We start from the raw sequence: 57,671 nt of genomic DNA on the forward strand, positions 1-57,671 counted from the left end.
GACGATGCCGGAAACTTATGGAACGATTGAAGAAAGGGCCACCATGGCAGATGAGTCAAACGACCCGATAACCCAAGCCGTGCGCATCTGGGATGACGCATTGGCGGTGCTGCGGCAGGACACTTCGATCACCCCGCGCAGCAAGGGCTGGCTCGAGGGCGTACAGCCAGAAGGCGTTTTCGGACCGACCATCGTCTTATGCGTGGCCAATGCGGCGACCCAGCAGGCGTTGCAAGGTGAGCTCAACCAGGCGCTGCTCGGGGCGCTGAAACTTGCGACCGGGCACGACATGTTCCCGGCGTTCAAGATCGCCACACCAGAAAACGAGAGCACGACCGCTGAGAACAGCCACGAAGCCGACGGTAATTTCGGCAATATTGATGCCGCAGACGATGCGGAATTCACAGGAAATTCCGGCTATAACGGCAACGCTGTCAACAACGAAACGGGCGCCGAAAACGGGAACCGTCTGGAATCTGGGATGACCGCAGGCGGCAACGTACACGGTCAGACCGGTAATGGCAATGCCTACAACCATGGCTACGCGCACAAGGCCAAGCCGGCCCAAGCCTCGCAACTGAGCTTTGACGTGCCTGATGAAATGGAATATACCGGCACTCGCGAGCGCAGCAACGAGAACGGGTACACGAATGCTTGGAACGGCGAATTCGCAGCAACGCAGCGCGAAACGCAACCGGCCCAACCAGCATGGCAGCCTGCGCAACCCGTAAATCCGGAGTCCCAAACTTCGCAGGGACAGCCTCAAGTTCCCATGACATCAGCTGCGATGACGCAATCCCGCCAATCTGCACCATCACCGCAGTCGTCACAACTGTCGCGGGCACAACAGACACAGAGAGGATCGGCGGCACAGGCTGGTTCCGCGCCGGCACCGGACTCAGCTCCGGCTTTCGAGGTGGACGACCAGAAGACCGCGCGCGACCCGGAGACGCACCTCAACAAGAACGCGACGTTCGACACTTTCGTACCCGGCGACTCCAACCGTTTCGCACGCACCGTGGCGCTCGCGGTGGCCGAGGGCAGCGGCAAGGACTTCAACCCATTGTGTATATATGGTGGCTCGGGATTGGGCAAAACCCACCTCCTGAACGCCATCGGCAACTACGCGCTGGTCAAGGACAATACGCTCAAGGTGCGCTACGTCACCAGCGAGGAATTCACCAACGAGTTCATCGAGGCGCTGCAGACCCCGAACCAGAGCCAAGGCCAGATCGCCGCGTTCAACCGCCGCTACCGCGAGGTTGACGTGCTCCTGATCGACGACATTCAGTTCCTGGGCGGCAAAGAAGCCACGCTTGAGCAGTTCTTCCACACCTTCAACGCGCTCTACCAGGCCGGCAAGCGCATCGTCATCGCCTCAGATGTCGCTCCTAAGAACCTGAAGGGCTTCGAGGCACGTCTCATTTCCCGCTTCGAATCGGGCCTGACCGTCGACGTCAAGCCACCGGATCTCGAGACCCGCATCGCCATCCTGCGCATGATGGCCTCGATGAACCATTCCAACATCCCCAACGACGTGCTCGACCTCATCGCCGAACGCTTCACGGAGAACATTCGCGAGCTCGAAGGGGCGCTGACCCGCGTCACTGCCGTGGCGTCGCTCAGCAACCAGCCGGTTTCGCGCGCTTTGGCCGAGCAGACCCTGCAGGACTTCTTCACCACCGACGTGGAAATCAAACCGACCGACATCATCGGCCAGGTGGCCAAGTACTTCCACCTCACGTTCGACGACCTCGTAGGCCGTGCGCGCACCAAGAACGTCGCTCTGGCACGGCAAATCGCCATGTATCTGGCCCGAGAGATGACCAGCATGAGCCTCGTGGACATCGGCGAGGTCTTCGGCGGACGCGACCACACCACCGTGATGCACGCCTATACCCGCATCTCCAACGAAATGCAGGAGAAGCAGGAAATCTACAACTACGTCATGGAGCTCACCGTTCGGCTGAAACAGCATCCGGAAGGCTGATTTCATACATTTCAGGTCCGTCGTGCGCTGTCTTTGACGGGCCTATTAGGCTGCCGTTTTAACCGCACGGAATCATTTTTTCTTGTTGAAATATGGGACTGTAGTCTATGGTGAAACGTTTTGTGTAATACATTTCGCGGGGTTAATGACGTTTCTTGTTATTCACGATAACGATTTTGACGAACGAATTTGGCTAAGTTCAGAGTTATCCACGTTACGACACACCGGTGGTGGAAGAAAAATTTAAAAATTTATCCACATAGTTATTCACAAATGGGGGTAAACTCGGCGGATAAACCGTGGATACCCACGATAAAAGCAGTGGAAAAGTCGTGGATGATCATTCAAAAATTGTGGATAGAAAAAGAATAAAGCCGTGGCGGTGGATAACTTGGTGTTTTATCCACAATTCATCGCTTAGTTATCCACATAGTCTCGGGCTGTGGAAAACGCTGTTCGTAAGTGGTTTTAGCAGTTATCCACATATTCACCGTGCTTATTACCCTGATTACTAGATAACCTTACGTTTCATTGTCATCAGCAAAGTGGGCAAGTTGAATCTGCATCTCACGATGAACAAAAAGCAACTAGAATAGAAATCAGTTAATCACCAAAGTAGGAGCCTTATGAAAGTCGAAATCAACTCCACGGCCTTAGCGGACGCAGTTGCCTGGACCACTCGCGTCATCGACGCACGTCCCGCCAACCCAATTCTCGCCGGCATCAAACTTGAAGCGGCTGACGGTACTTTGCAACTTTCAGCCTTCAATTACGAAATTTCCGCTCGTCACCACATCGAAGCCGGTGTCGACGAAGCCGGAAGCGTTCTCGTACAAGGCAAACTGCTGGCCGACATCACCAAAGCATTGCCGCAGGAAAAAGCTTACCTTTCCACCTCCGACACCACGATGACCATCACTTCCGGAAAATCAACATTCAACCTGCAGCTCATGCCCGAGTCGGAATATCCGGATTTGCCCGAAGCGCCGGCCATGTTGGGCCAGGTCGATGCGCCGACGTTTATGCAGGCTGTATCACAGGCTTCGGTCGCCGTCTCTCGCGAGGAAAATCGGCCGGTACTAACGGGCGTGCGCATCCAGTTCAACGGCGAAAAAGTCGTCATGACTTCCACCGATCGCTTCCGTCTTTCCCGTTCCAGCTTCAAATGGACGCCGCAGGACAACAACCTCGAAACCGAAACCTTGGTTCGCGGCTCGCTGTTACGAGATGTGGCCCGCGCCGTTGACGAACACCAGAACGTGGTTATCGATTTCAATCCTGAAAGCCCGTCATTGCTTGGTTTTGAAAATGCCGGACGCGTTTCAACCTCGCAGCTAATTGATGGCGAATTCCCCGCGGTTGATCGGCTTTTTGCCGACGAATATCCGATCGAAGCCGTGATTTCCAAGGAAGCATTGCTTGGTGCCATCAAGCGTGTGGCTTTGGTCGCGGAACGTAATGCGCCGATTCGTATGGTCTTCGAAGGTCAGACGTTGACACTGTCCGCCGGAACTGCTGACGAATCCCAGGCCAAGGAAGTGCTCGACATCGACATGGACGGCGAGAACATCACTGTTGCTTTCAATCCGTCATACTTGATTGAGGGATTGAGTGCCATCACCGAGCCGTTCGTGCGTATGAAGATGACCACGGCCGTCAAGCCGGTTGAGTTCAATGGGCAGCAGGAAGCCGATTCCGACGAATCGATGGATTATCGCTATCTGCTCGTACCGATGCGCTTCAACTGATTGTCAGAATACGAAATTTATCTTACGGTGTTCATTAATTTATCCATACACCGTAAGATATTTTTCTTTTTAGATTTATTATTATTCATCTATATAAAGTAAGGGGTTCGCGTGTATATCTCGCGGCTGGCGCTTGACCATTTCCGTTCGTGGCCGCACCTTGTCGTGGATTTCACGCCCGGGGTGACCATTCTCAAAGGCGCCAACGGGCTTGGCAAAACCAATATCGTCGAAGCCATCGAAGTGCTTTCCACCGGCTCGAGCCACCGTGTCTCCAGCTCGCTGCCGCTGATTGAACGTGGCGAAGCCAAAGCTACCATTCGTGCCAATGTCAATGAGAATGCTGATGATGCGGGGGTAAACCGGTCCTTGAAGAGACCGGAAATGATGCTGACAACGCTGGTATGAGCGAGGAAACCGGTGGAATCCATTTAGATGCTGAAAATGAGATTCCTGTTGCCGAAGATGTGAGCCACGAAACCACTTACGAAGTAACCATTGCGGCACGAGGAGCCAATCGTGGGCGTATCAACGGCGGCAATTCGCTGTATATGCGCGATATCGTCAGCAAAGTGCCCAGTGTCTCGTTTACTCCTGACGACCAGCGGCTGGTGGCGGGAGATCCGGCTACCAGGCGTGGATTCCTGGATCAGGCTGGGTCGTTGTTAATTCCCGGCTATGCCGCTGAACTTTCCAATGCCAATAAAATCGCCAAGCAACGTGCCGCGCTTTTGAAACAGCTCGGGCAACGCAGCGAGCCGGTGGATGCCCAGAACGCTGCTCTCAATGGGCTGGAAATATGGACCGGTCAGTTTATTGGTGTCGGCGTCGCTTTGACCAGAGCCCGTGCCGGATTGATTGAGCGTCTGGCCGGGCCGTTCTCGAGCATTTACGATGAACTGGCAGGCAAACCCCAGCACGCAGGATTGGAATACGCCCCTTCGTTCGAGGAGGTGCTGAATTTTGAGCAGCCGGAACCGGAGATTAGCAAGCACTACCAACGGCTGTATGCCGGCGAAATCGCACGCGGACGCAACCTGATCGGTCCGCATCGCGACGATATGACTTTGACGCTCGACGGCATGCCAGCCCGCGAATTCGCCTCGAACGGCGAGATGTGGACCATGGCGCTCGCGTTGAAAATGGCGTTGTTCGATGAAATCGCACAGGTTCAGGGAATCAAGCCCATTGTCATCCTGGATGATGTTTTCGCGCAGCTTGATGAAACCAGGCGCCGGCAGATTCTCGATTTTGCCATGCAGCAGGATCAGGTACTTATCACGGTGGCAGCGGCCAGCGATATCCCACTGAATGCAGCAGAAGCCGGAAAAGCAACGATTGTCGATGTGGCCGAGCTGAAATCCGGAGCGGAAGACGAAAACGCCGATTTGGTTGCTCAACTACAGGCCGCTCGGGAAAAGAGCACAACGATTGCCGATGCTCCCTCGGATTCTCGGCAATCCGGCGAATCCATTGGTGCTGGAAACAGCCAAAACGTTCATGATGCAGCATGTGAAGGCGATGACTCCGTTGAGGTGCGATCATGAAGCCGCCTATTGCCGAACAACTGCATCTTGATCAGCGCAAACTGCCGGCCGAAGTCTTTAATCGGCTGTCTTCCCGTGCAGGAGCTCGCAGGGATTGGAAAGCGCGCGAAGAGAGTGCATGGAACAACTTCGGTAAACCCGGGCGCGATCCGGGCAAGCTCGGCGGAATCATGTCCGCGATTGCCACAGACGGCGACTGGACCCCGCATCTGAAGCTCGCGCAGCTGCGCAACCATTGGGACCAAGTGGTCGGTCCGGCTATCGCCGGCCACTCCGTGGTCACCGATTTCCGCGACGGCGTGCTCACCATCAATACCGAATCCAACGCATGGGCCACACAGCTGACCTACCTCATTCCCCAGCTCACCACGACCATTCGTCAGCGGCTCAAAGGCTTGGAAATCCGCGAAATCCGCGTCACCGGCCCGCAATCGCACAACTTCAGGCGCGGGCCCGGTGGCCGGCGATATCCCAACCGCTATATGCGGCGCTGAAATCCGCGACTGAACGATACGACCACGTATTCAATATTCATTGTGAAAAATTAGGACATCAGATGAAGTGCCCGACTATATCTGCCTGCTATCACGGTTTGATGATATTCAATCTACCAAAATTTTAACTTTTGGGGGTAATGCCTTGAAAGTCCCCATATTCGAGTAAAATGGCCACTATATGGTTAAGCCTCTAGAAGACCCCGTTATTTGCTTTCTAGAGTGTATCGCCCGCGTAAGAAGCCTTTCGTGCGCAGGAAAATCCAGGAAGGAACCTTGTGGCAGACTCTGAAGTAAATACTGAGAACACCAATGCCGCCGACGATGGTGACAACGAACCTAAGACCGCTGCACAAATCGCTGCGGAAACCGACGCTTTGGAAGACGCCCAGCTTGACGATTCGCTCGCGCCCGAACATTATGACGCCAGCGATCTGAGGGTGTTGGAAGGCCTGGAGGCCGTGCGCATCCGTCCGGGTATGTACATCGGCTCCACCGGTCCGCGCGGCCTGCACCACCTGGTCTACGAGATTGTCGACAACTCCGTCGATGAGGCGCTCGCGGGCTATGCCACGCATATCGAAGTCACTATTCTGCCGGACAACGGCGTGCGCGTGGTCGACAACGGCCGCGGCATTCCTGTCGACGAGGTGCCCGGCGAGGGCGTCTCCGGCGTAGAGACGGTGATGACCAAGCTGCACGCCGGCGGCAAGTTCGGCGGCGGCGGTTATGCGGTCTCCGGCGGCCTGCACGGTGTCGGCATCTCCGTGGTCAACGCGCTTTCCACCGAAATCGACGTGGAAGTGCGCCGTCAGGGCTTCCATTGGACGCAAAGCTTCAAGAACCAGAAGGCTACCGCCCCGCTCCAGCAGGGTGCGCCGATGGGCGAAGACGAATCGACCGGCACGTCCGTGACGTTCTGGGCCGATCCCGCCATCTTCGAGACCACCATCTACGATTTCGAGACTCTGCGCTCGCGTTTCCAGCAGATGGCCTTCCTCAACAAGGGCCTGCGCATCTCGCTGACCGATGAGCGTCAGCACAATGTCGCCGGTGACGAAGTCGCGGGCGAGAATGACGCCACCGAAGAAAAGCCGGAAACCGTTTCTTATTGCTACCAGAACGGTATCAAGGACTACGTCGAGTATCTGGTGAAGTCTCGCAAGGCCACGCCGATCGAGGAAGACGTCATCGACCTTGAGGCCGAAGACCTGGAGCTCGGCATTTCCGCCGAAATCGCGTTGCAGTGGACCACCGCCTACTCCGAGGCCGTGCACACCTTCGCCAACACGATCTCCACCACCGAGGGCGGCACCCATGAAGAAGGCTTCCGCGCCGCGCTGACCAGCCTGGTCAACCGCTATGCGCGCGATAAGAACCTGCTGAAAGAGAAAGACGACAACCTTTCCGGCGACGATGTTCGCGAAGGCCTTACGGCCGTCGTGTCCGTCAAGCTCACCAACCCGCAGTTCGAAGGCCAGACCAAGACCAAGCTCGGCAACTCCGAAGCCAAGACCTTCGTGCAGCGTGTGATGACCGACCGCCTTGGCGACTGGTTCGATGCCCACCCCAGTGATGCCAAGAACATCATTCAGAAGGCGCTCGAAGCCTCGCACGCGCGTATCGCCGCCAAGAAGGCCCGCGAGAACACGCGTCGCAAGTCCGTTTTCGAAACCGCCGGCATGCCCGACAAGCTGAAGGACTGCCAGTCCAACAACCCCGAGGAATGCGAACTGTTCATCGTCGAGGGCGATTCCGCAGGCGGCTCCGCCATTCAGGGTCGCAACCCGATCACGCAGGCCATCCTGCCGCTTCGTGGCAAGATTCTGAACACCGAGCGCGCCTCCATCGACCGCATCATGAAGTCCGACACCATCGAGGCCTTGATTACGGCCGTCGGCGGCGGATACGGCGAGGAATTCGACCTGAACAAGGTGCGTTACCACAAAGTCATCATCATGGCTGATGCAGATGTCGACGGCGCACATATCGCAACGCTCAACCTGACGCTCTTCTTCCGCTATATGCGGCCGATGATTTACGCCGGTTACGTTTACGTCGCCATGCCGCCGCTCTACCGAATCAAGTGGACCAAGGGCGCGCACAGCTTCGTCTACACCGACGCCGAGCGCGATCGCGTGCTCAAGGAAGGCAAGGAGGCCGGACGCCAACTGCCGAAGGGCGAAGGTATCCAGCGCTACAAGGGCTTGGGCGAGATGAGCTATCAGGAGCTGTGGGGCACCACCATGGATCCTGAGCACCGCATCCTGAAGCAGGTTGAGATTGAGGACGCGGCCCAGGCCGACGAGACCTTCTCGATGCTGATGGGCGACGAAGTGGGGCCGCGCCGCGAGTTCATTCAGCGCAACGCCCCGAGTGCGAAGTTCATCGACGCTTGATACGTATATCGAATGTGGCTGTTGATATCAAAGAATGAATCATAGTCCCATTCGGTATAAACGGCATAACAGACTTAGTGAATCAATAAACATAAGGATTTACAGTGGCAGACGAAAACAATACCAACAATGACGACGGCGATGACGAGTACATCCCCGGTGGTGCACTCGAACCGTTGAGCCCGCAGGAGGCCGACAACACTGATTACGGCCTGATGACCGGCGAACGTATCCAGCGTATCGACCTCGGCCAGGAAATGCGCGAGTCCTACCTCGCCTATTCCCTCTCCGTGATTGTCGAACGTGCGCTCCCCGACGTGCGCGACGGCATGAAGCCGGTGCATCGCCGCGTGATCTACGCGATGTACGATGGCGGCTATCGCCCCGACCGCGGCTACAACAAGTGCTCTCGCGTCGTCGGCGACGTCATGGGCAAGTACCACCCGCACGGCGATTCCGCCATTTACGACACCTTGGTGCGTATGGCCCAGTCGTGGTCGATGCGCTACATGCTCGTTGACGGCCAGGGCAACTTCGGCTCCCCGGGCGACGACCCCGCAGCTGCAATGCGTTACACCGAGTGCCGCATGGCGCCGCTCGCGATGGAAATGGTGCGTGACATCGACAAGGACACTGTCGATTTCGTGCCGAACTACGACGGCAAGACGCAGGAGCCGACCGTGCTTCCTGCCCGCTTCCCGAACCTTCTGGTCAACGGCTCCTCCGGCATCGCCGTGGGCATGGCCACCAATATTCCTCCGCACAACATGCGCGAGGTGGCCGATGGCGTGCACTGGGCACTCGATCACCCGGATGCCACCAAGGAAGAGTTGCTTGAGGCGCTCCTGCAGCGCATCAAGGGCCCGGACTTCCCCACCGGCGCCACGATTCTCGGCCACAAGGGCATCGAGAAGGCCTACCGCACCGGCCGTGGCCTCATCACCATGCGCGCCGTGGTCAACACCGAAGAGATCAAGGGGCGCATGTGCCTCGTGGTCACCGAGCTGCCGTATCAGGTCAACCCCGACCGCCTCGCCGCCTCGATTCGCGACGCGGTGCGCGACGGCAAGATTCAGGGCATCGCCGACATGCGCGATGAGACTTCCGGCCGCACCGGCCAGCGCCTCGTACTCATCCTCAAGCGCGACGCCGTGCCGAAGGTCGTGCTCAACAACCTCTATAAGCACACCCAGCTGCAGGAGACGTTCGGTGCGAACATGCTCGCCTTGGTCGACAACGTGCCGCGCACGCTTTCGCTCGACGCCTTCGTCAGCCACTGGGTTGACCACCAGATAGAAGTCATCGATCGCCGTACCCGTTATTTGAAGCGCGAGGCCGAGGATCGCGACCACATTCTGCAAGGCTATCTGAAAGCCCTCGACATGATCGACGAGGTTATCGCCCTCATTCGTGCATCCAAGGACGTCGAAACCGCCCGTACCGGCCTCGAAGACCTGCTTGATGTCGATGACGTGCAGGCCGACGCGATTCTGGCCATGCAGCTGCGCCGTCTCGCCGCTCTGGAACGTCAGAAGATCGTCGACGAGCACAACGAGCTGATGAAGAAGATCGCCGATTACAACGACATCCTCGCCAGCCCCGAACGCGAACGCAAGATCGTGGGCGACGAGCTCGATGAGATCGTGGCCAAGTATGGCGACGAACGCCGCACCAAGATTTTGCCGTTCTCCGGCGAAATGAGCGACGAAGATCTTATCGCTGACGAAAACGTGGTCGTCACCGTGACGCACTCCGGCTTTGTCAAGCGCACCAAGGCCGACGAATACCGCGCCCAGCACCGCGGTGGCAAAGGCATCAAGGGTGCCAAGTTGCGTCAGGACGACGTGGTTGACCACTTCTTCCTCACTTCCACGCACAATTGGATCCTCTTCTTCACCAACCGCGGCCGCGTCTTCAGGCTCAAGGCCTACGAGCTGCCGGAAGGTTCCCGCGATTCCAAGGGGGGCAGCACGTGGCCAACCTGCTGCAGCTCTCCCCGACGAGAGCATTCAGGCCGTGCTTTCGATTCCCGATTACGAAGTCGCCAAGTACCTCGTGCTCGCTACCCGCTCCGGCAAGGTCAAGAAGACCCCGCTGGCGCAGTACGATTCCACCCGTCAGGGCGGCCTCATCGCCGTGCGCCTGATGGAAGACCCGGAAACCGGCGAGCCGGCCGACGAGCTGATTGGCGCGACGCTGTGCAACGCGGAAGATGACATCATTCTCGTCTCCAAGCACGGCATGAGCCTCAAGTTCAAGGCCGACGACGAGCAACTGCGCCCGATGGGTCGCCAGACCGCCGGTGTGCAGGGTATGAAGTTCCGCGACGGCGATGAGCTGCTGGCAATGGACGTGGTCCGTGCCGACATGGAAGATGACCTGAGCCTGCTCGTGGTCACCAACGAGGGCTTCGCCAAGCGCACCTCCATCAGCCAGTACCGCCTCCAGGGCCGCAACGGCTTTGGCGTCAAGGCACTGCAACTGACCGAAGGCCGCGGCGAGCTGGTGGGTGCGGTCATCGTGGCCGATTCCGACCAGATCCTCGCCATCATGAAGTCCGGCAAGGTCATCCGCTCCGACGTCAACGAAGTCAAGCGCACCGGCCGCAATACGCAAGGCGTGACGCTCGCCAAGCCCGACAAGGGCGACGAGATTCTCTCCATCGCACGTAACACCGATACGGACGATGACGAAGATGACGAGAACGCCGAGGATGCTGACGCGAATAACGATTCCGCCGATTCCAAGGAAGCCAACGCAACAGATTCCGCAGCCGATGATTCAGCCACGGAAGCCAGTGACGAAGGCAGTGCCGAGGAATAAGTAATCAGTAAGCAATACTGAAGCGCTGCTATCAGCAGACAGGTTAGTAAATGCGGTTATGGTCGCTGATACTTTCGGGTATCGGCGGCCATACTGTTTTTGTTCGAAATCAGCCATTATGACGAATATATTCCTGCGCTGTCTCGTCCCCGAAGACTGGTAGCCTCATAGCAGGTATATCGCGCGAAATCGGGTTATTGATGCTTGTTTTGTGCGGCAGATCAAGGAGAAACGATGAACGAAAACGTTGACGACAACGAGCCGCGTCAAGCCAAAAACGCGGGTGGCGATGCGGTGCAGTCCGACCGTTCCCCCGTGTCGCGCGTTCCGTTTTCGGGGAAAGCAACAGCCAGGGGTCTGCGGATTCGGCAAAATCCTCATCGTGGCCGCTAGGCAAGGCCGGCACTGTCAAACGCCCGAGTCAACGTGCTCCGCGTGCCCGTCGTATGAGCCTTTCGCTCACCCGCCTTGACGCATGGTCGGTGGCCAAGGTGACGTTCTTGCTCTCCGTAGCCGGAGGCATCATCCAAATCGTTGCGGTTGCGCTGATTTGGGCCCTGCTGAATGTGGTCGGCGTCTTCGATCAGGTCACGCAGATCGTCTCCTCGACCGGCCTTGACACCGGCGGTTTCAACCTCGCCAGCATCTTCTCGTTAGGCACGGTGCTGAGTGCTGTCACCATTCTTTCCATCGTCGAGGTTGTGGTGGCTACGCTGTTCGCCGTCATTATCGCCGCGCTTTACAACGTCGTCAGCCAGCTGGTCGGCGGCGTGCACGTCACCCTTGGCGACGACTGATACGCAACTGTTGCAGAATAGTATTGCCTGTGGCTTTAATGGCCACGGGCATTTTTGTTTCAGAACCTAGTTGGGAAGGGTTCAGTAGATGATGGATGGCGACGATAGTGGATTGCGGCATTCCATAATCCGGTATTTCGCAGGTTGTTCGTTTGCGTTGCGCCATTCGTAACCCGCGTCCGCTAGAGTGGCCGATGTGATTGCCTACATCAGGAATTTCAGCACCTCATTCATCCTCGCGATGACGATTTGGCCGTTCCTCTCGGCCCTGTTGACACTGCCGATTCTCGCGATGATGTATCACCGATATCACCGTTTGCGCTCCACCGCGGTGCTGACGTCCTATCTGTGCGTGCTATACGTGCTCGGACTGGTCACCTTTACGCTGTACCCCATGCCCGACGACCCGGCAAAATACTGCCTGACGCATGCGCACCATCCGCAGCTGAATGTCATGCGATTCATGACCGATCTCGCAACCGGCGGCAAGAACGCCGCGTTGCAGCTGCTGCTCAATGTCGCCTTCTTCGTTCCCCTTGGTTTCGTGCTTTCCCGCTGGGCGCGTTGGAAGTTCTACGCCGTGATTCCCACGGGATTCCTGGTCTCCCTGTTCATCGAGACCTCGCAGCTCACCGGCGTCTGGGACATCTATCCCTGCGCCTACCGCCAGTTCGACGTCGACGATCTGCTCACCAATACGTTGGGCGCGATTATCGGCTGTTTCATCGCGTGGATTTACGGCGCTTTGGTACCGGTGCGCCAAGTCGAAGACCGCCGCGAAGTCGTTGAAAAGCCAGGGCTGGTCCATCGGGCTGTTGCGTTGATGATCGATCTGGTCTTTATCGTCGTTCTTGACGGCTCGCTGACCTTGGGCTCGATTTATCTCTTCCAAAAGTCCTCGAAATACCTTCCCAACGGGACGTATCTGTTCCTTGGGCACGCCTTTGGCACCGGGGTGTCGGACGGCATGGCTCAGTTCTTCACCCTGCTGTCGTTCGTCATCTTCGAGCTGCTCATCCCCGTGACTCATCGCGGGCAGACGCTCGGTGGCATGTTCACGCACATGAGCTGTGAGACCAAGGAGCGGCACGGCGGCGCTCGCGCGGTATTCTATGTGATTCGCCTCGTGGTGCTGATGCTCGGTACGATGCTGCTCGCCGAACCCACCCGTCAGCTCGGCGTCATTGTCGTGGTCTTCTTGGTCATCTTCTGGATTTTCGCCCGCCAAATGCCCTACGACCTCATCCCCGGCCGTGATTGGGATGCCGGCTATTACGACGATTTCGGTGATGGACAGGGTGACGACAGATATGACGGTTATGGCAATGTCGGCAACGCCAGTGGCTATGGTGCAGCAGGCAATCCTGGCGGTTATGTCGACGATGCTACAAAGATTTACCCGACCTATGCCCCGCAAAACGGCAATCGTGGCAACCGTCGTGGCGGCGGAAGCTACATCAATTATTCCGGTTGATGCAGCGAGATTCTGAACTTATGCCGGAAATGTGCACTTTAGCTTGGGTGATATGCATGTTTTTGATACCAGTGTTAAAGAAGTGCGTTTAACGGAGCCTGATGTGTTCTCTTTTGACGGGGTGTCAGAAAAGAGTGCTTTAGGACGTCTTAAGTGCATGTTTTTGCATCAGTAACAAGAAACCCGCCGACCGGTGCGAGACCAGTGGCGGGTTTCGATTTTATCGTTATGCAGAAGCGCTCAGCAAACGCCTTGGGCAACCATGGCGTCGGCGACCTTGACGAAGCCGGCGGCGTTGGCGCCGAGCATCAGATCGCCCTCGTGGCCGTATTCCTTGGCGGCGGCCAGGGAGTTGGCGACGATGTTCTCCATGATGTCCTTGAGCTTGGCATCGACCTCTTCGAAGGTCCAGGAAAGACGATACGAATTCTGGCTCATCTCGAGGCCGGAAACGGCGACGCCGCCGGCGTTGGAAGCCTTGGCGGGGCCGTAAAGCAGGCCGGCCTTCTGATAGGTCGAAATCGCTTCAGGCGTGGACGGCATGTTCGCACCCTCGCAGACGACCTTGCAGCCGTTACCAACCAGCGTGGCCGCGGATTCGCCGTCGACCTCGTTCTGGGTGGCGCAAGGCAGCGCGATGTCGCAAGGAACCGTCCAGACGCCCTTGCTGCCCTCGTGGTATTCGGAGCCGGCCACACGGTCGGCGTATTCCTTGATACGGCCGCGATGACCGAGCTTGATGTCCTTGACCACGTCGAGCTGGATGCCGTTCGGATCGTAGATGTAGCCGTTGGAATCGGAGCAGGTGACGACCTTCGCGCCCAGTTCCTGCGCCTTTTCGATGGCGAAGATGGCCACGTTACCGGAACCGGAGATGACGACGGTCTTGCCTTCGAACGAATCGTTCTTGAGTGTGCGCATCGCAGCCTGCGTGTAGTAGCAGAGGCCGTAACCGGTGGCCTCGGTGCGAGCGAGCGAGCCGCCGAACTCAAGGCCCTTGCCGGTCAGAACGCCGGAATACTCGTTGCGGATGCGCTTGTACTGGCCGAACATGTAGCCGATCTCGCGCGCGCCCACGTTGATATCACCGGCGGGAACGTCAGTGAACTGGCCGATGTGGCGTTGCAGCTCGGTCATGAAGGCCTGGCAGAAGCGCATGACCTCACCGTCGCTGCGACCGCGCGGATCGAAGTCGGAACCGCCCTTGGCGCCGCCCATAGGCAGGCCGGTCAGGGAGTTCTTCAAAACCTGCTCGAAGCCGAGGAACTTGACGACGGATTCGGTGACGGTCGGGTGCAGGCGAAGGCCGCCCTTGTAGGGTCCGATGGCAGAGTTGAACTGGATGCGGTAGCCGCGGTTGACCTGCACCTTGCCCTCGTCGTCGACCCAGGCGACGCGGAACTTGATGGCGCGCTCAGGCTCGACCAAGCGCTCGAGGATGCCGTTCTTCTCGTGCTCAGGGTGCTTCTCTACAACCGGTTCCAAAGTCTCGAAAACCTCGCGGACGGCCTGCAGGAATTCCGGCTGGTCACCATCGCGCTTCTCAACCTGCGCATAGACGCGCTTCACATATTCGTTCTTCAGCATTGATACTCCATTGTTGAGTTGGTATTGCCGTTTTTATTGTAAGAATCTTGTGGATTTGGTGAAAGGGCGAGTTCAAAAAATCTTTATGTTTTTTCGTCTCGTTAACGGAATGGAAACATAAATAACAATGGCCGATGATATGTTCGCCATGCCGATTTCCGCGATGCGCGATTACCGGCTGGAATGCCAGCAGCGGAGGGCTTTCACGTCTAGGATGGAAGTAAGGCACACTGACCAAGGAGGTCACGATGTTCAAAGGGTTCAAGAAATTCATCTCGCGCGGCAACATGATTGACATGGCCGTCGGCGTGGTTATGGGCGCTGCGGTGACCGCCGTGGTCAACTCGATCGTCAACAATCTCATCAACCCGCTGATCGCCATGATCTTCGGCAAGCCGAACATGAACAACCTGCTGACCTTCACCTTCAACCATTCCACCATCTCGTTTGGCGCGATTCTCGGCGCTTTGCTCAACTTCCTGCTCATCGCCATCGCCGTTTACTTCTGCATCCTCGTGCCGATTAACAAGTTCCGCGACATGTCCGAGGCGATTTTCAAGAAAGAGGACGACGAGGACGAGAAAAAGGAGATCAGCACCGACCAGCAGACCGTTGAACTGCTGCAGCAGATCGCCGACGAGCTCAAGGACATCAAGGGCGTTGGCAAAATCGAAGATGGCAACAAATCCGAGGCTAAAGAGTAAGTCGGAATGGTAGCTACGCCATGGTTTTAGTGCGAAACGGGCGTCGGTCCGGCGGTCGATGGCAGAACGGGCGATAGGTTAGCTACTGATGACGAAACGGACGATCATGATGGAACAAATAAGCATGGCGAGGTCATGATTCGAACGGACCATGGCTGGCGGTTTTACCACTGCCGATATCAAAAAATAAGCTGTCCATTAGCGCGGATGGCTACTATGCTGGGTTTGAGAAGATTACTGCTTAGTTATCATGGGATGATTGAGTGAAAGGGGTAGGGTTCGGAAATGTTTGACCGCAACGAGTTGCTGAACGACGGAAAGCTTAAGAACGTGCGTTTCGTCAAGTCGGACAACGATCCGTTGCAAGGCGACGGTCGGAATGCCGCCGGCTATTCGTCTTCCGATCAGTCCGCTCAACCCGCTCAGCCCGGCCAATCCACCGGCGACCCGCATGCTATCGGCAACGCCCATTTTCGCACCATGCCCGAGCGCGGCAGGATGGTGTCACGCTCGGCGGATTTCCCCGAAGTCACCTTCTCCCACATGACTTTGCCGGCCACGGTGATGGACTGGAAACGCGAGGGGTCCACGGCGAAAATGGCCACGATGATCTTCCTGCTCCACGGCCACGTCGAAATCAGCACGGCCGACAACAAGATCCTGAAACGTCGTCCGGGCGTCTTTCTCATCCCGCCGGAAACCGGCGATGTCGTGTTCAAGACCTCGGCCCCGACCAACGAGCTGATCGGCGTGAGCCTTTCCTCGCGCCTGTTCGCCACGATTCTGCCGGATTACAAGACCTATTCGATGATGGGGCAGAATTCCAAGCTTGACGTGGTCTCGTTGCAGCCGTTGCTTGCCTTCGTGGTGAGTGCCTGCAACCTGAATAACTCGCAGTCGCAGATGGTTGACACGTTGGAAACCGTGGCCAACGATGTGGCGCGCTCGCTGCTGATAGCCTGCTTCGGCCAGGGCATGAGCGTGATGCCGCTGATCGAGCGTGTGCGCAAATACGTCGCCGAGAACTACACCGATTCCGCATTGAGCGTCACCAAAACGGCTGAGCATGAAAATGTTTCTGTGCGTACGGTCCAACTGGCGTTGCAGGAAGCGGATACCAATTTCACCGCACTGGTTCGCAGAGCCCGCACCGAAGCGGCTCTCGAGTTGCGCAAAAGCCAGCCCTCGCTCACTCTGGTCGAAATCGGCGACCGCTGCGGGTTCGGCTCCGTTTCGTCCCTTCGTCGTGCGCTGAAGCTGCATGAGGAGATGGAAGACTGCAGTGAAGAGTAAGGCTGCGGAAAACCGACGACATATTATAGCCTCGAATATTTTATTGTCCAGCGGCCAATATCGACTGCTTTAGATTTTCGATTTTCTTGTTTCGTTTGCCTATTGTGTCAAACTCCGTTTCGATATCTAAGTTTCAGGTGAATTATAACGATTTATCCTATTCGTTTCGATATCCGACTAGGGCGTCAAAAAGTTTCATCATTTGCATAATTGACAAAACGCTATCAATTTGTGGCATTATTTAAGTAGTATTTCAGGGATTTAAGGGTGAGTTGCCTGTGGTGCGGCAATAACTCACTTTTCGCTGGAAGTCTCAACGAGAGGAGACGATGATGTTCAGACATAAAGGCCCGGCAAAGGTGGCCGGCATCGTGGCCGCAGCCGCCATGGCTCTGACCGGAGCGATAACGTTCACCAACACCGCCAATGCCGTTTCCGCCACCGATGGCAACGGTCGTATGAGTACCAGCATCAACTGGGTGCAGTGGGGGAACACCGCAGGCGCTGAAGTCAATAGCGAGAGAGTGGCGTGGACCACCCCGGTGCCTGCAGGCGACAACACCTGGCTGTCCACCAGGTGCAACATCAAGCCGGTGGCCGGCGACAGCGATTCGCTTTCGGCCGCTCATGCGCTGACGGTCTACAAGCCGGGCAGCTGGTACGGCGACGGCCTCGCCCAAATGTATTACGTTGGGGGCAGTGGCTACGGCAACGATATGAAGATCGGCCTGGCCAACAAGGACGACGGTGGAAAGGTGACGTTCGATTTCACCTGCGCCGCCTATAAGATTCCTTCGTCCACGGACCCGAGCAGCACGCTCGATGCGACGACCAATCTCACTTCGTTCACCAATATCAAGCTTCAGGGCCTCGTCTTTGCTGACGCCGAGTCCAACAACTGGACTTACTACCAGCAGGAATACATCAAGGCCACGCCGCAGAGCAGCATCCCCGGCACGACCCCGAACTGGCGCGTGCTCGACAGTGAACGCACCGCGGGTTGCACCACCAACTCCGTCGCGGAAAAGAAGGGCAATACCGTCCGCTTCCGTTCCGATAACGGGCAGTGCGGCAACTCAGGCGGCACGGGTCCGTCCTCGGTCATGTTCCTGCAGAATTCCGAAAGCGCTCGCGTGACGCTCAAGGGCGGTGGTAAGACGGCCGTGGCATTGGGCAGCATCGCAGCTACCGATTTCGGCGATGCGCCGTTGAGCTACGGCGTGGCAGGGTCTCTGCTTCAGCCGCAGTGGCAAGGCGGCCTGCTGGGCACGAATGTGACCGGCACGACCTATAACGGCGATTCGCTCGACCCGGATACCAGCATGGTCGGCGGCACGCTGTTCAACCTTTCTCAGGCCAAGGATAGTTTCGCCACGAACACCTCGACCCTCGCCAGCTTCGCCGAACCCACTCCCCGATTAGGCGCCCATGAAGATTCCGAGGTGCGCTCGCATCCTGCCATAACCGGTGATCTGGCCGACTTCCAGAAGAACGCTGATTGGGACGACAAGAACGGCGATTCGAACACCACCGTCGGCGCTCCCGAAATCAACGATGAGGACGGCGTCGCCATCCCGACCGCTACAAAGGCCGTAAAAGTCAAGGCCAGCTGGGACGGCACGGTCAACAAGTTCACGCAAAGGTGCGTTGCGCCGGTGTCGGCGATGTGCGCGGCTGGATTGATTGGAACAACGACGGCGTCTTTAACCCCACACATGCGGTGGCCAACAGTGACCTTAACGCCGAAGCCAGCGACCAGGTGCAATGCGCCGCTGACCCCAGCGATACCGTTACCGGCCGTTCGGCCACGTTGACGTGGATTGTTCCTGGTGACACCAAGCGTCAGGTCAGCGCGGAGACCAAGTCTTCGTACATGCGCCTGCGCATCACTGATGAGCCTGGCAGCGGCCCTCACGGCATCATTGATATCCCACCGACCGGCCTGACCACCTCTTCCGGCGAGGTTGAGGACTACAAGGCCGACGTGCATTCTCCGACGCTCACGGTGCTCACCAACATCGGCGGCACCCGTAAGTCCGGTGACGACCGCGATCAGTTCGACATGAGCTACAACTGGGACAACGGCACCCCCGGTGGCGTGCTTGACGGCGGCCCCGTGACCACGACGGGCAACGACGGCGGCATTCAGCAGGAAGGCATCAGGTCCAAGAGCGTTGGCCCGTACTTCAAGTATTTCCTGAGCTCGAATCTCATCACCAGCGGTGGCAGCACCAGCACCGATGCCGATTACAACACGAGGTTGGACTGCGTGGATCTGACCACCGGTCTGACGGTTCCTCACAATGTTGACGGCGTCGACGGCAAGATTCAGATGCCGGATGACTTCGATGCCAACGTGCAATGCACCTACACCAGGGTCGCCGAGGGCGATCCGGCAGTGACCTTGGTCACCGAGGTCCATAACGACAACGGCGGCACGGCCGAGGCGAAGGACTTCACCTTCACCGCTAACGGCACTAGGGTTAGTGGTTCCGGTGCGTCTACCAACAACTATCCGTACCAGAGCGACACCGGCAGCGATTCGCACAGCGTCGATCCCGATTTCGCCTATACGTTCGACAAGACGCCTTTGCCGGCCGGATACACGGAAGATCCGATTGTGTACTACGATGTCACGAATCCTACTGCTCCCGTGGTGCTGAACCCCGGCGTTGACGGCAAGTACACGTTTGTGCGCGATCATCACTACACCGCCACCCGCGTGCTGCATGATTCCCCCGCCAAGCTGACGTTGAAGACCGTGGTAGACAACACCTACGGCGGCACGGCCACATCGACCGACTTCAACTTCACCGTGATTCCCGATGGCAAGAGCATCGCCGACGGCGTCATATACACGCAGGGCAATCAGCAGACGGCCGTCGCGGGCAAGTACACGGTGTCTGGTTCCGACAAGCCCGGCTATTCTCAGGTGGGCGACATCATCTATACCGATGACAGCGATCCCACGCATACGCCGCTTAGCGGCATGGCGTTGCAGCTGGCACTCGATATGGGCAAGTCCATCACTGGCGTGCGCAAGATGCGTTCCAACCCGGTGAGCCTGACGATTACTACCCACATCGCAGGTGGTGGCAACGCCACAACCGCCGACTTCCCGGTGACGGCAACCCGTCCCGGCGCCACGACCTCAATGCCGGACAACACTGCAAAGAACGTTGCTTCTGGTACGTATACCATCGCGACGAACATGAGTGCCCAGCCTGGTTACCAAGTCACCGATAAGCTGGCCTGTGTGGTCAACAACTCGGCTCCCGTCAATGTCACCAATGGTCAGGTTGCTCTGATCAACGGCCAGAATGTAGTCTGCGAGCAGACCGTGGCTCCGAAGGGCAGCCCGACGCTGACCTTCGAGACCCAAGTTCTCGGCAATGGCCAGGCCAAGCCGACTGATTTCCACTTCTCGGTGACGCCTGCAGGCGGTTCTGCGACGACCTACACCCAAGGCAAAGCCAAGGTTCCGGGTTCCACCAACTTCACGGTGATCGGTTCCAACAAGGCGGGCTACGCCCAGGTTGGCGACATCGTCTACTACGCCAACGACGACACCGCCCGGGCCCACCCGATGAGTCTGGCCGACGCCCAACAGGCGTTGCGCAACGGCCGTAGCGTGACCGGTGTGCGTCAGGTCAAGCCCACGAGCATCAAGGTTCATCTTGATCGCGACTACCGTTACGGTGGCACGGCTCAAGGCGACGGTTCCAAGATCACCGTCAATCCTCCGAGCGGCTCGTCCTTCAACTTGGCACTTGACACTCAGACGGATGTGTCCCCTGGCACCTTCTCGGTGCGTCAGTTCCTCAAGGCCGGCTACAAGCTCAGCGACATCCAGGTCACCGCGAACGGGGTTCCGGTCACGCTCAATGCCGATGGCTCCTTCGGTGTCAACCTGGGTGACGAAGTAGTGGTCACGCTCAAGAACGTGGACGAGCCTGGAACGCTGCAATGGTCCCGCTTCGATCGTGACGAGAAGACGCTGCTCTCCGGCTCTCAGTGGAGGCTCACCGGCCCCAATGGTCAGACGCTTGATGTCACTGACTGCACCGCAGCAGTGTGCACCGGTGCTGATCAAGATCCGACTCCCGGCAAGTTCAGCGTCACCGGCCTCAAGTGGGGCGATTGGACCATCACCGAGACTGTCGCCCCGGCCGGCCACAAGCTCTCCAAGCCGCTCAAGCTGACCCTGAATCCGGCCGAAGGCAAGTACGGCTTGCTGAAGACTGGAGCGTTCCACGACGGCAAGTCGGTCAATGTCACGCCGGGTGCTAATCCCGGTCAGGAACCCGGCGCCCAGCCCGGTCCTAACGGTGGTGTCAAGCCGAACGGCAACACGAATCCGACTGGCAAACCGAACCTGATTAGTAAGCCGGGTCTGACTGTTAAGCCGAATCCGACTGCTAACCATAACCCGAACGGTAAGCCGAACCCGATCGGCAATCCAAACCTGAACGGCCAGAATGGCCGGAAGGGCGGGCCGCGTCTTTCCAAGACCGGCACCGATATTGCTCTCGTCGTGGTGATCGCCTTCAGCACGCTCGGACTTGGGTTCGCGCTTGCGGCTGGAACTCGTGCGATGCTGCGCCGTCGCGAGGAGTAAAAAGGGGTGAAGCTGGATACTCTGGTTGACGTTGATTCCGGCAGCGTCAGCCAGTAGTAAGACGGCAAACGACAGAAACGGGCGATGAAGGTAGTAATCCTTCATCGCCCGTTTTCTGTGTTGTCTCTTGAATGGCGTTTCCATGGTGTTCGAGCTGTGCTTTGTTGACCGGTCGCCCGTTGATTCATCGTTGCGCCAATATGTGATAAATATGTGAAAATTAGATATTACGAATTCAAATGTCTTCGTGACCTTATAGGCGGTGTTCTTCGATCCGCGATTCCGCTCGTTTCGTTTGCCTTGATGCTGACGAGTGCAAGTAATTCCAGTGGCTGTTCTTTATATCGAACGATTTAAGCGCTTTTGTCCATTTATAAATATTGTTAATAGATCGTCAAAACGTTCTACTGTCTGATTAATTATTTGAATTAATTATAAATGTGACATTATGGTATTGGTTCCGCTATTCAACGGTGATGAGTTACGGAACCGATATTCATCTTCAGAAGGTTCGATGAGAGGAGCCGAAGATGCGAGGGCATGAGAATGTTGTGAAGCAGGTTGGTGTGAAGCTGGCCGGTATGATTGGCGCGATTGCCATGAGTCTGGTTGGCATGGCGGTGTCGGGGACAGCGAACGCCGAGTCGGCGGCCCCCGAGACCGGAGTCGGCACGCGAACTTTGGCCACTGACGGCCAAGGCAGGTTTCGCGAAGCCATCAACTGGGTGCAGTGGGGCAAAGAGGAACAGGAGCTGACCGCTGGCAAAGTGGTATGGACTACCCCTGTTCGCGTGGGCGCCACCCATTGGTCTGCTACCAGATGCTCGATAGTTTCCGCTGGCGGTGCGGATGAAGCGCTTTCCGATACACATCCGATGCTGACGTATCGTTCCGGGGATTGGCCCGGCGACGGATTGCCCTATCTCTACAACAAGGGCGGTGTGCGTTCCAACACCATGGTGACAGGGATTGGCAACTACAATGACACGGAAAAGGTGTCGTTTGATTTCAGTTGCGCAGCCTATCTGATCAATTCGCCGACCGATCCTACCGGCACATTGAATGAAGGCACTTCCACCGCGGCGTATACGCAAGTGCCGTTGCAGGGCTTGATTTTCGCAGATGCCGAGTCCAACAACTGGGTTCGTTATCCCGACGGCTCCTATGAGCAGGAGGAATACATCAAGGCACGGCCTGAGAGCAGTATTGCCGGCCAGACCCCTACGTGGCGTCTGCTGGACAGCTACCGCACGCCCGGCTGCACCACGAACTCGGTGGCGGAGCTCAAGGACGATACCATGCGTTTCCGTTCCGATGGCGCGCAATGCTCCAATATGGAGCCATATAACACCTATAGTGGCCCTTCATCGGTGATGTTCCTGCAGGGCTCGCAGCATGCGCGGGTGACGCTCAAGGGCGGCGGCAATACGGCCGTGGCGCTTGGAAGCATCGCGTTGCCTGACTTTGGCGATGCCCCGTTAAGCTACGGAGCGGCCAGCTCCCTGTTCCAGCCGGAATGGTACGGCGGCGAGTTGGGTGCCGACATCACTGGTACGCCTTATACCGGCGATCCGATCGATCCCGACAACACCATGGTGGGCGGCACGCTGTTCAACCTTTCGCAGGCGAAGGACGATTTCGCGACCAACAACACCAAGCTGGCTGGTTTCACCGAGCCGACTCCGCGTTTGGGCGTGCATGAGGACGCCGAAGAGCGGACCATTTTCTCCGATAACGCGAACGGAGATGATCTCAACAGCACCCATCCGATTTCCGGCCATGGCGCTAATGAGAACGACGAGGACGGATTGGCTGCGGCGCCGCATGGCACGTCCGGCAATGTCGACATCATTCCGAATGGCGATACATTCCAGCAAACCGTGAGTTGCGCGGCCGATGGCATGGCCCAGGTCAGGGGCTGGATCGACTGGAATCGCAACGGAGTCTTCGACGAACGTACTGAATCCAGTGATCAGGTGGATTGCACCGGGTCCAGCCCGGCTCCAGGCGGCGGATTCACGCAGGGTTCTGCCACGTTGACGTGGAATGTCCCGGCCGACGCCGTGCCGTCGGTGAAAGGTAAGAGTGGATTGTCGCAATCGTTTGAACGTCTTCGCATTACCAACGAAACCGATCCTTCAACTGGCCGTGTGATATCGCTGCCCGCGACTGGTGCAACCACCGGTGGCGAGGTCGAGGACTACGCGGTGGATGTGCACGTTTCCACGCTCCACGTACTGGTGAACCTTCCCGGCGGCCGGCAAGATCCGACCGATCAGTTCGCCCTGAACGCCGCGAACTCGAGCGGTACCAGTGTCGGCTCCGCGACCACGTCCGGCAATGCAAACGGCTTGCAGTCGCAGCAGATTGGGCCTCATCCCTATGCTCCTGGCACCGATTACACCGTCTCGGCTCCGCTCGCCCCGGGTTCGGCCAGTGGTGCAAATCGTTACCAAAGCAGTCTTTCCTGCGTCGATCTGGTCAGCCATACCGCCGTCGCGGTCGATGCGAACGGCAAGTTCACGATGCCGGCGGACGCCAATGTGCAATGCACGTTCGTCGAGTCGGTGCGGTCGAACCCGAAGCTGACAGTCATCACGCACGTCAACGGTGGGTCGGCGCTACCTTCCGATTTCCCGGTGACGGCGACCTCAACTGCCGACGGCACGTCGACGCCTGTTCCTGACAGCTCTCCGGTGGCACTCGGGCAGGGTTCCTACAAGCTTTCTACGGATATGTCCAATAGGCCAGGCTACAAGCTCACCAGCCCGCTGAGCTGCACCGTCGGTACGCCTCCCGTTGCGGTGAGCATGGCTAACGCGACGGTGGCGCTTGCCAACGGTGACAGTGTGAACTGCGAACAGACGGTGACGCCTCGCAAGGCGACATTGACGCTGAAGACGATAGTGGAGCGTGGCGATGCGAAGCCCATCGACTTCAACTTCACTGTGCAGCTGTCCGGTGGCAGCAAGCCGAAGGTCTATCTGCAAGGTGTGCCGCACTTCTCGGCTGGTAATATCGCCGGCATCATCGGCTCCCTCAAGAACGGCTATGTGCAAGATGGCGATATTTTGTACTATCGAAACGGCGATATGACTCGTCGTGCCCCGCTACTGCTGTCCGAAGTAAGGGAAGCGTTGAGGGATGGCGAGAGCGTGACCGGTGTTCGTAAGGTCACTACTCATTGGCCGAAGCTGACGGTGAAACGCGTGCGCCATTATCATTACGGCGGCACGCCTGCGTGCGACGGATCGCATGTCATGATTGGCTATCAGGGCTTCCCGGGCCATGAGGCCGCGCTCGGCCGGTCGCGATACGTTCCGAGTGGCAAGCATTTCATTGCGCAGTCGATTAACCGCGGTTATCAGCAAGAGAGCATCAGTGCTCAGCTTGCGGATGGGACGCCGGTTCCAATTGGCCCGGATGGCACGTTCGATGTGCCGAAGGACGTTGATGAGACGGTCACGATAGTTGATGTGGATGAGCCTGGAACGTTGGCATGGTCGCGTTTGGATCAATATAGTGGCGCGTTGCTTCCTGGTTCGCATTGGCAGCTGCATGGCCCTAAGGGCGAAGTAGTTGACGTGTCGGACTGCACCGCGGAAGTGTGCACTGGCGTGGATCAGGATCCGACGCCGGGCAAGTTCAAGGTCAATGGCGATGGCTGGGGCGGCTGGACGATTGCTGAGACGCAAGCCCCCGCTGGTTACCTGCCTACTGCGCCCCAGAAATTGACGCTGGATCCTAACGATCCCGCCGGTCTCGAGGCCGGGTTGCATAAGTCGACGATATTCGAAAACGGCGATCCTGTGAGCTGTGGTCCCGGCTGTGGTTCTGTCCAACTGAAGCCGCCCAGCAGCGGCCCTGCGGCTGGTGTCCCTACTGGCGGTCCGACTGGTGCCCCGGCCAATGGCCCTGCAACTGGTAGCCCTACTGGCGGTCCGGCCGATGGCCCCGCGAAACCACATGGCCCGCAAGGTGGTCTGCATACGCAGCATGATCCCGCAGATTCGGGCAATCAGGTAACGCAGTCAGGTGCCAAGCCGGGAGCTGCTTCCATGGCACAAGGTGCATCCGGATTCGGTGCAAGCCCTTCGGCTCCGGCCAAGCGCAGCGGTAAGGATTCGCGTAACGCCCGGCTTTCGCAAACCGGTTCCGATGTTGTCGTGATTGCAGTTATCGCACTCGCCATGCTGGCTCTGGGTCTACTACTCTCAAAGTGGACCCGTCGTGCCTCGCATCGCCGCACCCTGTAGAGATCCTATACTGGATCTCTCGCGTTGAGGTGGGCAAGCGTGCTGAGATACAGAGTGCGCTTGCCCTGCGAGAACCTGTTCGGCAGAGCGGTATTGCCGATACGGTGCAGGCATTAGGGTTCCATGATCTGGAGGTCGCTGTGCTTCTAGGTGCCGTCGAGTGATTCATGCTTGTGCTCATGTTCGACAAACAATAAGCACCTTTGGGAAAATAAGAGACTTATAGGCATTGCGCTTATAAGTCTCTTAAATTGTCAGACGAAATATGGATAATGTATTTCAATTTTGGGGAGATGCCTAGTTATACTGTCGTTTGTCTGCTGTAGATGAAGAGAGCGTGTCGGGAACCTCGGCGATGAGGAATTGCTGGCAAGTATCCGTTTAATTTGCAGAGATAAAGGAGAAGGATGCCGCATGGGAGGGTTTGGTTTGGGTTTTTTCCCATGCGGCACCCGGAATGATCCCGCTTGGCTGGGTGTTAGTAAACCAAAGCGGGAAGTCTTTAATTGTGACACACAAACCGCGGCAAAGGAGTTATTGCGGTGCTGTGTACCTTGCTGGTCGTTTACGAGCCTAGAACCGCTTCGCGGAAGAGAGACTTATTCAACGAACATATTCACTATAACATAATAAATAGACATAAATATATCAAATGTGTGGAAAATCACGGTCAACGTTGCTTTTATTGATTGTTCCCGGATGGTTCGTCTTCAAAACCCCACTTTTAAGCGGTTTCTAGCTGGTGGCGATGAAAGCTTTGTCTTGAGATACATTTTTTCCTGTATCGCTGTTTGCTGCATGTCGAGGGCAGAATGTTTGTGCAACTATTGCGCAATGGTTTGGGGTGCCGGCCGCTTGAATAACTGGGAATACAAGCAGGTTGACGTTTGCAATCTAGATTAATTGAAATGATATAACGCTGGCGGGCTGGGAGCCCTATCGCTGCAACTTCGCCTTGAGGCGGCCGAAGACGGACTGGTGCTGACGAATGTCTTTTGGCAGAATGGGGCAACCGGCACAGACCAAGGATTCCGGATCTGGGTCGCAACCTTCGCCGGTGCTGGAGTTGCACGAACGTAGGTCGTAGATGTTGAGGCGCCCGGCCGCGCGCTCCTGTGTGATAATGAGGTCGATGAAATCCAACGGCAGGTTGAGGCTGGTGGCAATCATGCGTGGGGTTTGGCCATGGGTGAGGCCGTCGATGACCTTTTCGGCTGTGGATAGAGAGGTTCGATTATCGGGTTTTGATAGGTTAGGGGAATTGCCAGAGATTTTACGGAAACCATCATTGCTGATATCTGCGGTTGTCATAACAACCGCCCGACTTGGAAGACGACAATGGCCAATATATATGCCACTATCAGTCCTGTCGCCACCGATTGCATCGCAGTTTTCATGCCATATTGCCGCTTCATTTCGGCTACTGTTGCAAGGCAGGGCGTATAAGCGAGGATGAAGATCATGAAGGCTGCTGCGGCGGCGTTGGGGTGGCCTTCGCTGGACTTCTCAAAACTCTGGTGCACAGCTTGGCCGAGGCTCCCCTGGCCTTGCGCCTGCTCGGATTGGTCGCCGGAATCGTTGATGGCGTAGCTCTGCGAGAGCGAGCCGACCACGACCTCTTTGGCCACGAAACCGGTGACGAGTGCGGCCGAAGCGTGCCAATCATCAAAACCAGCCGGCTTGAAAACGGGTGCGATGGCCGACGAGGCTGCGCCGAACACGGAATTTTCGACCTCGTCGACATGGCCGAATGAGTTGGTGCCGGCCGCGCCCGCCGAAATCGGAATGGCGGAGAGCACCCACACGACGATGAGCATGCTGACAATGACTGAGCTCGCGCCGGTGATGAACGACCAGAGACGCTGCAGCACGGACTTCAGCAGCTGCAGCAGACGCGGCATCTGATAGGGCGGCAGTTCCATGGCAAACGGCTGGGTCTTGAGATCCTTGAACTGCGTCTTACGCAGCGCGAAGCCGACGGCCAGGATGATGGCGATGGAGCTGACGTACATCAGGAAAATGGCGAGGCCGGCGAACTTGCCGAAGAACGCGTAGGCCAGCACCACGTAGACGCTCAGACGGGCTGAGCATGACGTGAACGGGATTAGCAGGCCGGTGAGTAGACGTTGCCGGGAGTCCGGCAGCGTGCGTGTGGAGGCCAGCGCCGGCAGGTTGCATCCGAAGCCGACTACCAGCGGTAAGAACGCCCGCCCGTCGAGGCCGACCATGCGCATCGCGCGGTCCATCACGAACGCTGCACGTGCCAGGTAGCCCGAATCCTCAAGAAGCGAGAGGATGATGAACATGATGCCCATCGGTGGTATGAACGTGCACACCGTGATTGCGCCGTTGAGGAACCCGTCGACGATAAGCGAGTAAAGCCACCCGTCAAGCGAGCCCTTGCCGGCGATGGCGGTGAAGATCCAGGCGATGCCGTCCGTGCACCAGCCGCGCAAGGTGACGTCGAACCAATCCTGCAGAGGCCCGGCCAGCGTGGTGGTCGCTTCGAAAACAAGGAACATGGTGACGAGGAAAACCACGAGGCCGATTGCCGGATGCAACAGCACACGATCGAGCTTGTCGGAGAACGTCTCGCGATTCGCTGTGGTCACCGCGCCCTGCGGCAGCCCCTTGTTGATTTCCTTCAGCTTCTCAGCAATCCAGTCAAACCGCTGGTTCGAAGTCTCTTGCACCCATTGCGAGACTTCCTCCTGCGTTGCGCTCGAAGGAGGCGCAGGAATGCTGGTGACTGGTGTCGGTGTCAATTGCACATGAATCTCGCGAGAAACAGCCGCTCCGCCCTCATCCAATGCAGGTGTCGCATTTTCCGCCTTGGCCAGCGTGGTTTCCATGATTTCCGAAGCTTTTTGTGCGGCTTCGACTACTATTTCTGTGGCTGCCTCTTCGGATACCGCTTTCCCAGCTGTTTCCGCCGGTTCTCGCGTCTGTTTGTTGTCCTTGATCGCGTTTGTCTTAGTTATTTCATCATGCAATGGAGCAGTTTGCTCGGCATGCTGCTCATCTTTCGCTGCTCTGACTTCGGTCAGCGTGGTCGCGATGGTGTCCAGCAGCTCGGCCTTGCCCTGGCCGGTGCGGCCGTCGACACGGACCATCGGAATACCTGGAAGCGTGCGCTCGAGTCGTTTCAATGTGACCGGTGAGTCCTGCTTTTCCGCCAAGTCGAGCATGGTGACCGCAACAATAATTGGGAATCCCAGATCCATCAGCTGGCTTAACAGATAATACGATTTCGAAGGCGAGGTTGCGTTGAACGTAAAGACGATGACATCGGGCTTCGCATAGCTGCGGCGGCCCATCGCCGCCTCCCCCGCGACCTGCTCGTCTGGACTGTAGGCATCGAGTGAAGCTGTGCCAGGGGTATCGATGAAGTCCCAGCGCTCATCATCGCGTTCCAGGCTGCCGGATTCCACCAAAACCGTGGTGCCAGGCGCATTCATCACGGTCGCGCTTGCGCCGAGCACTGCATTGAACAGTGTCGATTTACCGACGTTGGGATTGCCGACGAAAACGATGCGCGGGTTGGCATGCACGGGTTTTCCGGCCATTTCCTCCATGCCGGCCACGTGTCTAGATTCGCTGATGTGGCCGTTGCCGGATTCGTCATGATGATGGTGACGCTGCGGCAGCAGCACTGCCAGTCCACGACGATGATGATGACCGCTGTGGCCGCCGTGCCCCGCATGGCTTTCACACTCGGCGCATGCGCCGTGCCCACCTTCAGGGCCACTGATTCCTCTGCCGCCGCAGCAATCTGCTGGTTCTGGCATCAGGTCTGGGTCGTTGGAATTATTGGCTCTGTCGGAATTACTTGTGCTGCTGACTCCGCCGGCATTGTCGGAATCGTTGGCGTTGCCTGCATTGCCGTTAGTAAGCTTGCTGGGATTGCTTGCATTGCCTGGGTCGCTGGGCCTACCGACATTGAGATCGTCGTCGATACCGTTGTGTGCGCTGTGGCTGCCATAAGCCGTTGTCCCGCTATTGAGAGGTTCGGCAGGCAGTGCGGCCGTACTCTTTTTGTCCATAATTTGCCCGCCAGGTCTCGTCGGTGATGCTATCGGTATTATAAACGTTGCGTTCGGGGTGCCACGAAAATGTGGCGTGCGGTGGCCCCGTCGATGGCGATGCGCTCGCCGCCGTGCGCCACCACGCATCCGCCGAACATCGCCTTTTGGATGACGCGAATCGGCTCATGCACGCGGAACCCGAGCTCGTTCAACCTAAAGCGGTTGCGAGCTTCGAAGTCCATCCTGCATATTTCCACATCCACGCCAAGTGGGCAGGTTCGCAACGATTCAGCCATACTTCGGAGAATAGCTATTCCGCGCTTAGTTGTAAAGCATTTTTCTCGAAAATCTCAATAAATCTTTGGTCGAGAGACGGGAAGCTGCAAACAGAATGTTGGAATAGCCAGCATTTAATAGAGATAAAAGTGGAGCTAGCCGGGTTCGAACCGGCGACCCTCTGCTTGCAAAGCAGATGCGCTACCAGCTGCGCCATAGCCCCAGAAACACAACAATTCTTAAGCCGAAATCTTTGGGATTTGAACTTGAGAACATTGCGTGGGCCCGGGAGGACTTGAACCTCCGACCTCATCCTTATCAGGGATGCGCTCTAACCAGCTGAGCTACGGGCCCAATCAGCACGCTTTAAGACGTACAAGGAGATAGTCTACCAGCTAGATACCGATAGTCAACTCAACGGCCATGCGTGTCGTGAACGTTTGTTGAAGATATCGGGTGATTTCGGTCAATCGCACGCGAGACAATGCAGATATGCCTTATCGCCGTCGTCCAAAAGCCAAGACCGTCTCTCGTGTCACGTTGCGTGTCGACGATTTGGACATCAACGTGACGCGCAAGATCATGCGGAATATGTATTTGCGTATCAAAACCGCTGGGCTGGCAAGATCGAGGTGAGCGCTCCGACGAGAATGAGCGACGCAGAAATCGCGGCGTTCGTACGAGGACGTCGGGATTGGATTGAGCGGCAAAGAAAACGTATGGCCGAGAAAAGTGCTGCCTCGGATTTCGAATGGACGGACGAGCGCAAACAGTTGGCGCAAGCCAATATCAACGCGCAGTTGCCGACTCTATTGGAGCACTGGGAGCCAATTATCGGGCGTAAACCGACGCATATCACGTTGCGACTGATGACTTCGCGTTGGGGGTCCTGCACGCCTAAGACCGGTCGCATCCGCCTCAACTTGCAGCTTGGGCTGATGGATCCGCGCTTCCTTGAGTACGTGCTGGTCCATGAAATGACGCATCTCTGGGCGAGTGGTCATGGTGCCGAATTCCAGCGCCTCATGGATGAATATCTGCCGAATTGGCGCAGGTTGCGGCGAGATCTCAACCGTGAAATGGTGTGGTGACGGATTTTCGTAATATTTATGCATTTTTATGTGCCTTGCCGAGAGTCAAGCAACATGATTTGCGGTAGCGTTAGTACTGAATGATTGCTGCATCGCCAACGTGGGCGACGCGATGAAAATGTGCTCGAAAGAGCGGCGAGGAGGTTCTCGATGGTGGGGACATTGGCCGGCAATACGGCGGAAAATGAAGGTAAATCCGAGATTCGGCTTGGCAACACCGTTACGTCCAAGCGCGCGGTGGTCACAGGCGCGTCCAGTGGCATCGGGCGTGCGACGGTGCTGCAGTTGGCGTCGGCCGGCTGGAAAGTCGTGGCGCTTGCGCGGCGCCGTGACAAGCTCATCGAGCTTTCCGACCAGCTTGGCGACGCGTGCGAATACGTGGTGTGCGACCTCACCAATGAAGTCTCGACGCAGGCAGCGGTCAATCGGATTCTGCGAGGCGGGCCAGTCAAGGCGCTGATCAATAGTGCTGGTGGGGCAATCGGACAGGACACCATCGAAGAGGGCAATATCGAGGACTGGCGCAGAATGTACGACGTCAATGTGCTTGGTACCTTGCGGATCACGCAAAAGCTGTTGCCGGCCCTGAAGCGGGCTCCGGGCGGTGGCACGGTGGTATTCATCTCTTCGGTGGCCGGCATCGAGGCCTACGAAGGCGGCGGCGGATATTGCGCGGCGAAATCGGCCGAGCGCGTGTTGGCCCAAACGTTGCGTTTCGAGCAGGTCGGCCAGCCATTGCGCGTTATCGATGTTTCGCCGGGCATGGTGGAAACCAAGGAGTTTTCGCTGAATCGTTTCCATGGCGACCAGGCCAAGGCTGACGCGGTGTATGAGGGCGTGCCGAACCCGTTGACCGCCGACGACATCGCCGAGTGCATCGAGTGGGCGGTTGATTTGCCGGACGCCGTCGATATCGATTCGCTCGTGGTTCGTCCGCGTGCCCAGGCTTCTGCCCAGAGGGTCTATCGCGAAAGCTGAGCTTGGTTTCTCGTAGCAAATTCTCGCAGTAAAACGAACGTTGCGCCTTCACCCAGACTGATGGGTGAAGGCGCAACGTTCTTATTGTGTGAGTGATGCCGATAAAACGGCGTCAGACAACGAAAATGCCTTGCCATTCAGGATGAGAGTGAATGGCAAGGCATTAATAAACTGCAACTGAGGTTTCAAGCAAACCTATGAATCGATTTGCCGTAAACCGAACAGCCCTGAAGCTCAGGCGTGGGCCTGCTCTTCGATCAGGTGGCTGTTCATGAACCAGTTGAAGTGCTCGAGTTCCTGCACATGGTCCTGCATGATGTTGGAGCTGATGATGTCGATCGGGTCGAGTTCCTTGTAGGCGTTGCGCTCGGCGACGATGAAGTCGGCATAGTAGTCGACCAGGGCCTTCAGGTAATCCTGGGTGTTCTGGCGGCCCATAAGCTTGAACTCAGGCCAGGTGCGGTTGCTGATGATGGACTCGGGCGTGCCTTCGGCGCTGCCGCCGAGGGTCGCGATGCGCTCTGCGGTCTCGTCGGCCATGTTGCGCACGGCGTCGACCTCAGGATCGAGCATTTCGTGCACGCCGATGAAGCTCGGGCCAGCCACGTTCCAGTGCGCATGCTTGAGGATCAGCGAAGCCTCTTCCTCCTGTGCCAAGCGGTTCTGCAGAACCGAAACGACCTTGTCCGAAGTTGCCTGATCAAGGCCGGGGCTCAAAAATTCATCTGCCATAATATTTCCTTCCTTTTGCGAAATCCGTTACCTCTATTCTAGCGTTTTGCGATGTGGCTCACATAGGTTCATCTCTGGCCCAATTTTGCTGAAAACGTTGAAATATCGCGGTTTCTGAGGTAGAAAAGACGGGTTGTGCCAGCTTATCGTCATCAAAGTTTGCGTGTATTGAAGGGTTCGGCACGTCATCTGCAAGATTATCCGCCCCAACGTTGGGCAACATCCCGAATTGTGTCGTGTTCCACAGTGCCCCAATGTGTGTTGCGCCGTGCCTTTTCTGAGGTTACAGCGAACGTGCGGTGAGTTATTGCTTCCTCACTAAACGACTGTTATCTATTTGCAAACCTGAATGTTGTCCGTTTGCTTTTTGAATTTAGCGCTTTTTAATGATGCAAACTGACGTATCTGGTGGATCGGCCTGCGCCGAGCTTTTGGATTTGGCCTTCGTTGAGCAGGGTTTTCAGCGTGCGCTCGATGGTCGAAGTACTGATATCGGGAAGCGTTTGCTGGATATCGGCTTTGGAGAGCGGACTGAGGCTTTGATTGAGAATATCGGTGATGCGCTGCTTTTTGGTTGTTGCGTGGTGTAGCGAAATCGGAACCCTTATGGCTGCTGCTCGTTCGTCAAACTCTCGATAGGCTGCCAAAATGATGCCAAGTAGATAGTTGACGAATGGCGCATAATCGTTGGTATTTTCGTTCCAGCCGACAGTACTTGCGGCCAAAGCCTCGTAATAGGTGGCTCTGCTTTGCTCGATAAGGTGTTCGATGCTGATATATTTTCCGATTTCGTAGCCGGAACGATAGAGCAAAAGCAGCGTCAGCAGCCGGCTCATGCGGCCGTTGCCGTCATTGAACGGATGGATGCAAGTGAAATCGAAAACGAACATGCAGGTCAGCAATAAGGCATCAATGTCGCCGGCTTCGTTCGTTTTGTTGTAATCGTCGCATGCTGCAGCCATGAGCTCTGGCGTCTGAAGCGACGATGGCGGCGTGAACCTGACTCTCGCATGCCCGGTCCCGTCCGATTCGACAATCATGTTGTCGGTGTCTTTCCAATGGCCGGCGAAAGCAAGTGGTGTATGGCGGAATAGATCGCGGTGCAGTTGCAGAATGATATTCGGTTTCAGCGGTATATAGGCATAGTTTTCATGGATGGTCTGAAGTACATCACGATAGCCCGCAATTTCTTCCTCATCGCGATTCCTTGGTGCTACTTTCTCGCTGACGATGCCGACCAGACGTTTATTGGTAGTCGAAATCCCTTCAATGCGGTTTGATGCATCAGTACTTTGAACACGTGCGACATTGACCAGTGGCTCCGCAAGCTCAGGACTAATCTGCAGTTGCGCATTCTGCCGCCCTTTAGCCTCGTGAATCGCATTGAGCAAATTCACGGTATGCGGCATCAGCAATTCGTGCCCGGACTTCCCATAGTCAAAAATATGCATTTTATCTGCACCATTTTCTGCATCATTAATAACTTTTCTGCATCATATTATAGCAAGATGATGCAGAAAAGTGTTTGATGAGGCAGAGACGTAGATTAAAATTATTTTAATTATTTCAGTGTTTTTAAATTCGTTAATTGATTGGAGTCAGCGATGACAAAGATAGAAGGTACAGCTGAATTTGGGGATGAGGTATATAGATATCGTTATTTACTCACTAGAACATGGGATGACTCTCTTCCCAAAGCAGCCTTTATTCTTTTAAATCCTTCAACTGCAGATGCAGAAAAGAACGACTCGACTGTTGAATGTTGTATAAAATATGCCCAACAATGGAAAGCTGACAAATCAGGCGGGATTATCATCCTGAATTTGTTTGCCTTTACAACTTCTGATCCCGAAGAGCTCGCTGCTTTTGGATATCCTATCGGCCCGCAAAATGATCATCAATTTCGTGTGCTTGGAGCTGCATTCCGAGATGGATTAGTTAACCACATTGTCGTAGGTTGGGGAGGAAATCGGCCAAAAGAAAGAATTTGTAAAGTTATTCAGTTGCTTGGTGATGTAAAGATTGAATGCCTAATGAAAAATGCTGATGGTAGTCCTCGGCATCCGCATGCTCGTCAATACCAAGTTCCTTATGGCCAGAAGCTGGAATCTTGGGATATTACAGACATGCGATAATCTTATTTATTAGTTATCTGAATTCTCTTTCCCGCTTTTCCTTACTTCGATGGTTTCGATGCGGCGGCCGTCGACCTTAGTGACGACCATGTCGTAGCCGTCGTCGGAGTGGAGGGTTTCGCCTACCTCGCCCATGCGGCCAGTGTGGGCAAGGAAGTAGCCGGCGACCGTCTCGTACGGGCCGTCTTCCAGCTCGATGCCGGTGAGGTCGGCGAAGTCCTCGATGGTCATGCCGCCGTCGACCGTGGCCACGCCGTCTGTGAATGCGGTTTCGCCGTTGCGGCCGTCTCCGATGCCGTTGGCTGCGCCGCCGTTGCCGTCTTCCGGCAGATCGTATTCGTCGCGGATGTCACCAACGAGCTCTTCGGTCATATCTTCCAATGTGACGATGCCGTCAGTTCCGCCGTATTCGTCGATGACGACCGCCAGGTGAATCCCGCGTTTACGCAGCAGGGCGAGGCTCGGCAAAAGCTTTGAAGTGCCGGGCAGCGAAATGCCTTCACGGGTCACGTCGGCCACGGTTTTCGCATCAGGGTTGCGGACGTCAAGCAGATCGCGGACGTGCACAAAGCCGATTACGTCGTCAAAGTCCTTACCGGTGACCGGATAGCGGGAATATGGCATCTCGCGTACGTATTTCGCGGCTTCTTCAATCGGCTGAGAACCTTCCAAGAAAACCACGTCGGCGCGCGGCCGCATCACTTCGGCCACAATGGTTTCCGAGGCGTCGAATACGTCGTCGAGAATGGTGCGCTCGTCTTTGCTCAGGTTCGTGTTGGAATTGACCAGCACGCGCAGCTCTTTGTCGCTGACCTCGGTTTCGGTCTGGCTCGGGTCGAAGCCCAAGAGCCGCACGATGCCGTTGGTGCTTCTGGCGATGAGCCAGATGATCGGCCGGCAGATTTTGGCGAAAATATCGACGGCAGGCACTGCGGCGCGGGCGATCTGCTCGGTGCGCTGCATGGCGATACGCTTCGGCACCATTTCGGCGATGACGATGTCGCAGAACGAAATGATCAAAGTCAGCACAATGGTGGTGCCAGGAGACGCGATATGGTGCGGAATGCCCCAGCTCTCGACGACCGGCTCGACCCAGGGTGCGATGGCGGATTCACCGAACGACGCCGAGAAGAAGCCGGAAAGCGTCACGCCGATTTGCACGGTGGAAAGGAAGGTATTTGGATCGCGTGCGATTCGGGCGACCTTCTGCCCGCGCGCATCCTCCTGCTCCATCTCATCGAGTTGTGAGCCGCGAAGGCTCACCAGCGCGAGCTCGGTGCACGAAAAGACGCCGCCGATGATCAGGAAAATAAAGACGAAGACGATATCCAAGGCCAATGACATGACTCCAGTCTAGAAGACCGGCGGGGCAAACTGAGGCGCTTTGGCGGTCGGGCGCCAGATTGCGCTCAAAGTAAATCGATTGAAGAATAAAACGTAGGACATCATTTTTACATATCTAGAATCTTTATGATGTATTATTTAAATAAATTTGACGTGAATGTTGTATATTTATGTCTACATATAATACAATAATTCGTCAATAGGGTATTTTGTGTTGGTAAAAATTTGATGACTGCATGATTTCAGGGCAGGCGGCATTGCGGCTGTAATTCGCGTTTGGATGACGCGATTGGGGTGCAATGTGCCTCAAGGCACTGGAAAGGGGTTATTGTGCGGACGCAGATGCGTAAGTGGTTGTGGATTGCCGTGATTCTGATACTACTGGCTATATGTCTCGGCGTGGCTGTTGCCATTTCCCAACAGAAGCCTGTTTTCGGCGGATACGTGAATGGCATGGTTGCAAAGTGTGCGTCATCGGTTTCGGCCTCGCAGAAGAGCGAAAGAGCCTCCCGTATCGATTCCTTAGCAAAATATACGAGGCAGACCGAGAACCGGGCATCGCAGCCCAATGGCGGTACCTCATCTAGCGGCGTTAATCAGCCGAATCATGCTGCCAGTAATGTTGATTTTCGAGCGGCCTATTCGCTGACGTACGACGCGAACATGGGCGAAGGATTATTTTGGGCCGGAACAGGCACCGGGCATGAGACCACTTGTTCGGCCCAGCATGCTTCCGGAGAGACGGTCTCTTTGACGACCGGAGATGCAGGTGATTGTTGGACCAGCAAGCCGGCTTGGGACGGCTATCGTTTCATGGGCTGGTCGACGACAAAACTGACTCCGTTCAGCACGTTCCGAGATGCCAAGGCCCATGTTACGGATACCATGACGATGTCGGCGGACGGGCAAACGGTGTATGCGGTATGGACGAAGGTCTATACGGTGACGTTCAAGACGCAGATGAATGCTGACGGCATTGCTGCCAGTACTCCGCCGACTCTGTTGACCGAGCAGCTGGATATAGATGAGTTGCCCACGACTCCAACGCCGCCGGAGACCTATAATAAAGGGCTCAATTTCATGGGCTGGGGCGTAAGCAAAGACAGCACGGACACCAGCGGTGAGGGCGTTATGGTGCCGTTCGACGCGACGGTGCCGGTCACCGGTAGCGAGACGGTGTGGCCGATGTGGGGTTATGAGGACACGTTGGACGGGCATGACCACAAGTGCATCATGGGTGTTGATACGGTGGCCACATGCTTCCCCGATGAGGAGCTGGCGCAGACATTGATCAAATCGGCGCAGGCGACCGCTGGTATCAAGGTTTCGGATGTATGGACCCAACGTGACGCGTTGTTCTTCGGGAATTTGAACTTCAATTTGGGTACGGGCAACGAGACGGAAAATGTCCAGCTGAAGATTTCCGAGCTGGACGGTCTGCAGACGCTCACAGGCTTAGGAGAATTGCATATCAGCGACGCGCCGGGGTACATCCTTGATGCGCATAGCAATGATTTGCATCAGTTGCAATACTTGCCGAAGCTTTCGAACCTTTTCGCGATCGGCGACGGGATTACTGATGTCAGCAAGCTTTCCGGGTTGTCGAATTTGGCGATTCTATATCTGTCGAACAATAACATTTCCGATGTCAGCGGTCTTTCCGGGTTGTCGAATTTGGCGAATCTGGAACTGACCAACAACAAGGTTTCTGATTTACGCGGTCTTTCCGGCTTGTCGAGTCTGCAATCGCTGTATCTGTCCCACAACAAGGTTTCTAGTTTGGACGGTCTTTCCGGCTTGTCGAAGTTGCAGATTCTGGACTTGTCCGACAATCAGATTTCCGATCTCTCCGGTCTGGCTTCGCCGCGCACTGCGCCATTGACCAACCTTAAAGGTCTGTATCTTGACGACAACGAGATTGATGATGTGTCGCCTTTGAGCCAACTGCAGGCGTTGGATACGCTACGGCTGAAACACAACAAGATTCCCTCCATTGATAAATTGGCCTCGTTGCATGCAATGTACTCGCTTTCTTTGGACGACAACACCATCGGCGACATCAGCGTCATCAACCATACGAATTTCCCGTATCTCAACATGCTCGGATTATCCAGCAACGATGTCAGCGACATCAGTTCCTTGCGTGGCATGACCAGTCTCAGTAAACTGTGGCTGCATCATAACAATGTTTCGGATATCTCTCCACTGGAGGGGCTGACAGGGCTGACCATACTCTATATCGGTAGCAACTGTATCCGTGATATTTCACCGCTGAAGAATCTCGTAAACTTGAGTGGCGGCACCAACTACAGTTGCGATGTCGGCAATTCCAACTTCTGCGCCGACAATCAAAAAGTGACGTTGCCGCAGTTGACGGCTGATCCGGGGCTGTCGATGCCCACAGCGGTGACGTTGCAGAAATCGTCGACCGATGGTTCGGTGTCTGGCGCTGCTGTCGAGCCAATGTCCGATTCGTCCGTCTTGCCCAGCGCAGGCCATTTTGATGCCGAGCATCAGCAACTGACGTGGGCTGGCCCGATGCCGTTCAATAGTGATGATTCCCCGGAACCGTTGACTCAGGAGTTCTCTGCTGCAGTGCAGTTGCCCAATACCACCGGCATCTTTTCGGGTACTATTACCGGATCTTACAAAGTCGCGCAGCACGTGGTTACGTTTGATCTTGGCGAGGACGCGTTGTTGCCGGGGCAATCGTCATCGGCGCAGGTGTACAGCGGCTACAAGCTTGAGACTCCGACTGTCGTTCCAACGCGCGTGGGATACCGTTTCACCGGTTGGTACGATCAAGTGAATCCGTCGGGAACGGGTGTCGGAGACACGTTCGATTTCACGAATACACCGGTGACCAAGGATGTGACGCTGCACGCAGGATGGATTCCTGTGACCTCAAACCTTCCGTTTACCGGCGCTTCGGACCGGGCTTATTGGTGGCGCGGCGGGCTTGCCGTGGTCGCGTTGGTATCGGCTCTGGCCAGTGGATTATTGAAGCGATATGCCGTCGAGCGGTAGTACGGATGCCGGGGTCTGAGCTTTTGGCATGGATCAGATGAGCGACCGGCGGATTTTGATGAATTTAAGATACGACCAAGATATGAGCCAGTGAGACCAATAGGATTTCGTAATTGCTTATTTTGTTTCCATGTTGCAGCCGCAAGACTGTCTAATTACTAGTTTCGCCTCGAGTAGATGTAAACTGGGTTTGAAATCTGGGTCGATTGCCGTTTCCAGGGCAAGCCGTGCGATGGCCTTGGGATCCTGCTCGAGCACGGTAAGTTCCGGGTAGGTATATTGCGAATCGACAGTGCCGTCGAACGAGATAATGGCCATTTCCTCGGGGACCCGTATCCCCCGTTCGTGCATGGCTCTCAGCGCACCCAGCGCAATGAGATCCGAACCGGCGAATATGGCAGTCGGGCGATCCGGGGCATCGAGGATGCGCAGCATGGCCTCATACCCACCATTGCGCGTGAAGCTTGTATATTCGATATGCCCGGCCGGTATCCCCCTTTGCGTGAAGGCGTGATACCAACCTTTGACGCGTCCGTCGCTGATTCCATTGAGTGAATTGCCGATGATCATATCGACGTTGGTGTGGCCGTGTTCAAAAAGGTGAGCCATGCCTGTTTCCACGGCTTTGGCATAGTCCGTTGAAATGGTGGTGGCGTTGGCGAGTTTTCTGTCAACATCGAAAACAATGAATTTGCAGCTTTCAGTATTAATCGGCGAAAGCTCAATGTTTTCGCAAGGGGAGATAAACAGCGCTTCGACGTTGCGGTTGATGAGCTGTTCGGTGACGAGGTGCTCTCGTTCCGGGCTGCCGTGAGAAGCCGCGAACAGCATCGAATACCCTTGCTCGGCTGCGAGCATTTCCAGTTCTTCATAGACTCCGGCATTGAAAGGATTGGTCATATCGTTGATTACGGCGCCGAGTGTATTGGAATTGCCGGTGCGCAGCGCTCGAGCGATTGAATTTGGTTGGTAGTTCAGTTTTCGTGCGGCTTGGAGTACTCGTTTTGTGGTTTTTTCGGATACGTTGCGTGGGCCCTTGTTGAAAACGTAACTAACTACTGCTGTAGAAACGTTGGCTAAACGAGCTACATCATTGCGAGTTGCCTTGGCCATGAGAATCCTTTGCAGTTAATGGAAACGAGCGGATTATTACAGTATAGATTCAAGGCTGAATTATCAAAGCTTTAGCAGGAGGCCGTTGGCTGACGTTTGAATTATTTTCTCGTTGGTTGCCGATGAGAGTTGCAAATTAAAATCTACACGTGTAGTATTCAAAATTGTTGTTAGAGAGAAACTCAACACGGTTGTTAGCTCTCTCTTTTTAACTCAACGGAAGAGGTGTGTTATGAAAAAGTTTCGAATCGGAGCCGCTGTGGTGAGTGCGGCTTTGGCGTTGACCGGTCTTTCGGCTTGTGGCGGTGGATCGAATTCGTCGAATTCCAAAACCATTGAATTTATGACGATGCAGTCTTCGGGAACTCCGCAACTCAAGGCATTGCAGACCATTGCCAAGGATTTCGAAAAGGCAAACCCCGGTGTCAATATCAAGCTGCTGCCGGGCACCGATAGCAATGAAAACGACATCAAAGTTCGTCTGGCTGGGCACAATCCGCCTGATATCTGGGCCACGCACGGCTGGTCCCGCGATCGATACGGCAACTTCCTGGAGCCGTTGCAGAATCGTTCCTGGGCGAAGAACCTGAAGCCTCTTGGCGACAGCATCTTCAAGGACGGCAAGGGCAATCTCTATGCGCTTCCTGTAGATATTCAGGTTTCGGGAGTCATGTACAACAAGACTGTGCTGCAAAAGGTCGGCATCGACCCCAAGAGCATTACGACATGGGACGAGTTCGATCAGGCATGCGCCAAGGTCAAGGCTGCTGGCCTTACGCCAATTGTCAGCAATCCGAAGGACCCCGGCGCCGACGGCGACATCGCCGATTACCTCCTGCCAGGCATGTATACGGATGCTCAGCTGAAGGACCTCAAAAGGGCAAGTTCGACACCAGCGTTTACGAGCAGTACACTTCGTTGGTCAAGAAGTGGGCCGATGCCAAGTACTTCAACGTCGACTACACCTCTGCCAGCGCGGATGACGATGCCCGCGCGATGGCCTCCGACCAGGCTGCGTTCTTCCTGCGCGCCAATGGCAATGCCCAGCTCATGGAATCCTTCAATCCCAACGTCAAACTGGGTATGTTCCCCGTTCCGGCCCAGGTCGGCAAGCCCTACTTCTCCACCGGCGAGGACATGGCGTTCGGCGTCTCCAAGACGAGCAAGAACAAGGACGAGGCTCTCAAGTTCATCGATTTCATGGCCAAGCCCGCCAACATGCAGAAACTGGTCAACGTCAGCATGAATGATTCCGCGCTCAAGGGCATCAACTCGGCCTTGGGGCAATTCCAAGACACTTACGACTACTGGGTCAACAATCAGAAGACCCGCACGGTGCCCTTCTTCGACCGCGCCTACTTGCCCAATGGCATGTACAACACGTTGGCCAAGTCGACCGACGGCCTCATCACCGGTCAACTGACTCCGCAGTCGGCGGCCGAGCAGGTCAAGACCTCCTTCAACAGCCTGTACGGGCAGAAGTCCTGATTTCGAGGAGTGACTATCGTGACTAGCGAACAATCTCGGCAAGCTGAGATGGCTGGTCCGCCTGCGGACGCCGCTGAACCGTTGCCTAGGCCAAAGAGCCGAAACAACGGTTCGCGGCGGCGGTTCCACGGAGCGGCTGTCAATCTCTTCTATCTGCCCGTCGTCATCATTCTGACGGTGTTCATCATTTACCCCCTGATTTCCGGCATCGGCTTGTCGCTGACCAACTGGGATGGATACAACGCCACCAAAACCTTCGTCGGATTGGCCAATTACCGCCAGATTTTTGCCGACCATAATTTCGGCACCATTCTCATCAACACGTTCATCTATGGCATCGGCAGCACGGTGATTCAGCAGATTCTGGGCCTGGCGCTCGCTCTGCTGCTCAACACCAAGATTCATGGTAAGACGCTGATTCGTGCCATCATCTACCTTCCCGCGCTGGTCGCGCCTGTGGTGATGGGCATCATGTACTACTTCATCTTCCAGTACCAGCAGGGTGCATTGAACCAGATTCTGGTCTGGCTGGGACTGCCGAAGGTGGCGTGGTTCAACAACGCGCACTTCTCCGTGGCGATTATTGTGCTGGTCAACTCCATCCAGTTCGTCGGCGTCTCGATGATTATCTACCTTTCCGGCTTGCAGACCATGGACCAGGAAGTGCTGGAAGCTGCCGAGGTTGACGGGGCGCACGGCTGGAAGAAATTCTGGAACGTTCAATTGCCGCTTCTGGCACCCTCCTTCACCACCAGCGTGGTCCTGAACCTCATCGGTGGTCTGAAGCTCTACGACGTCATCAAGGTGCTGACCGGCGGCGGCCCGGGCTATTCCACCAACTCGCTATCCACCTACATCGGCACGGTTTACTTCGATAACCAGGCTGCGGGCTACGCTTCGGCGATCGGTGTGGTGCTGTTCATCATCATCGCGGTGGTCACGTTCGCTGTGAACAAAGGCCTAGCCAAGTTGGAGTGGGAGTGATTATGAGCGGAAAAACACAAGTGAAGTCCATATCAGCATCCGAAGTTTCACGCGCTCATGAGACGCGCGAGCAACGCGAACAGCGCAAGGAACGTAAGGAATACCAGCGTGGGCGTTGGGCGATCTACCTGTTTTTGGCTATCGTTATCGTTTGCCAACTGGTGCCGTTCTATCTGGCGATCACCACCTCACTGAAGCCTGCGGACGACATGACGTCGGCGCTTATCCCTCGCACGGCGAATCTGGCTTGGAGCAACTGGACCGCCGCCATCAACGAAGGCGGCATCCTCAAGTCGGTGCTTAACAGTGTCATCGTCACTGCTGTCACCACGCTGCTGGTCTGCGTGCTTGGTGCGGCCGCGGCGTATCCATTGGCGAGAAGACAGACGCGGTTCAATGGCCTGGTGTCGGCATTTATCCTCTCCATGATGATGATTCCGCCGCTGTCCATCCTGGTGCCGCTTTATACCTTCCTCGTCAATATCCACGGCTCGAACACGTATTGGGGCATCATTCTGGTGCTCACCGCCACGAACCTACCGCTTTCCGTCTTCCTGTACACCGCGTTCATCAAGGCGATTCCGCCGGCCATCGACGAGGCAGGCACCATCGACGGCGCCAACAAGCTGCAGGTGTTCGGCAGGCTTATCCTGCCGATGCTCAAGCCCGTGACGGCCACCGTGGTCATCATGACCGGCTCGACGGTCTGGAACGATTACGCGCTTTCCAGCTACATCCTCACCGATCCGGCCAAGCAAACCATCGCCCCGCGCGTGGCCTCGTTCTTCTCGGCGAACACCAACAATCTGGGAATTGCCGCTGCGGCTGCGTTGATTGCCGCGGTGCCTATGGTCGTGGCCTATATGTTCCTGCAGAAGTATTTCATCGCCGGCATGGTTGCTGGTTCGGTGAAGTGACGGGCATCATGCGTATGCCGTCGAAGTCATTGCATTGCTTTTTGGGAAAATGACCTCGACGGCCTGCGTGACATTGGGATGCACAGTCGATAACAAGCAGTTGACATTTATTCAAAACATTCAGTAAAGGAAAAATTATGTTGTTCCCATCCGCCACCTCTGCACAGTGGCCGTTGACCCGTTTGGCCATGACCGATAGTTCCGTCGGCGACGACCTGCCCAATGTTATTGGCGTTTTTTCGAGTCGTGATGCCAGTGCGTTCGGGCAGCCCGTTGATCAGGATCCGCGACCGCGTACGCATGTTGGTTGAGCATGCCTTGGATGTGTTTACTCGCCCTGGTCTGCGCGGGCAGCGTGTGAGTGGTGACGGCTCAGCGGATAGTGACGGTGGCGCTGTGAACGTTGCTGATGTTGCTGGCGATGCCGATGGTGCCAATGGCCTTAAGGTCGGCCGTGCTTGGTCGCCGCGCTTCAAGATAAGTAAACCGGCGGCAGTTTCGGGCGATACGTTGCGTTATGAGGCCCGCGACGACGATGCGGGACTCGAGCTCGCGACCGAAGTGGGGGCGCTGAAAGGCGGTTCGTTGCGGATTCGTCATACGCTCACCAACGTCGCTTCCGGTTCCTATATGTTGGAAGGCCTCGACGTTCACGTTCCGCTTGGTGATGATATGACCGAATTCTTGGACTTTTGCGGGCGTCACGAGCGTGAGCGCCAGCCGCAGCGGCATCAGGTTGCTGACGGGATGTGGCTGCGCGAATTTCGCAAGGGCAAGCCGGGGTATGCCGGCCCGCTAATTGTGGCCGGTACCGAAGGATTTGATTTCCATAACGGATCCGTTTTGATGGTTCAGGTGTCATGGAGCGGCAATTCCACCATCGCCGTCGACCGTGACGACGAACAGAGCGCTGGCGTCAACGCCGGCGAGCTTCTGTTGCCTGGCGAAGTCGTACTGGCGAAAGGTGAGAGCTATACGACGCCGTGGGTGATGGTGACGGCTTCGAACGAAGGCTTGGACGGTGCCGCGCAAAGCGTTCACGCTTGGGAGCGCTCGCTGGCCGCGCATCCCAAGACCCAGCCCATGACGCTCAATGTATGGGAAGCGGTCATGTTCAATCATGATTTCTCCAAGCTCAAGAAACTGGCTGAGATTGCGGCCAAGATCGGCGTTGAACGGTATGTGCTCGACGACGGGTGGTTCCATCTGCGCCGCGACGACCACGCTGGTCTCGGCGATTGGTGGATTGACCCAGACGTTTGGCCGAATGGGCTCAAGCCGCTTTCCGATTACGTTCGTGGGCTTGGTATGGAGTTCGGTTTGTGGATTGAGCTGGAGATGATTAACCGCGATTCCGATCTTTACCGCGAGCACCCGGACTGGATTATGCAGGCCGGCAGTCGCACACCAATCGAACAGCGCAACCAGCTGGTGCTCGATTTGACGAATCCGCAGGCGTTCGATTACGTATTCAATGCGATTTCCAAGGTTATTGCGGAAACCGGCGTCGACTACATCAAGTGGGACCACAATCGTTTCCTGCTTGAGGCGGGCACGAATCTGCGTGGCGGCGCTCCGGCGGTGCATGCGCAGACCGACGCGTTCTATCGTCTGCTCGATGAGTTGCGCGCGGAATTCCCGAATATCGAATGGGAATCCTGTGCATCCGGCGGCGGGCGCATTGATACGGGAATCGTGGAGAAGGTGTCGCGTTTCTGGGGTTCCGACATGACCGATGCCATGAGCCGACAGAAGATTCAGCGTTGGACCGTGCAGACCGTCGCGCCTGAATATATCGGAGCACATATTTCGCAACCGGTCTCGCAGCAGACTGAGCGCACGCTAAGCCTCGATTTCCGTGCCGCCACCGCAGCGTTCTTCGCCTTCGGCATCGAATGGGATTTGACGCAAGCAGGCGAAGACGATCTGAAGAAGCTAGCCGCTTGGGTGGCTTGGTATAAGAACAACCGCGATTTCCTGCATTCCGGAAAATTCGTGCGTTTGGACCTTGCCGATCCCGCGGTGTTGGGATATGGCGTGGTTGCAGACGACGGTTCGCGCGCCATCATCGAACACGTGCAATATGACGAGTCGCTTTCGAATCGTGGCGTCTACTTGCGCATTCCTGGGCTTGATGAGCATGCGCAATATAAGGTTCGCTGGACGGCTGTTCCTCAGCTTTTCGCCCCGCTCGAGTCCTTCGACACTTATGGCCCGCTGGGTGATGTGGCGGTTTCCGGCCAATACCTGATGACGGTCGGCGTACGTATGCCGCGTTGTCGCCCCGAGACGGAGCGTATCTTCGAAGTCGTGAAGCAGTAGCCGTTTACATGGCTAAAAGGTCGTTGGAATCTGAACGTAACTCATGTATTTCCAGTAGTTACGTTGAGGGACCAACGACCTTTTGTTTTGGCCTTAGTGCTATGTCGATGACGGATTGTCGGCCGGTCATAAGGGCAGTAGATGCGTCATTTCCAGTAGCCCACACAGTTTTGTGCTGGGAATAAATCTCGGTCGCTGTGGTTTAGAACGAGAGTACTTCGACCTTGCCGTTGGTGAGCTGGTAGCGGGCTCCGACGATGGTGAGACGTTGGGCAGCGAGGGCTTCCTGGATGACGGTCGAGCGGTCGACCAGTGCCTCGATGGTGCGGGCGACGTGGACGCGCTCGAAATCGTCGGTGTTGCTTAGCGCTGCCTCCTGAGCGGCCAGGACAGAGGCGCCGACCGAACGCACGAGTATGGATTCGGAAGCGGCGACTAGCTCTTCCATCTTGTCGAAGACGTCGTCGGCGTTATCCGTATCGCTCGCTGCGGGGTCAATCATTTCGGAATCAGTCACTTCTGCGGCGAAGGTTGCGCCCAAGTCGATGCCGGCTTCGGAAGCGAGAGCGTCGAGCTCGGCGACGGCGCTCGCGACCGCGCCGCAATGTTCGTGCCCGAGTACAACCAGAACGCTCACGCCCAAGTGCGTCACAGCGTATTCGAGCGATGCGATGACCGCGTCATCCAGCGTCTGCCCGGCCGTGCGCACGGTGAACATGTTCCCCAAGCCTTGGTCGAAGATAATCTCCGGCGGCACGCGCGAATCTGAGCAGGAAAGCACAGCCGCGTCCGGGTGCTGTGCATCGATCAGTGATTCCCGTGTCTCCTTGTCCTGCCAAGGATGCTCGGCTTGCCCGGAGGCGAAGCGAGCGTTGCCTTGCAGCATGCGGCTCCAGGTCGCGTTGGCCGTGGATTCGTCGGAATTCTGGTTCTTGCTTTGCGCGTCTTCGTTTTGATTATCGGATGCGTTGTCGGCGTGCTGAATGTTGTCTGTCATGTCGGTTCCTTTCGCAGAATGAAAGTGCTCAGTCAACGAAAATAGCGAATAATGTAATCGACTCTACTCTCTTTTGACATCGGAAAATGGAAAACCAAAGAACGGAAAGGAATACAGGTTAATTGGCTTTCAGACCACTTCATTTCGTATTTATTTGTTAAAGAATGCCGATATGTGCAAAGGTATTGCGGTTCGCGAAAAGATGTGCCTACAAACGCATGCTGATTGTCGGTAATACAAGTTATCGAGATAGCATGGAAACTCCACGACGATAACGGTTCCGCAGGTCAATGACCAGGCGTCAAACTTTAAGGATTCGGGCGTTCATAACAGGACGCTGGACGGGGATGAACAGCAATATGGGCCGGTTCGCGCGTGGTGGCAAATACAGTATTGAGGTAAAGAGGTACACATTATGACGATGCTTCAGCATGAGATCACCGATTTCACGGCCAATATCTATCAGAACAACGAGTTCAGCAAGCTGACCAAGGCCGATATGCTGGGCCACTGGTCCCTTGTTTTCTTCTATCCCAACGATTTCAGCTTCGTCTGCCCCACCGAGCTCGAAGACCTCGCCGATCACTATGAGGACTTCAAGAAGGCCGGCTGCGAGATTTACGGTGTCTCCCACGACACCGAGTTCGTTCACAAGGCTTGGCACGAGGCCAACGAGAAGATCGCGAAGATCCAGTTCCCGATGGTCGCCGACCCCACCAACCAGCTTTCCCGCGATCTCGACAGCTATGACGAGGTCAACGGCCAGGCTGAGCGCGGCGATTTCATCCTGAGCCCCGAGGGCAAGGTTGTGGCCTATGAGGTCATCTCCTCCAACGTCGGCCGCAACGCCGAAGAGATCCTGCGCCGCGTCGAAGCTTCGCAGTTCGTGTATGAGCACGGCGACCAGGTCTGCCCTGCGAAGTGGGAGCCGGGCGACGAGACCATCGCCCCGAGCCTCGACCTCGTCGGCCAGCTCTGATCAATAGCTTGATTCGCGTCATGGAGTGAACGTTTTCGGCATCGCTGTGAATGGATGCGGGAAACGTTCACTTTGATTGCGCGATGGACGTTTTCTGCGCACACTGAAGAGCGACATTGAAAACTGCCTGTTTATGGGTTGTTGGTGCATACTTTTGCGTATGAAAATGTTTGTTTCCGCGTTGTCGTGGCGAGCGGCGTCGATGATTGACGTGCGATGGGCTGTGCGTCGGCGCGATATGGAATGGATTAAGGGAAATCATGAAACAACAAGACGATTTGTATGATGTCGTGGTCATTGGCGGCGGCCCCGCGGGCCTTACTGCCGGGCTCTATCTGGCGCGTGCGCGCTACCGTGTGCTTATCCTGGAGAAGGAAGAGTTCGGCGGTCAGATCACCATCACCAATGAGGTAGTCAACTACCCGGGCATCGCTCGGATTGACGGCCGTACGCTCACCGAGACCATGCGCCAGCAGGCCGAGGACTTCGGCGCCGAGTTCATGGCGGCCGACGCAACGTCGCTGGATGTTGAGGGCGACATCAAGACCGTGCACACCAACCGCGGAGATCTCAAGACTTTCGGTATTTTGGTGGCCACCGGTGCCAACCCGCGCAAGATCGGGTTCGAGGGCGAGGCCGAATATGCCGGCCGTGGCATCTCTTACTGCGCGACCTGTGACGGTGAATTCTTCAACGGCAAGGAAGTTGTCGTCGTGGGCGGCGGTTTCTCCGCGGCCGAGGAATCCGTGTTCCTCACCAAGTACGCCAGCAAGGTCACGATTCTGGTGCGTGGCGATGATTTCACCTGCGACGCGTCCGTCTCCAATGAGGCCAAGCACGACCCCAATATCGAGATTCACTACAACACCGAGATGAAGTCGGTTTCCGCCGGCGAGGGCGGTTTGGTCAGCGCCATCTTCCACAACCGTAAAACCGGCGAGGATATCGAATGGAAGCCCACCAAGAGCAAGAACTTCGGTGTGTTCGTCTTCGCGGGCTACGTGCCACAAACCGGCATTTTGAAGGACGTTCTCGATCTCGACGACCGCGGATACGTCATCACGCATGACGATCTTGAGACTTCCGCCGCCGGCGTTTACGCGGCCGGCGACCTGCGCGAGAAGAACCTGCGCCAGGTGGTCACCGCCGTTTCCGATGGTGCTGTCGCGGGCGTGGAACTCGAGCGTTACGCCAAGGATCTGAGCGAGAAGACCGGCCTTGTGCCGCCTCGCCCGACCAGCTCGAATTACGAGAAGCGTGAGGCCGAACAGGCTAGGAAGGCCGCCAATTCCGGCACCTCCCCTGCTCCTGCGGCCACGGCCGGAGCCTCTGCGACTCAGAACGGCCCTGCCAAGACCTCCGGGTTCTTCGACGATGCCATCCGCAAGCAGCTCGATGTGGTCTTCGGCCGCATGAGCCAGCCGCTGGTGCTCGAGCTTTCGCTCGACAAGACCAAGCTTTCGCAGGAGCTCAAGGGCTTCATCGACGAGCTGGTTTCTTTGAGCGGCGGCAAGCAAGCTGACTTCGGTTGTCGCTCCTGAGCCTGGTGAAGGTGAGGAAGATGAGGAAGGCCGCGCCAAGTTCGACGTTGCAGGTGTGATGCCGATGGCTCGTCCGTGCGTGCGTCTGTGCAAGGCGGGCGCCGACGGCTCGCTGCAGCCCACGGGTCTTGCGTTCCACGGTGTGCCGAGCGGCCACGAGTTCAACTCGTTCGTGCTGGCGCTTTACAACGCGGCTGGCCCCGGCCAGTCCGTCGACAACGACACCCAGCAGCGCATCGAGAAGCTCGACGCGGACGGCGGCACCACCGATGTGATGGTGCTTGTTTCGCTGACCTGCACGATGTGCCCGACCACGGTGCTTTCCGCCCAGCGCATCGCCTCCGACAACCCGAAGGTGAAGGCCGAGGCGTACGACATCTCGCACTTCCCCGAACTGCAGAGCCAGTACGGCGCGATGAGTGTCCCCTGCATCGTCGTCAACAAGACCGATGCCTCCGGCAAGACCACCCAAAAGGTCGAATTCGGCAAGAAGACGGTCCCGCAAATGCTCGACTTGATCGACGAGGCATAATTGCCCAACGGCTCGAGCCGACCAATTGGCGAAAGCTGACTGTTTGGTTGATTGACTCGAGCCGTTTTCTAGACTTCGCTTGAACCATTCTCAAGACCTCCCCGGCTGATTCCGGCGGAGGTCTTTTTATGTTAATTGTGGGATAGATGGCGATAATCGTTGGAAATAAGCCGATTGGATAAAGTCGATGAAGCTATCGATTGACTCACTGCCCCGTATCGTTGCATATGGTGGTAGCCAGGCCCTCAACATCCGTTTTGGACAGGGTTGACGCTGGATGACGCCGCTCAGCTTGTGGTGTAAGAAGTAGCCATACTATTTGAGATAAGTCTCTGTCTTAAACTCGGATTCTGGGATATATCTGATATTCAGCCTGCCTTCTAGGGTCAGTTTAGTTATTAGGTTTATTTGCTGCTTTTCTTCCGGAAGAGTCAATGCATATTTCCCGATGAGCTGCGCGACATTGTTGTTCAATTCAGTGACGTTAGCTCCTGCAGTATAAAGGAAAATCAATGCTGTATCGCCGTCGTATAAATCTACATCATCGAATAACGTACGGAAGTACGAATAATCGGCATCTCCGAGTGAATGCCCGAAAACTTTAATAGAGTCAAGAGTATGCTCTTTATGCCCATCAGGATGCAATATTTTTTCATAGCGATGATTTGTGTGGAGTTCGAGGACACGAAAATCCTTAGTAAAAATCTTTCTTCCATCTGGTGAAATCCCGAGATCATCTACGTTAGTGAGAGCAGGATCTATACCAAAAATAGCGTTGTCCGTAGTGCCGTGAATATTGCGAGTTGTTTCGTTCTTGCCAAATGGAGTTGTATAGTTAAACGACAGTATTGAAGTAGAATCTCCTGCTTGGTTATCTACACCTTTTATAAGGTTTAATAATTTATTTGCCGTATATCTATATTTCTCTTGTTCATTCCGTGTTGTTTTCTCTCTCCAAGAAGCATGTGACCCGGCATATTGACCTGGATGTTTGGCAAAAACACAAACCTGACTCAGATATTTACTGAACGCCTGTTCAAGATTGTTGAGTTCTGATTTTAAAGTGATAAAGGCATTACTAGAATAGTATGCATCACCAGTTGGGCTAACTTTCCTATAGTCAAGATATGTTTCCAAACACCTCGCAAGAGAGAATTCAAATTGCGTTTGAGAGTGGTTTTCTATAGGGAAAGGGGCATCGCAATATGTTAATCTATTAATGCAAGAAGAAATCCAATCAGATATAGTCCATAGTTCTGGGCCGTCAGAATTGGCTGCTTGATTTTCGATAAGGGAATCAAGAATTTGCTGGATAAGGGTTTCAACATCATGCCAAGTTGTCGCGGAGTCATGACCGTCGTCATAATTGTAGCCGTATTGGCAATCAGTGAGAAAGACTAAATCCCAAAAATTCGGATTATCGATTTTCCAAAAATCAGCATTGATGCTACCGTCATTAGGCAACATATGCTTTGCGAGTTTCGTATCTTCGTCAGTGAGATTTGCGCCTTCTGCTGGATTCCATTTATGTAGACTATAACGATCTCTGAAAAAGTCGGTATAAGAAGAACTCAATCCGCATGCAACATCAAAGCCATTACCTAATATAATAAGTTGATTCGTCATTGATTTTAGTCTTTCTTCATCGATAGTTTTCTTTAAGATGGCTTTACAAATTTTATTACTGCAGAATTGAGCTAATCATGTTTACCGCATACAGCGGCAAATCGTAGATGACGCCGTCGTGACGTGGGGCAAGGGATGAGAAGCGTACGGCGGATGGTAGGTCAAACTTCTTCATGGCGTATTTGAGGCTAGCGGCATTGAGGTTGGTGCCGGCCTTTACCTCAATCGGGACGACTTTGCTGGCGAGCTGGATGATGAAGTCTAGCTCGTGAGTGGCGTTGGTGTCGGTCCAATAATATGGCGTGAAACCGGCGGCGATGAGTTCTTGGCAGATGAGTTGTTCGGCTAGTGCGCCTTTGGCAGTGCGAAATACCTCATCGCCGTTTAGGATGACCTGTGGTGCGATGCCGCTCATCTCGCGCAGAAGTCCCACATCGAGCACGAAAAGTTTGAAGGCGGATTGGTCTTCAAACATCGCAAGTGGGTATTCGATGTTTTGTACTCGCGGAATTTTCGTGACGAGTGATGAATCCTGCAGGCGCTGGATCGCAAGGTCGTATTCACGCCCACGCGCGCCTTTCTTGATGGCGCTATATGCGAATTTCTTGTTCTCATGCGAGAGTTGGCGAGGCAGAGAGTCCCACAATTGCGCCAAACGTAGTGGAAAGCCTTGCGGCATATCGTCAGGGTATTTCGAGAAATCACTGCGATAGCCGTGTTCGATGGCAGCTTGGATGCGCGTGATACCTGCAAAGTCAACACCGGGATAAGTGTTGACAAAGGTTTGTACGGCCTCAGGCATACCGCCAACCACTGCATAGTACTTGAGGTATTCCATGAATTTCTCATGGAATACGGTCATCATGTCGGTGTTTGCATTGTCGAGAATTTGCAGTAGTTCGCTTTGGCCGCAAGCGTCTAGGAACTCCCGGAACGTAAGTGGGTAGAGGCGCAAGATATCGACTTTGCCGACAGGGAATGAAACGTTGCGGTGAATGGTGATGCCAAGGGTCGAGCCGGTTGCGATGATTGGGTACTCGGGCGCATTCTCTGCGAAGTATTTCAAGGATTCCACTGCACGCGGGACTTCCTGCACCTCGTCGAGCACGATCAAAGTGTCATTTGGATCAATTTTTGTGCCAGCGGCCAGTGCAATACCGGGAATTAGGCGTTCTGGTAGCAGCGAGCCTTCGAACAACGTTTGCATGGCTTCGTTGTCTTGTAGCGAAACGTAGGCAAGACGCTTGAAATGAGTACGGCCAAACTCTTGTGCCAGCCAGGTCTTGCCGGTTTGTCGGGCACCATCAAGTACCAGCGGTTTACGATGCGGGTCATCTTTCCAATCAGCCAGTTTTGTCATCAGTTGTCGTTTCATGGTATTTCCGCTCTATTCTGCGTTTTCTGGAGTAGCGCCGCACGTTTTCATGCCCATTTCTATTTCTATCATACACATTTTCACAAGTATTTTGGGCCTTTTCATGCACACTTTCACTGCAGTTTTAGATACTTTTGTACACGCTTTCACTGCTATTTTGGGCACTGACTTACACATTTTCACTGATTTGAGTCGAAATCAGGGTATAAGAAAGCGTCGCAGGCGAATGCCGGATCGATAACGATTCTGAAATGTCTGCGGCGCTTTCTTAGCTTAATCAGCTACAAACTCAGCCGGTGTTCTGCAGGCCGGCGGCGACGCCGGAGACCGTGCAGAGGATGAGGTAGGTGTAGCCGCCGCGCTGTTGGTCGCGGGCCAGCTCGTCGTTGTCCGTCTTCTTCGGTGCGACGGCACTGGCAGAAACCTTGCCGTTGCCTTTTGCTTTAGCGGCTTCGGCATCCTGCTTCTTCTGCAGTTTGCGCTGGTCGCGCAGGGCAAGCACCTGAATAACGGAAAGGATGTCGACGTACGGCGAACGCACACGTACGGCTTGGCCGAGCACGTGGCGGTGCTGCAGCGGCCACTGGTCGCCGACGATGGCGAGCACCCACTTGCGGGTGAGCTCCATCTCGTTCAAGACCTTGTCGCGCAGGTCGTCACGGTCGCCGAGCGCCAGATACATCTTGGCGATGCGCTCGTCGGTCTTGGCCAGGGACATTTCAATGTTGTCGATGAACGTCGAGAACATCGGCAGTTCCTTGTAAGCCCCGCGCAGGGTTTCAAGGTCGCCGAATTCCTCGCATGCAGTGCCGAGGCCGTACCAGGCAGCCAGGTTGATGCGCGCCTGAGCCCAGGAGAACACCCACGGAATCGTGCGCAGATCGTCGAGCGACTTAGCGCCGAGGCCGCGCTTGGCCGGGCGGGAGCCGATAGGCAGCAGACCGATCTCGGTCAACGGGGTCACCGTGGAGAACCAAGGCGTGAAGTCGGGCGTATTGAGCAGGTCGAGGAAGCGCTTGTGCGCGGATTCGTCGAGCTTCTGCGTCATCGGCGCATACTTCTTGGTCATCTCGGTGTTCGTCTTCTCCATGCTCGGAGCCGACTGCAGGAGCGTCGCGGCTGCAACGGACTCGACGTGGCGGATGGCCAGCGCCTGATTGCCGTAGCGGGCGAAGATGCTTTCGCCCTGTTCGGTGAGCTTGAAGCGGCAGTTGACGGAACCGGCAGGTTGCGCGAGTACCGCGCGGTTCGCCGGGCCGCCGCCACGGCCAACAGCGCCGCCGCGTCCGTGGAAGAGCGTCAGGTCGATGTCGTGTTTCTTGGCCCATTCCGCGATGCGTCCCTGCGCCGAATGCAGCGCGAGCGTCGCGGTGGTCGGGCCGGCGTCCTTGGAGGAATCCGAGTAGCCGAGCATGACCTCGAGCTTGCCGCCGGTCGCCTTCAAGCGGGCCTGCACCTCGGGGATCTTGATCATTTCGTCGAGCACGTCGACGCAGTTCTCCAAATCCTCAAGCTGCTCGAACAGCGGGATGACGTCGATGGTCGGCACATCTTCGGGGTTCGAGAACGCCATGCGGTTGAGCTCATAGACGTCGCGGATGTTCTGCGCGGACTTGGTGAACGAGATGATGTAGCGGCGGGCGGCCTTCTGGCCGTTGCGCTTCTGGATAGCGCCGAGCGCGCGGAAGGTGTCGAGCACCTCGTGCGTCATCGGCTGCAATTCGCCGCGTTCGCCGTGCAAGCCGTGCTCGCGGATGTCCTCCAGAGCGCGGGAATGAACGAGCGAATGCTGGCGGAACTCGGTCTCCACAAGGTGGAATCCGAAGGTCTGTGCCTTCCAGATGACGTCTTGAATCGGGCCGTAAGCCGCACGCTTGTCGCCGGCGGCCGCGAGCGAACGCTGGACGATCTTGAGGTCAGCGATGAAGTCATCGCAGCTCTTGTACATCAGGTCGGCGTCGCGCACCACGGTGTAATGCAAACGGTCGGCCATAACCAGCATGGCCGCACGGTGCAGCTCGTGTGAGGAAGTGGCGGCGGCCTTGTCGGTCAGTCGCTCACTCATTTCCTTCTGGTGGCTCCAGAGATTGACGAGTTCGTCGCTTGGAGGCGTGGTGACGGCCTCCATCGTGAGGTTCGTGCCGGCGGTACGGGTCGCCTTTTCAAGCGCTTCGATGGCGTGGTCGCTGAACTTTCGGGCCACAGCGCGGCTGACCTTGGCGGTGACGTTCGGGTTGCCGTCGCGGTCGGTGCCAATCCAAGAACCGGGGTGGAAGAACGCGGGGCATTGCGGTTCAGCGATGCCGGCCTGGTCCCCCAGAATCCAATCGTCGAAGCGGCGGTAGACCTGCGGGATGGTGTCGAACAAGGTGTTGTCGAAAATGTCGATGATGGTGTCGGCTTCCTCGACCGGTGTCGGCTTCTTGGCGCCGATCGGCGAGGTGCGGAAGAGCGCGTCGATCTCGTTGTAAAGGCGACGGTAGTTTTCCTTCTTGTCGGAACCGCCGAGGTACTTGCCGGCGCTCAGCAGCGTGGCAATGCGGCGGATCTTACCTTCAACGGCCTTACGGCGGGCTTCGGTGGGGTGCGCAGTGAACACGGGGTGGAACTCGAGCTTGTTCAGCAGCTTCTTGGCCTTGGCCGGGCCCATTTCATTGATGAGCTGGTGGTAGGCGCCGGTCAGTTCGTTGACCGGATCGGTCGCTGCATCCTCGTCCACATTCGCCTCACGCTGGTGCAGCACGGAGACGCGATAGTTTTCCTCGCAAAGATTCGCCAGATGGAAGTACGTGGTGAGTGCTCGCGCAAGCAGCTGCGCTTGATGAACGTCCAGGGAATCGATGACCTTTTCGGCCTTCTCAAGATTGTCTTCCTTGGGCTTTTCGTTTCCGATGGTTTCCGCATAGTGCTCGGCGCTGGCCTTGACGGCATAGTCGCGCACGGTGTCGAATGTGGAAAGCAGATCCTTGTCGTATTCCCCGAGCACGGTGCGCAGAATCTCAAGGCAGAGTGCCAGATCTTCTTTGAGCGATTCGGGAAGATCACGTTCCTCGGGGCCTTTGGTCCCTACTCCGGAAGTGAATAATGCGGCATCAGGCTGCGTGATCGGTTGATTGTTATCTGGCTGTTTTTTTGTACTCTTAGCCATTCAGACCTCCTTCAAACCAAGCATCCGGTTGTTCGATCTGTTGGCATTCCGCGGCTCCTCCGCGGTTGTGGTGCCACCCGTTGCGAACCCAAAGCCATTGCTTGGTGAGTCCGGTTCGATTGTAGGGCGACCTAACCGACATTTGGGTAAGGAAAGACCACGATGGCCATATTCCGGACGGATTCATCGCCAATGATTGGGCATGGTCGGAAACTTAGAGTGAGAGTGCTAAAAATGGAATATTAGATATGTCAAAATTTGTGATTTATCAATATTGTTATATTCCGATGAAGCGTGAGTGCAGAGAATTCTGTTTATCGGGCGTGAGAGACGCTGAGAAGACGACGGAGAGCAATGGGGAAGTTCGTTATGGCAGTAGACGATGAGGACGGCGGCATTTGGATGCCGGACGATGACGGCAACGACGTCAATAGCGGCAACGAATCTGCTGGGAACGATGGAGGATTGAACGATTCCGAGGCGCAACGCCATCCGCACATCGACACACGCGCCAAAGTGCACGATCGGCTGACGCATTATATGCCGTTGGACACCGCCGACATCGAACGTGATTGGGATACGCCGGTGGTCGACGCGGGTATCGCCGCGAAGGCGAGCATTATCGTGCGCGTCGGCTTGCTCGATCTCGGCGCAGGCACCGGAAGTTTTCGTGTTCACGAGATGATGCACCGCATCGGCTTCCCGCTCGGCGTGCACGTTCGTGCGAATGTCAATCTGACCGATATGGAGACTTCCTGCAGTGACGGCGTCAGCAGGATTACGCAGGTTGTCGATTTGCCGACAACCGGAGTCAATACGGAGCGTATTTGGCTGCTTGAGCACTTTGCGGACTGGTTTAGTGTCAATATTGGTGAGTCGGGAACGACTTACCACGCCATGACCGACGTTTCGCAGGCCGTGGTGCAGCAGCTTGACAATCCAGAGGCTCGACATTCGGTGTTGCTGGCCACCCAGAAGGCGCATCGCGAGTTTGAGAAGCGACAGCGGGTTCGCGACAAGGCGATGCAGCGGGTCAAAAAGCGCGGTTACCACCCGCCGAAAGGCCAGTACGCCGAGCATTTCGAACATATCGGCAAGACTCGCGAGGAAGTCGCCGCCGAGCAGGTTGCGGCTGCCGAAGCGCGGGGCAAGGCTGATGTTCCGCTGGCATCGGGCCAAGTTGGCGATCAATCACGAGTGAATGCCGCAGTTGCGAGTTCTGCGATTCGCCCCGGCAAAGTTGACGGCAACGATAAAGTCGCGAGCAAGAACAATAAGGTATCCGGCAATACTGAGAACACCAAAGCCGGC

34 protein-coding genes, 2 tRNA genes and 6 pseudogenes (1 of these 42 running past the window's edge) are annotated in these 57,671 nt (G+C 56.0%); 28 read left to right on the top strand and 14 right to left on the bottom strand.

Features of this window, described 5'->3' with window-relative positions:
- Nucleotides 1-43 precede the first annotated feature (43 nt).
- From dnaA to OZX57_RS00045, 10 genes and pseudogenes are all read left to right on the top strand, one after another.
- Nucleotides 44-1,990: a chromosomal replication initiator protein DnaA gene (gene dnaA, locus OZX57_RS00005; protein ID WP_277162215.1), complete on the top strand. Its 1,947-nt coding sequence runs from the start codon at nucleotides 44-46 to the stop codon at nucleotides 1,988-1,990.
- 626 nt (nucleotides 1,991-2,616) lie between these two features.
- Nucleotides 2,617-3,738, top strand: a complete 1,122-nt coding sequence (dnaN, locus tag OZX57_RS00010; RefSeq protein ID WP_277162216.1) for a DNA polymerase III subunit beta — start codon at nucleotides 2,617-2,619, stop codon at nucleotides 3,736-3,738.
- Nucleotides 3,739-3,849: 111 nt separating this feature from the next.
- The gene (locus tag OZX57_RS08595) at nucleotides 3,850-4,146 is read left to right on the top strand and encodes an AAA family ATPase (RefSeq protein ID WP_348637170.1); all 297 of its coding nucleotides are present in this window, start codon (nucleotides 3,850-3,852) and stop codon (nucleotides 4,144-4,146) included.
- Between the two features lie 74 nt (nucleotides 4,147-4,220).
- Nucleotides 4,221-5,126 (top strand): annotated as a pseudogene (recF, locus tag OZX57_RS00015) (DNA replication and repair protein RecF); the annotation flags it as partial.
- 155 nt (nucleotides 5,127-5,281) lie between these two features.
- Nucleotides 5,282-5,779 (top strand): DUF721 domain-containing protein, encoded by a 498-nt coding sequence (locus tag OZX57_RS00020; RefSeq protein ID WP_277162217.1) that lies wholly within the window; start codon nucleotides 5,282-5,284, stop codon nucleotides 5,777-5,779.
- Between the two features lie 356 nt (nucleotides 5,780-6,135).
- Nucleotides 6,136-8,178 carry a DNA topoisomerase (ATP-hydrolyzing) subunit B gene (gyrB, locus tag OZX57_RS00025; protein ID WP_277163003.1) on the top strand — a complete coding sequence of 681 codons (2,043 nt, stop codon included), beginning with the start codon at nucleotides 6,136-6,138 and terminating at the stop codon, nucleotides 8,176-8,178.
- Nucleotides 8,179-8,282: 104 nt separating this feature from the next.
- A pseudogene (gene gyrA, locus OZX57_RS00030) lies at nucleotides 8,283-11,001 on the top strand (DNA gyrase subunit A).
- 234 nt (nucleotides 11,002-11,235) lie between these two features.
- Complete coding sequence (locus OZX57_RS00035; protein WP_277162218.1) at nucleotides 11,236-11,394, top strand: hypothetical protein; 159 nt, start codon at nucleotides 11,236-11,238, stop codon at nucleotides 11,392-11,394.
- A gap of 38 nt (nucleotides 11,395-11,432) precedes the next feature.
- Nucleotides 11,433-11,798 (top strand): annotated as a pseudogene (locus tag OZX57_RS00040) (DUF3566 domain-containing protein); the annotation flags it as partial.
- A gap of 187 nt (nucleotides 11,799-11,985) precedes the next feature.
- Complete coding sequence (locus tag OZX57_RS00045; protein ID WP_277162219.1) at nucleotides 11,986-13,272, top strand: VanZ family protein; 1,287 nt, start codon at nucleotides 11,986-11,988, stop codon at nucleotides 13,270-13,272.
- A gap of 240 nt (nucleotides 13,273-13,512) precedes the next feature.
- On the opposite strand, the gene gdhA is transcribed toward OZX57_RS00045, so the two are convergent.
- Nucleotides 13,513-14,859, bottom strand: coding sequence for an NADP-specific glutamate dehydrogenase (gdhA, locus tag OZX57_RS00050; RefSeq protein WP_277162220.1), 1,347 nt, complete (start codon nucleotides 14,857-14,859; stop codon nucleotides 13,513-13,515).
- A 248-nt stretch (nucleotides 14,860-15,107) separates the two neighbouring features.
- On the opposite strand from gdhA, the gene mscL reads away from it, so the two are divergent.
- The 5 genes from mscL to OZX57_RS00075 all read left to right on the top strand — a co-directional run bounded on the left by mscL (nucleotide 15,108) and on the right by OZX57_RS00075 (nucleotide 25,730).
- Nucleotides 15,108-15,563: a large conductance mechanosensitive channel protein MscL gene (gene mscL, locus OZX57_RS00055; RefSeq protein WP_277162221.1), complete on the top strand. Its 456-nt coding sequence runs from the start codon at nucleotides 15,108-15,110 to the stop codon at nucleotides 15,561-15,563.
- 285 nt (nucleotides 15,564-15,848) lie between these two features.
- Entirely contained in the window at nucleotides 15,849-16,856 is a 1,008-nt protein-coding gene (locus OZX57_RS00060; protein ID WP_277162222.1) for a helix-turn-helix domain-containing protein, read from the top strand.
- A 329-nt stretch (nucleotides 16,857-17,185) separates the two neighbouring features.
- The gene (locus OZX57_RS00065) at nucleotides 17,186-18,670 is read left to right on the top strand and encodes a CshA/CshB family fibrillar adhesin-related protein (RefSeq protein ID WP_277162223.1); all 1,485 of its coding nucleotides are present in this window, start codon (nucleotides 17,186-17,188) and stop codon (nucleotides 18,668-18,670) included.
- Complete coding sequence (locus OZX57_RS00070) at nucleotides 18,577-21,474, top strand: SpaA isopeptide-forming pilin-related protein (RefSeq protein ID WP_277163004.1); 2,898 nt, start codon at nucleotides 18,577-18,579, stop codon at nucleotides 21,472-21,474. Before OZX57_RS00065 ends, OZX57_RS00070 begins: the two co-directional genes overlap by 94 nt.
- A 530-nt stretch (nucleotides 21,475-22,004) precedes the next feature.
- Nucleotides 22,005-25,730, top strand: coding sequence for a CshA/CshB family fibrillar adhesin-related protein (locus OZX57_RS00075; RefSeq protein ID WP_277162224.1), 3,726 nt, complete (start codon nucleotides 22,005-22,007; stop codon nucleotides 25,728-25,730).
- A gap of 936 nt (nucleotides 25,731-26,666) precedes the next feature.
- On the opposite strand, the gene OZX57_RS00080 is transcribed toward OZX57_RS00075, so the two are convergent.
- The 5 genes from OZX57_RS00080 to OZX57_RS00100 form a co-directional block, all read right to left on the bottom strand.
- On the bottom strand, nucleotides 26,667-27,041 hold the full coding sequence (locus OZX57_RS00080) for a hypothetical protein (protein ID WP_277162225.1): 375 nt from the start codon (nucleotides 27,039-27,041) through the stop codon (nucleotides 26,667-26,669).
- The gene (gene feoB, locus OZX57_RS00085; protein WP_348637171.1) at nucleotides 27,038-29,902 is read right to left on the bottom strand and encodes a ferrous iron transport protein B; all 2,865 of its coding nucleotides are present in this window, start codon (nucleotides 29,900-29,902) and stop codon (nucleotides 27,038-27,040) included. Before feoB ends, OZX57_RS00080 begins: the two co-directional genes overlap by 4 nt.
- Nucleotides 29,812-30,051, bottom strand: coding sequence for a ferrous iron transport protein A (locus OZX57_RS00090; protein ID WP_277162227.1), 240 nt, complete (start codon nucleotides 30,049-30,051; stop codon nucleotides 29,812-29,814). Before OZX57_RS00090 ends, feoB begins: the two co-directional genes overlap by 91 nt.
- Nucleotides 30,052-30,181: 130 nt before the next feature.
- Nucleotides 30,182-30,254: transfer RNA gene (locus OZX57_RS00095), tRNA-Ala, on the bottom strand.
- A gap of 57 nt (nucleotides 30,255-30,311) precedes the next feature.
- A tRNA-Ile gene (locus tag OZX57_RS00100) sits at nucleotides 30,312-30,385 on the bottom strand.
- A 138-nt stretch (nucleotides 30,386-30,523) separates the two neighbouring features.
- On the opposite strand from OZX57_RS00100, the pseudogene OZX57_RS00105 reads away from it, so the two are divergent.
- Both OZX57_RS00105 and OZX57_RS00110 read left to right on the top strand, forming a co-directional pair.
- Nucleotides 30,524-31,122 (top strand): annotated as a pseudogene (locus OZX57_RS00105) (SprT family zinc-dependent metalloprotease).
- 150 nt (nucleotides 31,123-31,272) lie between these two features.
- Nucleotides 31,273-32,100 (top strand): SDR family NAD(P)-dependent oxidoreductase, encoded by an 828-nt coding sequence (locus OZX57_RS00110; RefSeq protein WP_277162228.1) that lies wholly within the window; start codon nucleotides 31,273-31,275, stop codon nucleotides 32,098-32,100.
- Nucleotides 32,101-32,334: 234 nt separating this feature from the next.
- On the opposite strand, the gene OZX57_RS00115 is transcribed toward OZX57_RS00110, so the two are convergent.
- Nucleotides 32,335-32,832: a DNA starvation/stationary phase protection protein gene (locus OZX57_RS00115; protein ID WP_277162229.1), complete on the bottom strand. Its 498-nt coding sequence runs from the start codon at nucleotides 32,830-32,832 to the stop codon at nucleotides 32,335-32,337.
- A 383-nt stretch (nucleotides 32,833-33,215) separates the two neighbouring features.
- Nucleotides 33,216-34,283, bottom strand: a complete 1,068-nt coding sequence (locus OZX57_RS00120; RefSeq protein ID WP_348637172.1) for a Fic family protein — start codon at nucleotides 34,281-34,283, stop codon at nucleotides 33,216-33,218.
- A 153-nt stretch (nucleotides 34,284-34,436) separates the two neighbouring features.
- Between OZX57_RS00120 and OZX57_RS00125 the strand changes: the two genes are divergently transcribed.
- Complete coding sequence (locus OZX57_RS00125; RefSeq protein WP_277162230.1) at nucleotides 34,437-34,967, top strand: DUF1643 domain-containing protein; 531 nt, start codon at nucleotides 34,437-34,439, stop codon at nucleotides 34,965-34,967.
- Nucleotides 34,968-34,976: 9 nt separating this feature from the next.
- On the opposite strand, the gene OZX57_RS00130 is transcribed toward OZX57_RS00125, so the two are convergent.
- Nucleotides 34,977-36,311, bottom strand: coding sequence for a hemolysin family protein (locus tag OZX57_RS00130; RefSeq protein ID WP_277162231.1), 1,335 nt, complete (start codon nucleotides 36,309-36,311; stop codon nucleotides 34,977-34,979).
- Nucleotides 36,312-36,641: 330 nt separating this feature from the next.
- Here OZX57_RS00130 and OZX57_RS00135 point away from each other — a divergent pair, with 330 nt between their 5' ends.
- The gene (locus OZX57_RS00135) at nucleotides 36,642-39,338 is read left to right on the top strand and encodes a leucine-rich repeat domain-containing protein (protein ID WP_277162232.1); all 2,697 of its coding nucleotides are present in this window, start codon (nucleotides 36,642-36,644) and stop codon (nucleotides 39,336-39,338) included.
- Between the two features lie 117 nt (nucleotides 39,339-39,455).
- On the opposite strand, the gene OZX57_RS00140 is transcribed toward OZX57_RS00135, so the two are convergent.
- On the bottom strand, nucleotides 39,456-40,451 hold the full coding sequence (locus OZX57_RS00140) for a LacI family DNA-binding transcriptional regulator (protein WP_277162233.1): 996 nt from the start codon (nucleotides 40,449-40,451) through the stop codon (nucleotides 39,456-39,458).
- A 349-nt stretch (nucleotides 40,452-40,800) separates the two neighbouring features.
- Here OZX57_RS00140 and OZX57_RS00145 point away from each other — a divergent pair.
- The 6 genes and pseudogenes from OZX57_RS00145 to OZX57_RS00170 form a co-directional block, all read left to right on the top strand.
- Nucleotides 40,801-41,268 (top strand): annotated as a pseudogene (locus OZX57_RS00145) (extracellular solute-binding protein); the annotation flags it as partial.
- A 101-nt stretch (nucleotides 41,269-41,369) separates the two neighbouring features.
- Entirely contained in the window at nucleotides 41,370-41,939 is a 570-nt protein-coding gene (locus OZX57_RS00150; RefSeq protein WP_277162234.1) for an extracellular solute-binding protein, read from the top strand.
- Between the two features lie 18 nt (nucleotides 41,940-41,957).
- On the top strand, nucleotides 41,958-42,923 hold the full coding sequence (locus tag OZX57_RS00155) for a sugar ABC transporter permease (protein WP_277162235.1): 966 nt from the start codon (nucleotides 41,958-41,960) through the stop codon (nucleotides 42,921-42,923).
- A gap of 2 nt (nucleotides 42,924-42,925) precedes the next feature.
- The gene (locus OZX57_RS00160) at nucleotides 42,926-43,840 is read left to right on the top strand and encodes a carbohydrate ABC transporter permease (RefSeq protein ID WP_277162236.1); all 915 of its coding nucleotides are present in this window, start codon (nucleotides 42,926-42,928) and stop codon (nucleotides 43,838-43,840) included.
- A 137-nt stretch (nucleotides 43,841-43,977) separates the two neighbouring features.
- Nucleotides 43,978-44,151: a hypothetical protein gene (locus tag OZX57_RS00165; RefSeq protein ID WP_277162237.1), complete on the top strand. Its 174-nt coding sequence runs from the start codon at nucleotides 43,978-43,980 to the stop codon at nucleotides 44,149-44,151.
- Complete coding sequence (locus OZX57_RS00170) at nucleotides 44,141-46,162, top strand: alpha-galactosidase (protein ID WP_277162238.1); 2,022 nt, start codon at nucleotides 44,141-44,143, stop codon at nucleotides 46,160-46,162. Before OZX57_RS00165 ends, OZX57_RS00170 begins: the two co-directional genes overlap by 11 nt.
- Nucleotides 46,163-46,364: 202 nt before the next feature.
- Here OZX57_RS00170 and OZX57_RS00175 read toward each other — a convergent pair whose 3' ends face one another.
- Nucleotides 46,365-47,048 (bottom strand): carbonic anhydrase, encoded by a 684-nt coding sequence (locus tag OZX57_RS00175; protein ID WP_277163009.1) that lies wholly within the window; start codon nucleotides 47,046-47,048, stop codon nucleotides 46,365-46,367.
- 526 nt (nucleotides 47,049-47,574) lie between these two features.
- Here OZX57_RS00175 and OZX57_RS00180 point away from each other — a divergent pair.
- On the top strand, nucleotides 47,575-48,138 hold the full coding sequence (locus OZX57_RS00180) for a redoxin domain-containing protein (protein WP_277162239.1): 564 nt from the start codon (nucleotides 47,575-47,577) through the stop codon (nucleotides 48,136-48,138).
- Nucleotides 48,139-48,398: 260 nt separating this feature from the next.
- Nucleotides 48,399-50,211, top strand: a pseudogene (locus tag OZX57_RS00185) (FAD-dependent oxidoreductase).
- Between the two features lie 315 nt (nucleotides 50,212-50,526).
- Here the strand turns inward: OZX57_RS00185 and OZX57_RS00190 are convergent.
- From OZX57_RS00190 to OZX57_RS00200, 3 genes are all read right to left on the bottom strand, one after another.
- Entirely contained in the window at nucleotides 50,527-51,837 is a 1,311-nt protein-coding gene (locus OZX57_RS00190) for an AbiH family protein (protein WP_277162240.1), read from the bottom strand.
- Nucleotides 51,838-51,892: 55 nt separating this feature from the next.
- Nucleotides 51,893-53,212, bottom strand: coding sequence for an AAA family ATPase (locus OZX57_RS00195; protein WP_277162241.1), 1,320 nt, complete (start codon nucleotides 53,210-53,212; stop codon nucleotides 51,893-51,895).
- A gap of 289 nt (nucleotides 53,213-53,501) precedes the next feature.
- Nucleotides 53,502-56,360, bottom strand: a complete 2,859-nt coding sequence (locus tag OZX57_RS00200; RefSeq protein ID WP_277162242.1) for a phosphoenolpyruvate carboxylase — start codon at nucleotides 56,358-56,360, stop codon at nucleotides 53,502-53,504.
- Between the two features lie 540 nt (nucleotides 56,361-56,900).
- Between OZX57_RS00200 and OZX57_RS00205 the strand changes: the two genes are divergently transcribed.
- Nucleotides 56,901-57,671 carry the 5' end (the start) of a threonine/serine exporter family protein gene (locus OZX57_RS00205; protein ID WP_277163010.1) on the top strand. Its footprint extends 1,053 nt past the window's final position, so only the first 771 of its 1,824 coding nucleotides appear in the window; its start codon is at nucleotides 56,901-56,903; its stop codon lies off the right edge, out of view.

The sequence above is a fragment of the Bifidobacterium sp. ESL0682 genome (genome assembly GCF_029392815.1).
Classification (GTDB): Bacteria; Actinomycetota; Actinomycetes; order Actinomycetales; family Bifidobacteriaceae; genus Bifidobacterium.

What these genes read in the sequence shown, in the direction of transcription:
- gdhA (WP_277162220.1), bottom strand. Translation starts at nt 14,859, where the DNA reads ATGCTGAAGAACGAATATGTGAAGCGCGTCTATGCGCAGGTTGAGAAG.
- OZX57_RS00140 (WP_277162233.1), bottom strand. Translation starts at nt 40,451, where the DNA reads ATGGCCAAGGCAACTCGCAATGATGTAGCTCGTTTAGCCAACGTTTCT.
- OZX57_RS00110 (WP_277162228.1), top strand. Translation starts at nt 31,273, where the DNA reads ATGGTGGGGACATTGGCCGGCAATACGGCGGAAAATGAAGGTAAATCC.
- OZX57_RS00035 (WP_277162218.1), top strand. Translation starts at nt 11,236, where the DNA reads ATGAACGAAAACGTTGACGACAACGAGCCGCGTCAAGCCAAAAACGCG.
- OZX57_RS00075 (WP_277162224.1), top strand. Translation starts at nt 22,005, where the DNA reads ATGCGAGGGCATGAGAATGTTGTGAAGCAGGTTGGTGTGAAGCTGGCC.
- mscL (WP_277162221.1), top strand. Translation starts at nt 15,108, where the DNA reads ATGTTCAAAGGGTTCAAGAAATTCATCTCGCGCGGCAACATGATTGAC.
- OZX57_RS00180 (WP_277162239.1), top strand. Translation starts at nt 47,575, where the DNA reads ATGACGATGCTTCAGCATGAGATCACCGATTTCACGGCCAATATCTAT.
- OZX57_RS00020 (WP_277162217.1), top strand. Translation starts at nt 5,282, where the DNA reads ATGAAGCCGCCTATTGCCGAACAACTGCATCTTGATCAGCGCAAACTG.
- OZX57_RS00065 (WP_277162223.1), top strand. Translation starts at nt 17,186, where the DNA reads ATGATGTTCAGACATAAAGGCCCGGCAAAGGTGGCCGGCATCGTGGCC.
- OZX57_RS00115 (WP_277162229.1), bottom strand. Translation starts at nt 32,832, where the DNA reads ATGGCAGATGAATTTTTGAGCCCCGGCCTTGATCAGGCAACTTCGGAC.
- dnaN (WP_277162216.1), top strand. Translation starts at nt 2,617, where the DNA reads ATGAAAGTCGAAATCAACTCCACGGCCTTAGCGGACGCAGTTGCCTGG.
- OZX57_RS00130 (WP_277162231.1), bottom strand. Translation starts at nt 36,311, where the DNA reads ATGTCATTGGCCTTGGATATCGTCTTCGTCTTTATTTTCCTGATCATC.
- OZX57_RS00175 (WP_277163009.1), bottom strand. Translation starts at nt 47,048, where the DNA reads ATGCTGCAAGGCAACGCTCGCTTCGCCTCCGGGCAAGCCGAGCATCCT.
- OZX57_RS00080 (WP_277162225.1), bottom strand. Translation starts at nt 27,041, where the DNA reads ATGACAACCGCAGATATCAGCAATGATGGTTTCCGTAAAATCTCTGGC.
- OZX57_RS00125 (WP_277162230.1), top strand. Translation starts at nt 34,437, where the DNA reads ATGACAAAGATAGAAGGTACAGCTGAATTTGGGGATGAGGTATATAGA.
- OZX57_RS00060 (WP_277162222.1), top strand. Translation starts at nt 15,849, where the DNA reads ATGTTTGACCGCAACGAGTTGCTGAACGACGGAAAGCTTAAGAACGTG.
- OZX57_RS00195 (WP_277162241.1), bottom strand. Translation starts at nt 53,212, where the DNA reads ATGAAACGACAACTGATGACAAAACTGGCTGATTGGAAAGATGACCCG.
- feoB (WP_348637171.1), bottom strand. Translation starts at nt 29,902, where the DNA reads ATGCGTGGTGGCGCACGGCGGCGAGCGCATCGCCATCGACGGGGCCAC.
- OZX57_RS00165 (WP_277162237.1), top strand. Translation starts at nt 43,978, where the DNA reads ATGTTGTTCCCATCCGCCACCTCTGCACAGTGGCCGTTGACCCGTTTG.
- OZX57_RS00090 (WP_277162227.1), bottom strand. Translation starts at nt 30,051, where the DNA reads ATGGCTGAATCGTTGCGAACCTGCCCACTTGGCGTGGATGTGGAAATA.
- dnaA (WP_277162215.1), top strand. Translation starts at nt 44, where the DNA reads ATGGCAGATGAGTCAAACGACCCGATAACCCAAGCCGTGCGCATCTGG.
- OZX57_RS00170 (WP_277162238.1), top strand. Translation starts at nt 44,141, where the DNA reads ATGTTGGTTGAGCATGCCTTGGATGTGTTTACTCGCCCTGGTCTGCGC.
- OZX57_RS00160 (WP_277162236.1), top strand. Translation starts at nt 42,926, where the DNA reads ATGAGCGGAAAAACACAAGTGAAGTCCATATCAGCATCCGAAGTTTCA.
- OZX57_RS00200 (WP_277162242.1), bottom strand. Translation starts at nt 56,360, where the DNA reads ATGGCTAAGAGTACAAAAAAACAGCCAGATAACAATCAACCGATCACG.
- OZX57_RS00190 (WP_277162240.1), bottom strand. Translation starts at nt 51,837, where the DNA reads ATGACGAATCAACTTATTATATTAGGTAATGGCTTTGATGTTGCATGC.
- OZX57_RS00120 (WP_348637172.1), bottom strand. Translation starts at nt 34,283, where the DNA reads ATGCATATTTTTGACTATGGGAAGTCCGGGCACGAATTGCTGATGCCG.